Annotated in this window: 54 protein-coding genes (1 of these 54 only partly in view); 35 read left to right on the forward strand and 19 right to left on the reverse strand. The window is 63.4% G+C overall.

The features are described from left to right. The first annotated feature begins 114 nt into the window (after positions 1-114). The 3 genes from LZ496_RS06725 to LZ496_RS06735 are packed head-to-tail and all read left to right on the forward strand — an operon-like array spanning position 115 to position 3,229. Complete coding sequence (locus LZ496_RS06725; protein ID WP_249903882.1) at positions 115-1,257, forward strand: acyl-CoA dehydrogenase family protein; 1,143 nt, start codon at positions 115-117, stop codon at positions 1,255-1,257. Continuing rightward, entirely contained in the window at positions 1,254-1,646 is a 393-nt protein-coding gene (locus tag LZ496_RS06730; protein WP_249903883.1) for a RidA family protein, read from the forward strand. Before LZ496_RS06725 ends, LZ496_RS06730 begins: the two co-directional genes overlap by 4 nt. Continuing rightward, a complete protein-coding gene (locus LZ496_RS06735; protein ID WP_249903884.1) occupies positions 1,643-3,229 on the forward strand; it encodes an AMP-binding protein in 1,587 nt (528 codons plus the stop codon). The genes LZ496_RS06730 and LZ496_RS06735 overlap by 4 nt, the downstream gene beginning before the upstream one ends. A gap of 74 nt (positions 3,230-3,303) precedes the next feature. Here LZ496_RS06735 and LZ496_RS06740 read toward each other — a convergent pair whose 3' ends face one another. From LZ496_RS06740 to LZ496_RS06780, 9 genes are all read right to left on the reverse strand, one after another. Continuing rightward, a complete protein-coding gene (locus tag LZ496_RS06740) occupies positions 3,304-5,301 on the reverse strand; it encodes an ATP-binding protein (protein ID WP_249903885.1) in 1,998 nt (665 codons plus the stop codon). Between the two features lie 115 nt (positions 5,302-5,416). Further along, complete coding sequence (gene scpA, locus LZ496_RS06745) at positions 5,417-7,552, reverse strand: methylmalonyl-CoA mutase (protein ID WP_249903886.1); 2,136 nt, start codon at positions 7,550-7,552, stop codon at positions 5,417-5,419. Between the two features lie 54 nt (positions 7,553-7,606). After that, positions 7,607-8,068: an OsmC family protein gene (locus tag LZ496_RS06750; RefSeq protein ID WP_249903887.1), complete on the reverse strand. Its 462-nt coding sequence runs from the start codon at positions 8,066-8,068 to the stop codon at positions 7,607-7,609. A gap of 10 nt (positions 8,069-8,078) precedes the next feature. Further along, positions 8,079-8,840 carry an alpha/beta hydrolase gene (locus LZ496_RS06755; protein ID WP_249903888.1) on the reverse strand — a complete coding sequence of 254 codons (762 nt, stop codon included), beginning with the start codon at positions 8,838-8,840 and terminating at the stop codon, positions 8,079-8,081. Between the two features lie 2 nt (positions 8,841-8,842). After that, complete coding sequence (mce, locus tag LZ496_RS06760) at positions 8,843-9,262, reverse strand: methylmalonyl-CoA epimerase (RefSeq protein ID WP_249903889.1); 420 nt, start codon at positions 9,260-9,262, stop codon at positions 8,843-8,845. Positions 9,263-9,400: 138 nt separating this feature from the next. Then, positions 9,401-10,936, reverse strand: coding sequence for an acyl-CoA carboxylase subunit beta (locus LZ496_RS06765; protein ID WP_249903890.1), 1,536 nt, complete (start codon positions 10,934-10,936; stop codon positions 9,401-9,403). A gap of 166 nt (positions 10,937-11,102) precedes the next feature. Next, complete coding sequence (locus tag LZ496_RS06770; RefSeq protein WP_249903891.1) at positions 11,103-12,152, reverse strand: PrsW family glutamic-type intramembrane protease; 1,050 nt, start codon at positions 12,150-12,152, stop codon at positions 11,103-11,105. A gap of 10 nt (positions 12,153-12,162) precedes the next feature. Then, positions 12,163-15,288, reverse strand: coding sequence for a hypothetical protein (locus LZ496_RS06775; protein ID WP_249903892.1), 3,126 nt, complete (start codon positions 15,286-15,288; stop codon positions 12,163-12,165). A gap of 34 nt (positions 15,289-15,322) precedes the next feature. Continuing rightward, positions 15,323-16,906 carry a hypothetical protein gene (locus tag LZ496_RS06780; protein ID WP_249903893.1) on the reverse strand — a complete coding sequence of 528 codons (1,584 nt, stop codon included), beginning with the start codon at positions 16,904-16,906 and terminating at the stop codon, positions 15,323-15,325. A 245-nt stretch (positions 16,907-17,151) separates the two neighbouring features. On the opposite strand from LZ496_RS06780, the gene LZ496_RS06785 reads away from it, so the two are divergent. Next, entirely contained in the window at positions 17,152-17,922 is a 771-nt protein-coding gene (locus LZ496_RS06785) for a histidine phosphatase family protein (protein WP_249903894.1), read from the forward strand. After that, positions 17,919-18,806, forward strand: coding sequence for an NAD(P)H-hydrate dehydratase (locus LZ496_RS06790; protein WP_249903895.1), 888 nt, complete (start codon positions 17,919-17,921; stop codon positions 18,804-18,806). The genes LZ496_RS06785 and LZ496_RS06790 overlap by 4 nt, the downstream gene beginning before the upstream one ends. Here LZ496_RS06790 and pyk read toward each other — a convergent pair. Further along, complete coding sequence (pyk, locus tag LZ496_RS06795; RefSeq protein WP_249903896.1) at positions 18,788-20,242, reverse strand: pyruvate kinase; 1,455 nt, start codon at positions 20,240-20,242, stop codon at positions 18,788-18,790. The genes LZ496_RS06790 and pyk overlap by 19 nt on opposite strands. 139 nt (positions 20,243-20,381) lie before the next feature. On the opposite strand from pyk, the gene LZ496_RS06800 reads away from it, so the two are divergent. The 4 genes from LZ496_RS06800 to ruvC all read left to right on the forward strand — a co-directional run bounded on the left by LZ496_RS06800 (position 20,382) and on the right by ruvC (position 22,346). Further along, complete coding sequence (locus LZ496_RS06800; RefSeq protein WP_249903897.1) at positions 20,382-20,624, forward strand: DUF2312 domain-containing protein; 243 nt, start codon at positions 20,382-20,384, stop codon at positions 20,622-20,624. A gap of 31 nt (positions 20,625-20,655) precedes the next feature. Further along, positions 20,656-21,399: a YebC/PmpR family DNA-binding transcriptional regulator gene (locus LZ496_RS06805; RefSeq protein ID WP_249903898.1), complete on the forward strand. Its 744-nt coding sequence runs from the start codon at positions 20,656-20,658 to the stop codon at positions 21,397-21,399. A gap of 81 nt (positions 21,400-21,480) precedes the next feature. After that, positions 21,481-21,834, forward strand: coding sequence for an endonuclease domain-containing protein (locus LZ496_RS06810; RefSeq protein ID WP_249903899.1), 354 nt, complete (start codon positions 21,481-21,483; stop codon positions 21,832-21,834). Further along, on the forward strand, positions 21,831-22,346 hold the full coding sequence (gene ruvC, locus LZ496_RS06815) for a crossover junction endodeoxyribonuclease RuvC (RefSeq protein ID WP_249903900.1): 516 nt from the start codon (positions 21,831-21,833) through the stop codon (positions 22,344-22,346). Before LZ496_RS06810 ends, ruvC begins: the two co-directional genes overlap by 4 nt. Positions 22,347-22,348: 2 nt before the next feature. Here the strand turns inward: ruvC and LZ496_RS06820 are convergent, their stop codons facing one another. Next, positions 22,349-23,830, reverse strand: a complete 1,482-nt coding sequence (locus tag LZ496_RS06820; protein WP_249903901.1) for a glycosyltransferase family protein — start codon at positions 23,828-23,830, stop codon at positions 22,349-22,351. A gap of 81 nt (positions 23,831-23,911) precedes the next feature. Between LZ496_RS06820 and ruvA the strand changes: the two genes are divergently transcribed. Further along, entirely contained in the window at positions 23,912-24,508 is a 597-nt protein-coding gene (ruvA, locus tag LZ496_RS06825) for a Holliday junction branch migration protein RuvA (RefSeq protein ID WP_249903902.1), read from the forward strand. A gap of 95 nt (positions 24,509-24,603) precedes the next feature. Here ruvA and LZ496_RS06830 read toward each other — a convergent pair whose 3' ends face one another. After that, a complete protein-coding gene (locus tag LZ496_RS06830) occupies positions 24,604-25,725 on the reverse strand; it encodes a dipeptidase (protein ID WP_249903903.1) in 1,122 nt (373 codons plus the stop codon). A gap of 214 nt (positions 25,726-25,939) precedes the next feature. Between LZ496_RS06830 and ruvB the strand changes: the two genes are divergently transcribed. From ruvB to pal, 8 genes are read left to right on the forward strand one after another with little or no spacing between them, the layout of a single operon-like run. Next, positions 25,940-26,980, forward strand: a complete 1,041-nt coding sequence (gene ruvB, locus LZ496_RS06835) for a Holliday junction branch migration DNA helicase RuvB (protein ID WP_249903904.1) — start codon at positions 25,940-25,942, stop codon at positions 26,978-26,980. After that, positions 26,980-28,125: a DUF3089 domain-containing protein gene (locus LZ496_RS06840; RefSeq protein ID WP_249903905.1), complete on the forward strand. Its 1,146-nt coding sequence runs from the start codon at positions 26,980-26,982 to the stop codon at positions 28,123-28,125. Before ruvB ends, LZ496_RS06840 begins: the two co-directional genes overlap by 1 nt. 60 nt (positions 28,126-28,185) lie before the next feature. Then, complete coding sequence (locus LZ496_RS06845; protein ID WP_249903906.1) at positions 28,186-28,638, forward strand: YbgC/FadM family acyl-CoA thioesterase; 453 nt, start codon at positions 28,186-28,188, stop codon at positions 28,636-28,638. After that, positions 28,638-29,339, forward strand: coding sequence for a protein TolQ (tolQ, locus tag LZ496_RS06850; RefSeq protein ID WP_249903907.1), 702 nt, complete (start codon positions 28,638-28,640; stop codon positions 29,337-29,339). The genes LZ496_RS06845 and tolQ overlap by 1 nt, the downstream gene beginning before the upstream one ends. Beyond that, positions 29,339-29,779 (forward strand): protein TolR, encoded by a 441-nt coding sequence (gene tolR, locus LZ496_RS06855; RefSeq protein ID WP_249903908.1) that lies wholly within the window; start codon positions 29,339-29,341, stop codon positions 29,777-29,779. The genes tolQ and tolR overlap by 1 nt, the downstream gene beginning before the upstream one ends. Further along, positions 29,776-30,582 carry a cell envelope biogenesis protein TolA gene (locus LZ496_RS06860; protein ID WP_249904958.1) on the forward strand — a complete coding sequence of 269 codons (807 nt, stop codon included), beginning with the start codon at positions 29,776-29,778 and terminating at the stop codon, positions 30,580-30,582. The genes tolR and LZ496_RS06860 overlap by 4 nt, the downstream gene beginning before the upstream one ends. A gap of 47 nt (positions 30,583-30,629) precedes the next feature. Continuing rightward, positions 30,630-31,901 carry a Tol-Pal system beta propeller repeat protein TolB gene (tolB, locus tag LZ496_RS06865; RefSeq protein ID WP_283938009.1) on the forward strand — a complete coding sequence of 424 codons (1,272 nt, stop codon included), beginning with the start codon at positions 30,630-30,632 and terminating at the stop codon, positions 31,899-31,901. Between the two features lie 29 nt (positions 31,902-31,930). Beyond that, on the forward strand, positions 31,931-32,449 hold the full coding sequence (gene pal / locus LZ496_RS06870) for a peptidoglycan-associated lipoprotein Pal (protein ID WP_249903909.1): 519 nt from the start codon (positions 31,931-31,933) through the stop codon (positions 32,447-32,449). Positions 32,450-32,496: 47 nt separating this feature from the next. Here pal and LZ496_RS06875 read toward each other — a convergent pair whose 3' ends face one another. Both LZ496_RS06875 and panC read right to left on the reverse strand, forming a co-directional pair. Beyond that, positions 32,497-32,799, reverse strand: a complete 303-nt coding sequence (locus LZ496_RS06875; RefSeq protein WP_249903910.1) for an SEL1-like repeat protein — start codon at positions 32,797-32,799, stop codon at positions 32,497-32,499. Positions 32,800-32,877: 78 nt separating this feature from the next. After that, the gene (gene panC, locus LZ496_RS06880; RefSeq protein ID WP_249903911.1) at positions 32,878-33,735 is read right to left on the reverse strand and encodes a pantoate--beta-alanine ligase; all 858 of its coding nucleotides are present in this window, start codon (positions 33,733-33,735) and stop codon (positions 32,878-32,880) included. A gap of 84 nt (positions 33,736-33,819) precedes the next feature. Between panC and LZ496_RS06885 the strand changes: the two genes are divergently transcribed. The 4 genes from LZ496_RS06885 (at position 33,820) to LZ496_RS06900 (ending at position 37,578) form a co-directional block, all read left to right on the forward strand. After that, positions 33,820-34,623: a division plane positioning ATPase MipZ gene (locus LZ496_RS06885; protein ID WP_249903912.1), complete on the forward strand. Its 804-nt coding sequence runs from the start codon at positions 33,820-33,822 to the stop codon at positions 34,621-34,623. Between the two features lie 24 nt (positions 34,624-34,647). Then, positions 34,648-36,027 carry a phosphoglucomutase/phosphomannomutase PgmG gene (gene pgmG / locus LZ496_RS06890; protein ID WP_249903913.1) on the forward strand — a complete coding sequence of 460 codons (1,380 nt, stop codon included), beginning with the start codon at positions 34,648-34,650 and terminating at the stop codon, positions 36,025-36,027. Positions 36,028-36,116: 89 nt separating this feature from the next. Beyond that, positions 36,117-36,587, forward strand: coding sequence for a GNAT family N-acetyltransferase (locus tag LZ496_RS06895; RefSeq protein ID WP_283937978.1), 471 nt, complete (start codon positions 36,117-36,119; stop codon positions 36,585-36,587). A gap of 40 nt (positions 36,588-36,627) precedes the next feature. After that, positions 36,628-37,578 carry a GAF domain-containing protein gene (locus LZ496_RS06900; RefSeq protein ID WP_249903915.1) on the forward strand — a complete coding sequence of 317 codons (951 nt, stop codon included), beginning with the start codon at positions 36,628-36,630 and terminating at the stop codon, positions 37,576-37,578. On the opposite strand, the gene LZ496_RS06905 is transcribed toward LZ496_RS06900, so the two are convergent. Next, positions 37,575-38,573, reverse strand: coding sequence for a ligase-associated DNA damage response exonuclease (locus LZ496_RS06905; protein ID WP_249903916.1), 999 nt, complete (start codon positions 38,571-38,573; stop codon positions 37,575-37,577). The two genes, LZ496_RS06900 and LZ496_RS06905, sit on opposite strands and share 4 nt — an antisense overlap. Before the next feature lie 59 nt (positions 38,574-38,632). Between LZ496_RS06905 and LZ496_RS06910 the strand changes: the two genes are divergently transcribed. Genes LZ496_RS06910 through LZ496_RS06920 form a run of 3 tightly spaced genes read left to right on the forward strand, consistent with a single transcriptional unit; the run spans position 38,633 to position 41,547 of the window. Further along, positions 38,633-38,821: a hypothetical protein gene (locus LZ496_RS06910; protein WP_249903917.1), complete on the forward strand. Its 189-nt coding sequence runs from the start codon at positions 38,633-38,635 to the stop codon at positions 38,819-38,821. After that, positions 38,818-41,235: a ligase-associated DNA damage response DEXH box helicase gene (locus LZ496_RS06915; RefSeq protein WP_249904911.1), complete on the forward strand. Its 2,418-nt coding sequence runs from the start codon at positions 38,818-38,820 to the stop codon at positions 41,233-41,235. Before LZ496_RS06910 ends, LZ496_RS06915 begins: the two co-directional genes overlap by 4 nt. Before the next feature lie 39 nt (positions 41,236-41,274). Then, on the forward strand, positions 41,275-41,547 hold the full coding sequence (locus LZ496_RS06920) for a hypothetical protein (RefSeq protein ID WP_249903918.1): 273 nt from the start codon (positions 41,275-41,277) through the stop codon (positions 41,545-41,547). A 5-nt stretch (positions 41,548-41,552) separates the two neighbouring features. Here the strand turns inward: LZ496_RS06920 and LZ496_RS06925 are convergent, their stop codons facing one another. Beyond that, complete coding sequence (locus LZ496_RS06925; protein WP_249903919.1) at positions 41,553-43,070, reverse strand: M20/M25/M40 family metallo-hydrolase; 1,518 nt, start codon at positions 43,068-43,070, stop codon at positions 41,553-41,555. A 74-nt stretch (positions 43,071-43,144) separates the two neighbouring features. On the opposite strand from LZ496_RS06925, the gene LZ496_RS06930 reads away from it, so the two are divergent. After that, complete coding sequence (locus LZ496_RS06930; RefSeq protein ID WP_249903920.1) at positions 43,145-43,600, forward strand: hypothetical protein; 456 nt, start codon at positions 43,145-43,147, stop codon at positions 43,598-43,600. Between the two features lie 29 nt (positions 43,601-43,629). Beyond that, positions 43,630-44,292, forward strand: coding sequence for a ligase-associated DNA damage response endonuclease PdeM (pdeM, locus tag LZ496_RS06935; protein WP_249903921.1), 663 nt, complete (start codon positions 43,630-43,632; stop codon positions 44,290-44,292). Here pdeM and pabB read toward each other — a convergent pair. Then, positions 44,289-46,034: an aminodeoxychorismate synthase component I gene (gene pabB / locus LZ496_RS06940; RefSeq protein WP_249903922.1), complete on the reverse strand. Its 1,746-nt coding sequence runs from the start codon at positions 46,032-46,034 to the stop codon at positions 44,289-44,291. The two genes, pdeM and pabB, sit on opposite strands and share 4 nt — an antisense overlap. Positions 46,035-46,106: 72 nt before the next feature. On the opposite strand from pabB, the gene LZ496_RS06945 reads away from it, so the two are divergent. The 7 genes from LZ496_RS06945 to LZ496_RS06975 all read left to right on the forward strand — a co-directional run bounded on the left by LZ496_RS06945 (position 46,107) and on the right by LZ496_RS06975 (position 51,217). Further along, complete coding sequence (locus tag LZ496_RS06945; RefSeq protein WP_249903923.1) at positions 46,107-47,360, forward strand: dipeptidase; 1,254 nt, start codon at positions 46,107-46,109, stop codon at positions 47,358-47,360. A gap of 10 nt (positions 47,361-47,370) precedes the next feature. Beyond that, a complete protein-coding gene (locus LZ496_RS06950; RefSeq protein WP_249903924.1) occupies positions 47,371-48,033 on the forward strand; it encodes an MBL fold metallo-hydrolase in 663 nt (220 codons plus the stop codon). A 152-nt stretch (positions 48,034-48,185) separates the two neighbouring features. After that, a complete protein-coding gene (gene rpmF / locus LZ496_RS06955) occupies positions 48,186-48,365 on the forward strand; it encodes a 50S ribosomal protein L32 (RefSeq protein ID WP_249903925.1) in 180 nt (59 codons plus the stop codon). A 31-nt stretch (positions 48,366-48,396) separates the two neighbouring features. After that, a complete protein-coding gene (gene plsX, locus LZ496_RS06960; RefSeq protein ID WP_249903926.1) occupies positions 48,397-49,446 on the forward strand; it encodes a phosphate acyltransferase PlsX in 1,050 nt (349 codons plus the stop codon). After that, on the forward strand, positions 49,443-50,402 hold the full coding sequence (locus tag LZ496_RS06965) for a beta-ketoacyl-ACP synthase III (protein WP_249903927.1): 960 nt from the start codon (positions 49,443-49,445) through the stop codon (positions 50,400-50,402). Before plsX ends, LZ496_RS06965 begins: the two co-directional genes overlap by 4 nt. A gap of 106 nt (positions 50,403-50,508) precedes the next feature. After that, positions 50,509-50,835: an integration host factor subunit alpha gene (locus LZ496_RS06970; RefSeq protein WP_249903928.1), complete on the forward strand. Its 327-nt coding sequence runs from the start codon at positions 50,509-50,511 to the stop codon at positions 50,833-50,835. A gap of 7 nt (positions 50,836-50,842) precedes the next feature. Further along, on the forward strand, positions 50,843-51,217 hold the full coding sequence (locus LZ496_RS06975; protein WP_249903929.1) for a MerR family transcriptional regulator: 375 nt from the start codon (positions 50,843-50,845) through the stop codon (positions 51,215-51,217). Here LZ496_RS06975 and LZ496_RS06980 read toward each other — a convergent pair. After that, the gene (locus LZ496_RS06980; RefSeq protein WP_249903930.1) at positions 51,214-51,684 is read right to left on the reverse strand and encodes a SixA phosphatase family protein; all 471 of its coding nucleotides are present in this window, start codon (positions 51,682-51,684) and stop codon (positions 51,214-51,216) included. The two genes, LZ496_RS06975 and LZ496_RS06980, sit on opposite strands and share 4 nt — an antisense overlap. Further along, positions 51,681-54,389, reverse strand: a complete 2,709-nt coding sequence (locus LZ496_RS06985; RefSeq protein WP_249903931.1) for an ATP-dependent DNA helicase — start codon at positions 54,387-54,389, stop codon at positions 51,681-51,683. The genes LZ496_RS06980 and LZ496_RS06985 overlap by 4 nt, the downstream gene beginning before the upstream one ends. Before the next feature lie 42 nt (positions 54,390-54,431). Here LZ496_RS06985 and LZ496_RS06990 point away from each other — a divergent pair, with 42 nt between their 5' ends. Next, positions 54,432-55,911: the 5' portion of a lysine--tRNA ligase gene (locus LZ496_RS06990; protein WP_249903932.1), read on the forward strand. Its footprint extends 107 nt past the window's final position; only the first 1,480 of its 1,587 coding nucleotides appear in the window; the start codon lies at positions 54,432-54,434; its stop codon lies beyond the right edge, outside the window.

Below are 55,911 nucleotides of genomic sequence, written 5' to 3' on the forward strand. Positions count from 1 at the left end.
GGGGGGGGGGGGGGGGGGGGGCCCCCCGCCCCGAGGCAGCTCGATGCTGCCCAAGGGCTTGCCTAAAGCTGCCGTGGGGCCCCCCCCTGCCCCTCCCTGCCAGGGAGGGGAGAGATGACTGATTGGCTAGACTGGCCGTTCTTCGAGCCGCGCCATCGCGAGTTGCAGGCGCACCTAGCCAAATGGTGTTCCGCCAACCTTGGCGATGACCATCACGATGATGTCGACAACGCTTGCCGGACCTTGGTTGCTCAACTTGGACAAGCGGGCTTCCTGGGGCTGTGCGTGGCCGAAGGCGACACGGCCCCCGACGTCCGCAGCCTGGCCATTGCGCGATCGACCTTGGCGCGGGCCAGCGGCCTCGCCGACTTCGCCTTTGCCATGCAAGGGCTGGGGTCGGGCGCGATCAGCCTGTTCGGAAGCGCCGAGCAGAAAGCGGAATGGCTGCCAAAGGTTTCATCCGGCCGAGCGGTCGCGGCCTATGCACTGACGGAGCCTGAAACCGGCAGCGACGCCGCCAACATCGCGATGCGCGCTGAGCGGGACGGCGATGGCTGGGTCCTGACGGGTGAGAAGAGCTACATCAGCAACGGTACCATCGCCGACGTACTGACGGTGTTCGCGCGGACCGGGTCGACTGAAGATGGCGCTCGCGGAATCTCCGCCTTCATCGTCCGGGGCGATGACCCCGGCCTGTCGGTCGCCGAGCGGATCGAAGTCATCGCACCCCACCCGCTTGCCCGATTGAAGTTCGACCGCGTCCGCGCCGATCCGCTTGGATCCGAGGGCGATGGCTTCCGGATCGCAATGCAGACGCTCAACCTGTTTCGCGTAACCGTTGGCGCGGCGGCGCTTGGGTTCGCCCGCCGGGCGCTCGACGAGGCGCTTGATTTCGCGACCTCGCGCAGACTCGGCAGCGGCGTTCTCGCGGACAACCCGATGACCTGGGACAGGCTCGCCGGAATGAAGATGGCGGTCGACACGTCCGAGCTGCTCATCGCCCGCGCGGCGTGGCAGCAGGATATGGGAGAGGCCGACAACCGCCGGGCGGCGGCCATGGCCAAGCTTCATGCCACCGACGAGGCACAGAAAGTCATCGACGCGGCCGTGCAGATGCATGGCGGGCTTGGCGTGACCAAGGGCGCCAAGGTCGAGGAACTCTATCGTGAAATCCGCGCTCTGCGCATCTATGAAGGCGCAAGCGAGGTACAGCGGATGATCATCGCCCGCGACCTGTTGAAGGAGCATCGCTCATGAGGTCCTTGCTGCCGCCCGGCTGGCCGCGTCCCAAGGGCTATTCCAACGGAATCAGCGCAACCGGCCGAATGATCTTCACTGCCGGCGTCGTCGGCTGGGACGAGCGCGAATTCTTCCCGTCGCATCGCCTCGACAGCCAGTTCGCGCAGGCGCTGCGGAACATCCTTGCAATCCTGAAAGAGGATGGGGCCGGCCCGGAACATATCGTCAGGCTCACCATCTACGTCACCGACATCCAGGAATATCTGAGCCTTCGCGACGAGCTGGGCCCGATCTGGAAATCGATCATGGGGGCCAACTACCCGGCAATGGCGCTGGTCGAAGTGAAACGGCTCGTCGAACATGCGGCCAAGATCGAGATTGAAGCAACGGCGGTGGTTGCCGAATGAGCTACGACTCGTTCGTCCGCGATCGGTTGCCGCCGGCTGATGAGCTTCCCGAGTTCCGCTTCGACCTGCCTGCCCTGAACTATCCCGAACATCTGAACGGCGCTGCCGAGCTTTTGAAGCGCGGAAAGCCCGGCGACCTCGCGGTCGTCAACGCGCATGGCCGCTGGACCTATGCCGAGCTCGACCTCTTCTCCGGCCGCATTGCTAGGCTGCTGGTCGAAGAGAAGGGCCTGGTGCCCGGCAACCGCGTCCTCCTGCGAGGACCCAATGGCTACACGTTATTCGCCGCCTGGCTCGGCGTGCTGAAGGCCGGCGGGGTTGTCGTGACCACCATGCCGCTATTGCGTCCCGGCGAAATCGCGACCGTGATCGACACAGCAGAGATCACCCACGCCCTGGTCGACAGCCGCTTCATCGGCGACTTCCGCGCAGCGATGAGCCAGACGCGGCACATCAAGCATCTCGTCAAATATGACGGCGACTATGGCAAGGGCGAGCTGGAGACGCGTTGCGCCACGCTGTCGCCGCTCCCACCTGTCGACACCCGCCGCGACGATCCGGCGATGATCGCCTTCACCAGCGGCACCACCGGCGTCCCCAAGGGCTGCATCCAGTTCCACCGCGACATTTTGGCGCCGTGCGACAGCTTCGCCCGGACGCATTTCCGGATGGAGCCGGGCGATGTCGTCCTGACCAGCGCCCCCATCGCCTTCACCTTCGGGCTTGGCGCGACGGTGATGTTTCCGCTCTATTTCGGCGCGGCAGCTGCAACGATCGAGCAGCCGTCCCCGCCGGCCATGCTGGAAGTGATCGCCGCCCACGGCGTCACCCACCTCGCCACCGCACCCACCGCCTACAAGGCGATGTTGTCGCAGCCGACGCTCGCCGACGCACTCAAGAGCCTCAAATGCTGCCTGTCCGCCGGCGAGCATTTGCCCAGCGCGATCTGGGCCGCATGGAAGGCGCATACCGGGATCGCCATCGTCGACGGCATCGGCGCGACCGAGATGATGCATATCTTCATTTCCGAAAGCGGCGATGCGATCCGCCCAGGATCAACCGGCCGTGCAGTGCCGGGCTATCAGGCCACCGTACTGGACGCCGAGGGCAATCCACTGGACGAGGGTGAAGGGCGGCTGGCCGTGAAGGGTCCAACCGGCTGCCGCTACCTCGATGATCCGCGTCAGCGTAATTATGTCGAGGGCGGCTGGAACCTGACCGGCGACACCTATCGCAAGGATCGCGACGGTTACTTCTGGTATGTGGCGCGCAGCGACGACATGATCGTCAGCTCAGGCTACAACATCGGCGCGCCTGAAGTAGAGAATGCACTTCTGGGCCACCCGGCCGTGGCGGAGTGCGCGGTGATCGGCGTGCCCTGTCCGGAACGCGGCCAGAAGGTGAAAGCATTCGTTGTCCCGGCCGCTTCCGCGACGCCAAATGATGCTTTGATTTCAGAACTCAAAGATTTTGTAAAAGCAACAATTGCGCCATACAAATATCCCCGCGAAATCGAGTTCGTCGAGGCATTGCCGAAGACGGCGACAGGCAAATTGCGGCGGGTGGAGCTGAGGAATCAGTAGTATCACGCGAAGGCGCGAAGTGCGCGAAGCTCAAAAATCCCTTCGCGTCCTTCGCGTCTTCGCGTGCAAAATTCCTACTCAAACTCGACGATGATCTGATCGACCGCCAGGCTGTCACCGGCCTTGGCCTGGGTCGCCTTGACCGTGGCCGACTTCTCGGCGCGTAGGATGTTTTCCATCTTCATCGCCTCGACCACTGCGACCGGCTGGCCGGCCTCGACCTTATCGCCTGCCTTGACCTCCAGCCGCGTCAGCAGCCCCGGCATCGGCGCCAGCAGGAACCGCGACATGTCGGGCGGCACCTTCTCGATCATGTGCTTCGCCAACTCCGCGATGTGCCGCGGAACGACCACCACCTTGTGGGCCGCGCCACGCGTCGTCAGCGTCCACCCGCGGCCGCTCTTCGCCACCTGCACGATGCGGTGGCGCCCATCCATGTCCGCGACGAGTAGCTTGTCACCGGGCGACCAGTCGCCAACCACGTCGATCGCCTCGCCGCCATCGACGATGGCGAGGTTGCCGCCATCATAGGGAGCAATGGCGACCGTGAAGTCACGCTTGCCGATGCGCACGACCTGTACGGCCTCGGGGAAAACCGGGTCGCCGAGTTGCCCGTCGATGAGCGCAGCGCGCGTCTCGACCGTCAGCTCAACGATCGCCGCCAGCGCGGCGAGATCCGTCATCAACTGCTCGTCGGCAGGCGCACCGGTGAAGCCTTCCGGATATTCCTCGGCGATGAAGCCGGTCGTCAACTCGCCCGACCTGAACCGCTGGTGCTGCAGCAGCGCCGAGAGGAAATCGATATTGTCCGAAATGCCGCTGAGCTGGAACGCATCCAGCGCCTGCACCGCCTCGTCCCGGGTTGGGGCCCAGCTGATCAGCTTGGCAATCATCGGGTCGTAGAACATGCTGATCTCGCCGCCCTCCGCGACACCGTCATCGACGCGGATCACGCTGTCGCCGTCGCGGTGCTCGGCCGGCGGCCGGTAAGTGGTCAGCCTTCCGGTCGACGGCAGGAAACCGCGATAGGGATCCTCGGCGTAGACGCGGGCCTCGATCGACCAGCCGTTCAGCTTCACCTCGTCCTGGGTGAAGGCGAGCTTTTCGCCGGCGGCGACGCGGATCATCTGTTCGACCAGGTCGAGGCCGGTCACTTCCTCGGTGACCGGATGCTCGACCTGCAGCCTTGTGTTCATTTCAAGGAAGTAGAAGCTCTCGCCGGTCTTGTCGGCGCCGGAGACGATCAGTTCGACCGTTCCGGCCGAATGATATCCGACCGCGCGGGCCAGCGCGACGCACTGCTCGCCCATGGCCTTGCGCATCTCGGGCGACACGAAGGGCGACGGCGCCTCCTCGATCACCTTCTGGTGGCGGCGCTGGATCGAGCACTCTCGCTCGTTCAGGTAGAGGATGTTGCCGTGCTTGTCGCCGAGCACCTGGATCTCGATGTGGCGCGGATCCTCGATGAATTTCTCGATGAAGACGCGATCATCGCCGAAGCTGTTGAGGCCCTCGCGCTTGGTCGCCTCGAAGCCTTCGCGGACGTCCTTTTCATTGTAAGCGAGGCGCATGCCCTTGCCGCCGCCGCCGGCCGAGGCCTTCATCATCACCGGGAAGCCGATGTCATGCGCGATCTTCACCGCCTCGTCGGTGTCGGCGATCTCGCCGAGGTAGCCGGGCACGACATTGACCCCGGCTGCCTTCGCCAGCTTCTTGGATTCGATCTTGTCGCCCATCGCGGCGATGGCATTGGGCGGCGGTCCGATAAAGGCGATGCCGGCCTTCTCCAGCGCTTCGGCAAAGCTGGTGCGTTCCGACAGGAAGCCATAGCCCGGGTGGACCGCTTCGGCGCCCGTCGCCTTGCAGGCGTCGATGATCAATTCGGCCTTGAGGTAGCTTTCCGCCGCCGGCGCTGGCCCGAGGCGAACGCTTTCATCGGCGAGACGCACATGCGGCGCGCGTGCGTCGGCGTCCGAATAGACGGCAACAGTCTTGATCCCCATCCGCCTGGCGGTGCGAATGACGCGGCAGGCGATTTCCCCGCGATTGGCGATCAGGATTTTCTTGAACACTAGCGAGCCCCTAACCCGTCACCCTGAACTTGATTCAGAGTCCATTCCTTCGTTCGCTCCGCCCTTCCCGAAAATGGATGCTGAAACAAGTTCAGCATGACGAATTGCGGCAAATTCACTCCGCCGCCTCATCGACCGGCGGCTTGTTGTGGCCGAGAAGCCGAAGCACTTCGTCCGCCGCGTCGGCGAGATTGGTGCCAGGTCCGAAGATCGCCTGCACACCCGCCTCGCGGAGCATCGCATAATCCTGCGGCGGGATAACGCCGCCAGCGACCACCTTGATGTCCGGCCGGCCGGCCTCCTTCAGCGCCGCGATGAGTTCGGGGATCAGCGTCTTGTGGCCTGCCGCGAGCGACGATGCGCCCACGACGTCGACATCATGCTCCACCGCCAGTTCCGCACTCTCGCGCGGGGTCTGGAACAGCGGCCCTGCGATTACCTCGAAGCCCAAATCGCCGAACGCCGAGCTGACCAGGTTGGCGCCGCGGTCATGTCCATCCTGGCCCATCTTGGCGACGAGGATGCGGGGCTTGCGGCCCATGCGCTCCGCCACCGATGACGTGCCCGCGACGGCTTCCTTCCAGCGCGCGTCATTGCGGCGTCCGTAGATGCCGCGAACCGGTTCCGGGTTGGTGTGATAACGGCCGAACGCACGCTCGAGCGCATCCGAAATCTCGCCCAGCGAGCAGCGCGCCCTCGCGCATTCGACCGACAGCGCCAGCAGGTTGCCACCGTCGCGAGCGCCCGTTTCCAGCAGGTCCAGTGCGGCGCGTGCCTTCGCCTCGTCGCGGGTGCTGCGCATTTTCTCCAGACGTGCAATCTGGCCGGCGCGAACCTTGGCATTATCGACTTCCAGGATGTCGAGATGCGGTTCATTTTCCAGCCGGTAGCGGTTGACGCCGACAATCACCGTTTCGCCCGTATCGACCTTGGCCGCGCGCTCGGCGGCGGCTTCCTCGATCCGCATCTTGGGCAGGCCTTCGGCGACCGCCTTGGTCATGCCGCCGTGGCTCTCGACTTCCTCGATCAGCGCCCAGGCGCGCTCTTCCAGCTCGCGGGTCAGCGCCTCGACATACCAGCTGCCGCCGAGCGGATCGGCGACGGCGGTGACGCCACTCTCTTCGGCCAGGATCAGCTGGGTATTGCGCGCGATGCGGGCTGAGAAATCGGTCGGCAGCGCGATCGCCTCGTCGAAGCTGTTGGTATGCAGCGACTGGGTCCCGCCCAGTACCGCGGCAAGCGCCTCGATCGTGGTGCGGATGACATTGTTGTACGGGTCCTGCTCGGTCAGCGACACGCCGCTGGTCTGGCAGTGGGTCCTGAGCAGCTTCGACTTCTCGGTCTTGGCGCCGAGGTCGGTCATGATCCGCGCCCACAGGGTCCGCGCCGCGCGTAGCTTCGCGACCTCCATGAACAGGTTCATGCCGATGCCGAAGAAGAATGAGAGGCGCGGCGCGAAATCGTCCACGTCCAGCCCGTCCGCGATCGCAACGCGGACATATTCCATGCCGTCGGCAAGCGTGTAGGCCAGTTCCTGCACCGCCGTCGCTCCGGCCTCATGCATGTGATAGCCGCTGATTGAGATGCTGTTGAACTTGGGCATCTCTTCTGACGTGTAGGCGATGATGTCAGAGACGATCCGCATCGATGGTTCGGGCGGATAGATGTAGGTGTTGCGAACCGCGAACTCTTTCAGAATGTCGTTCTGGATCGTTCCGGAAAGCTTCTCGCGAGGAACGCCCTGTTCTTCGCCGGCGACGATGTAGAAGGCCATGACCGGCAGCACCGCGCCATTCATCGTCATGCTGACCGACATTTCGTCCAAGGGAATGCCGTCGAACAGCAGCTTCATATCCTCGACGCTGTCGATCGCGACACCCGCCTTGCCGACATCCCCGGCGACACGCGGATGGTCGCTGTCGTATCCGCGGTGGGTGGCGAGATCGAAGGCGACCGAGAGCCCCTTCTGGCCCGCCTTCAGATTGCGGCGATAGAAGGCGTTGGATTCCTCGGCAGTCGAAAAACCAGCGTACTGGCGAATGGTCCAGGGACGCCCCGCATACATGGTCGCATAGGGGCCGCGCGTATAGGGAGGCAGACCCGGCAAGCCACTGTCGATCCCGGCCGCGTCTTCGGGGCCGTAGACATTCTTCAGGCGGATATGCTCGGGCGTCTCACGCGACAGGTCTTTCCCACGCGATTCCTTGTCGGCCAGCGCCTTCCAGTCGTTAATTGTCGGTTTCTCAGTCATTGTGGACGCCCCTAGCGCCAGCCGAAGCAAAGCTCCAGCATCCGTTCGAGGTTGTTACCTCGACTCCACCACCACTTCGCTGGTGATCGAATTGGCGATGAAACAGGCCTCGTGCGACTTGTGGTGGAGCTCGTCGATGATCGCCTGCTCGGGCTCCTCGCTGGCAAACACGATCCGCGGGCGAAGCGCGACGCGGGTAATGCGGGTCTTGCCGTCACTGCCCTTGTGCATTTCGCCCTCAGCTTCGTCCTCATAACCCGTCACGACCAGCCCGGACCGCCGCGCGAAATCCAGGAAGAAGAGCATGTGGCAGCTCGCGACGCTGGCCACGAACGCCTCTTCCGGATCGACGGCATCGGGATTGGCCCAGGGCATCGGGACAATGTGCGGTGAGGCCGAAGCCGATACGTTGGTCAGGCCATCGAAGTTCCAGCTATGCGCCCGGCTATACTGCCCCTTGGCAAAATCCTCGCCGGGCGAGGCGAACCAGCGAATGGTGGCGAAGTGGCTGGACATGATGCCTCCTTTAGCTCGTGCCGCGGCTCCGGCCCAGAACGAAGTCGACGCCCTCTGACAAGAGCGTCTTGTCTACCCGATGCCCGCCTTCGAATTGGCGGAAGCTGATGTCGAAGCCAGCCTTCTTCAGCGAAGCGACGGTATCGTCGCGCGTGCGCTCGAACGACAGGATCTGGTCGGCTGGCGAATGGGCGATGAACAGCCGTTGCTTGGGATCGATCGCGGCGGGTTCCAGGTGGAATCCGGGAGCGAAGGCGACGACCCCGCGGACGATCGCCGGGTTGGCAAGGCCAAGGCTCAGCGCATAGCTCGCGCCATCGGAGAAGCCGGCGAAAACCACCGCGCGGTGATCTGCATCGGGCGCTCGAAGCGCGATCGAAAGCGCCTGCTCAACGCGCCCGGCATCCGCACCGAAAAGGTCATCGCGCATGGCCCGTCCGTTCCTGGATGCCGCGCTGACCAGGCCAATCGTATCCCAGGTCGCGCCGGTCGATTGGACCGACAGCAACAGGCAATCGCATCGATCCGCCTCAGCCTTGGCTCCGTCGAGGAAATTGCGCGCCGACATTCCCGCGCCATGGAACAGGACGATCAGTGGGCGTGGCGAAGTGGAAGCGGCTGCGGGCCGGTAGAAGAATGCGTTGGCACCAAGCTTCTGAACGCCGGCAGTAGTGGCCGGCGCGGCCACATCGCTAGCCAGCGTCATTACGGGGGAACGGGCAGCGGCGGGTGGGCAGCACAGCAGCAACGCACTGACCGCGACCCGCCACATGGCTAATGCGCCTGCTTCGGCGATTCCATGATCTCCGTCAGCACCCCGCCCATATCCTTGGGGTGGAGGAAGAAGATCGGCGTCCCATGCGCCCCGATCCGCGTCGGCCCGAGGATGCGCACGCCCTTGCCGTCGTAAAAGGAGCGCGCCGCTTCGATATCCGGCACCTCGAAACAGAGGTGATGCTGCCCGCCTTCAGGACTGCGTTCGAGAAACTTCAGGATCGGCGAGTCCGCACCCAACGGCTCGATCAGCTCGATCTGTGAATTGGGCGTGTCGACGAAGCAGACGCGGACGCCCTGCGCCGGCAGGTCAAACGGCTCGCGAACCACTTCCGCGCCCATCCGCTCGCGGTACATGGCGACCGATTTCTCGATCGACGGGGTTGCCACGCCTACGTGGTTGAGCCTGCCCAATTTCATAAATCTCTCCGTCACCCTGAACTTGTTTCAGGGTCCATCTCGCCGCCCGTACCGCCCTACGAAAAAAATGGATGCTGAAACAAGTTCAGCATGACGGCATTCGGGGCAATACCGGACGGTGAACTCGGCACGACGAACTTAAAGCGGAATATTGTCGTGCTTCTTCCACGGGTTTTCCAACTGCTTGTCGCGCAGCTTCCTTAATCCCAGCGCAATTCGACGACGCGTCGAATGCGGCATGATCACCTCGTCGATGAAGCCCTTCGACGCCGCTACGAACGGGTTGGCGAAGCGCTCCTCATATTCGCGGGTGCGTTCCGCGATCTTGTCGGGATCGCCGATGTCCTTGCGGAAGATGATCTCGACCGCACCCTTGGCGCCCATCACCGCGATCTCGGCGGTCGGCCAGGCATAGTTCAAGTCGCCGCGAAGGTGCTTCGACGCCATGACGTCGTAGGCCCCGCCATAGGCTTTGCGGGTGATGACCGTGATCTTCGGTACGGTTGCTTCTGCATAGGCGAACAAGAGCTTGGCGCCATGCTTGATGATGCCGTGATGCTCCTGCCCCACGCCCGGAAGGAAGCCCGGCACGTCGACCAGGGTCAGGATCGGGATGTCGAACGCGTCGCAGAAGCGGACGAAGCGCCCAGCCTTCTTCGAAGCATTGATGTCGAGGCAGCCGGCCAGCACCATCGGCTGGTTGGCGACGACGCCGACGGTTTTCCCTTCGATCCGGCAGAAGCCGATGATGATGTTTCCGGCATGCCCGGGCTGAAGTTCGAAGAAATCGCCTTCGTCGGCGACCTTCCGGATCAGCTCGTGCATGTCATAGGGCTGGTTGGCCGACGGCGGGATCAAAGTGTCGAGGCTGTCCTCGATCCGGTCCCACGGATCGGCGCAGGGCCGCTCGGGAATGTCATGCCGATTGGATAGCGGCAGATAGTCGAAGAACTCCCGGGTCGCGATCAGCGCGTCGATGTCATTTTCGAACGCGACATCGGCGACGCCGGATTTGGTGGTGTGGGTGATCGCGCCGCCCAGTTCTTCCTGCGTCACGACCTCGTTGGTGACGGTTTTCACCACGTCCGGCCCGGTGACGAACATGTAAGAGCTGTCCTTCACCATGAAGATGAAGTCGGTCATCGCGGGCGAATAGACTGCACCGCCGGCGCAAGGGCCCATGATCAGGCTGATCTGCGGTACCACGCCGGAGGCCAGCACGTTCCGCTGGAATACCTCGGCATAGCCGCCGAGCGACGCAACACCTTCCTGGATGCGCGCGCCGCCGCTGTCGTTGAGGCCGATCACCGGAGCGCCGACCTTCATCGCTGCGTCCATGATCTTGCATATCTTCTGGGCGTGCCGTTCCGACAGCGAGCCGCCGAACACGGTGAAATCCTGCGCGAAGACATAGACGAGCCGGCCGTTGATCGTGCCCGACCCGGTGACGACGCCGTCGCCCGGGATCTTCTGCGTCTCCATGCCGAAGTCGACGCAATTATGCTCGACGTACATGTCGACTTCTTCGAAACTGTCAGGATCGAGCAGCACGGTCAGCCGCTCGCGCGCGGTCAGCCGTCCCTTGGCATGCTGCGCCTCGATGCGCTTTTCGCCGCCGCCCAGACGCGCCTGCGCGCGCTTGGCTTCCAGCTGCTCGATGGTGGTGGTCGTCAATTTGCTCTCCCGTTCGGAAGGCCGCTGCCACGATTGAGGCACCGAGCGCAAGTGAGCGATTGCGGAGCGATCGGGAGCTAGCGCGTAGAGATGCCGAAATCCGGACGGCCTGCCGCACAGCGGACAGGACCGACGTCACGAATTTACTTCGTGACGTCCTGCACCGCTACTCGGATTCCAGCAACTCCTTGAGCTCGCTCAGCTCCCATTCGTCATTGCGGCTAAATGGGAGAATCCGGCGCAATGCGGCAAAGCCGGTGCGACCGATTTCCTGCTGCAGTGCCTCCAACCGCGCGAAGCCCGTCCGGAGTCGCTCCGATTCACCTTCCTCAAGCTTGCGGTCGCGGTCGAGCAGCTCCTCTTCGGCGGTCAGGACCAGCTCGGTTTTCAGCATGCAATATTCGCGGATGCGCTCGGACTCGGCCTTGGTCGCCCGGCCCGCGAGCGCGGCGATCCGCTGCCCGCTGGCATCGGCGGGAAAGCCGCCCTTGCGCCATTCTTCCAGCCAAAGGCGATGGCCTTCACTCTCCTCGACGAGCCATAGTTGCGCCTCCGTCTCGCCGAAGCGGAGGAGGCCGATGATCGCGATCGGTGCCAGGACCAAGGTCGCCAGCATTACCAGGCCGGGCCGATCCGGGAACTGGTTGAAGATGATGTGGATGAACCCCGCCGCGAGATAGCCGGGCACGAACCAGAGCAGGTTGAAGGCCAGACCGGTCCCCTGTTCCCGCAACCTGCGCTCGCCGAGCTCATGAGCAACCGCGGCGAGGATTGCCGTCGTGGTGCCATGCATGACCGCGGTGCCCAGCCCACGAACTACCCACACCGGCATCGTCAGGTCTGGATAGCGCATCAGGTAAAAGCCGTTCTCTACAACGGAGAATCCGGCGCCGATCGCAAAACCGAAGATAATCGCATCGATCTTGTAGCCGATCCGGTTGGCGGCGATCAGGATCATCAGCGGGATGGCCTTCAACGCCTCCTCGATCCACGGGGCGACCATGCGGCTGTAGAAGCTGTAGCCCATCGGCAGCGTGTCGAGCATCTGGCCGCTGATCGGCCAGGCGACCAGCGCCATGAAGCCGCCCATGATCAGCGGTCCGACCAGCTCGCGCGGCGCCATCAGCTTGAAGACGTCGAGCCAGGCGAACAGCACGACCATCACCAGCACCGGAACCAGCGCGACCGACCAGTTGAGGACTTCGATCAGGTTCATCTGAGACCCCTCACAGGATCTTCAGCGATGCCATAAATTCGGTTCGCCCGTCGATATCCTTGTCGCCGAACCCCTGTGCGATGCCCAGCGAGAGAACCATTGGAAGCCGCATCACGACGGTGAACCCAAGGTCCACCTGCGCACCCAAGGTGAACAGCCGATATTTGGTGTCCTCAGGCGAATCCAGCAGCATGGCGCCGCCGAACAGGGCCGGCCGCGCATAGCTCAGGAAGAAGGCAGCCGTTCCGACCTCTTCGAACCGCACCGGCGGCAGGTTCACCTCACCGGTCACCTTGCCGAACTTTCGCGCGGCGATCTGGTCGATTTCGAAGCCCGGAAATGCCTCGAGCTCGCGGTACCGTTTCTCCGGCCGGTTATCGACATAGTTGTTGCGGAAGCTGCCGAAGTAGAGCGCGCCGAGCGGGCTGTCGCTGTCGCCGCCGACGATGCCGGCCTGCGCATAGCCCCAGACGGAGCTATTGGGCCACGGCAGCGGCACGCCATAATCGATGCCGCCCCATAGCCTCGGAAATTCCTTCCCCTCGGCATGGTCGATGCCGGTGACCGCGCGCCAGGCGATCCCCTTTTCATGGTCGACCCCGCCGAGCGCACTGGTCGAATTGGTATATTTGATGCCCAGTTCGCCGGAATAAATGTCCTTGGGGCTGGGTACGTTCTGGGCCGACGGCAGCTGCTCCAGCCCGAAATAGCCGGCGACGCTGCCGAAGATGTCGAGCTGCCGCGGCGGATCGTAGATCTTGGTCTTGTTGTAGCCAATGATGATCGCATCGCCCTTGCGGCTCCGCAGCACCGGACCCGCCAGATCATAAATGTCGGCGTCGTTGTGCCAGTAGCGGAGGTTCCAGTTCAGCGTCTTATATTCGATGTCCGCGTGCAGCCCCTCGCCGTCGCCGAAGTCGCCCCATGGCGAGACGCTGAACGCCGCGCTCAGCTGATGGAACTGCATCGGATCTTCGAAGTGGAAGAAATAGCCGGCGGTTAGCTTCTGCTTGTAACCCTCGATGATCGGATAGGCGGCGGCCAGCTTCATCCGGTCGGTGGCGTGATACATGCCGCGCGCCTTGACCAGCGGGTCGAGATCGACCTTCGCAGGAGACCCCACGCCCCATTCCTTCAGCTCCGGATGGGTCTTGATCACCTTGGTGCCGAGGAACTCGATCGTTCCGAGGTCATCCCGCTTTTCCGCGCGGATCAGCGAGGGGTTCAATCCTTCGCCAGTATATTCATAGACCAATAGCTGACCGTCAGGCCGCAACATCGGCCGGAAGAAACCGGTCGAGGCGTTGGACAGCACGTCATATTTCTGGGTGTCGAGATCGAACCGGAAGATGTTCGACACACCGGTGTAGTAGCTGGTGCCGTACATCGACTTGCCGTCAGGCGCGAAGGTGAAACCCTCCGGCGTCGAAGAGGCGAGGTCGAGCCGCGCCACCTCGTTGGGCGTGCCCGATGCCTCGAAATCCTCGGTCTTCCAGACCCGCACGGATTGGGTGCCGTTGATCTCGCCATAGCTTGCGGAGATCAGCGACCCGTCCGGCGAGATATCGAGGTCGAACGGCGTGATCCCATAGTCGAAGGTGTGGACCTGGTTGAAACCGGCATAGGGCGCCGGAATGCGGACCAGGGTCGCATAGCCGTTCTGGTGCCTTATGCCCCAGATCGACTTGTCCCTGGGATTGAGGACCAGGTCGCCGATGCGCGCGTCGCGCAGCAGCATGCGTTTCTTGCCGGTGTCGACATCGACTTCCATGACATCCCGGAACGCCCGGTTGTCGTCGGTATAATAGGCCTTGCGGCTGTCCGGATCGAAGGCGACGCTCGTCACGAAATAGAGCATCATGCCTTTCAAATCGGACAGACGCCGAAGCTTGCCGGTCGCGAGGTCCATCGTCCCGATGAAACCGATTTGCCCGGGGAAGCGGAATGCAGCGACCAGGCTGTTGGTACGCTCGTCGACATAGCCCCGCGACATGGAGCCGAGGCCCTTGGGGCTGAGATGCTGCACGTCGGTCAACGGATAGGCGGATAGCTTGGCGAGATTCTCCTGCTGGAACACCCGCTCGAACGCGTGCCACTCGCTCCACACCGCATCGAGCGATTTGCCGAAGGTGCGCTTGAACTGGGAGGCGTAGAAGGCCGCGCTGTCGTCGTCGCGGCGCAGCCACTGCATCACCTTTTCGGGTCCGTAGGTCAGCGCAAGGTATGAGAAGAAGCGGGTGCCGTAGAGATAATCGTTGGCGCCGATCTGGAAATCGACCGCGATGCCTTCGCTCTCCAGCCCGAGCGGCGAATAGAGCTTGTCGTTGTCGCGGACCTTGGCCCGGAACACCATCTCGTCATAGCCGCCCTGCGCACGGCCTAGCCCACCGGCCATCCATGTTTCGAAGAAGACGGCCGACCCTTCGGCGTACCAGCGCGGGATATTGTTTCGGGGCGTCGTCAGATAATTGTAAAGGATCGATTCCGGATGCTCCTGGATGGGCATCGGCTTGCCGGCCAGCCATTTGCGCCAGAAGGCGTCGCGCTTGTTCCACGCATCGAGCGTCGCGACGTGCGCAAGCTCATGGTTGATCAGCGTGTAGAAGCGCTCGCCCGGCGTGAAGGTCTCCATCCGTTGCGACACCGGCGCGACGTCGAGCAGCACGCCATTGTTGGGCGACGCCCGAGCGCCGGCGTTACCGAAATCGCCGAAATCCTTGAGCAGGACCGTGGTGCGGTCCCAGGGCTCCCAGTGGAAGCGATCCTTGTGCCACTCGATCGCATTCTCGAACGCCCTTGCGACATAGGGCGTGAGATAAGTCTGGATCGGGTCGAAATAGAGCAGGAGCTGGTTGTCGGTTTCGATCGTCGACAAGGGAATGCCGCCGGCATTGGGCGGCGAATGCTTGAGCTCGCCAGTCTCGGGCTCTTCCGTCGGCGGCGAAACGGGTGGGCCCACCGGCTCCGTTTCCGGAGCCGGCGCGACTGGCCCATCCTGAATTACCGTCGTGTCGGGAGGTGGGGGCAAAGGTTCCTGCTGAACCTGAGCCATTGCCCCGCTCGCGACGCTGCCAAGGCAGATCGCAGTCAACTGCCTTGCCCAGCGCCGCTTGCGGCGCGCCTTTGCCCCGATCATCACCCCCCTTTCGGGCCGCTAGGGCCCGGCACCCCTATTGGTTCGATAGGCTTGCTGCGAACCTGGCGTCCCCCATCGCTGCCGCAAACGACGGATTGGCGGCCAGTGCATGGAAGGCGCTCATGCTCTTCAGTGCGTTGAACGCGTTGGCATTGGCGGACAGTGCCTGAAGCGCCTGCGCATTGTTGGCGATCGCCGCCCAAGCTGCCGGTTGCGCCGACATCGCCGCAACGGCCGCCGGATTGGCCGACATCGCCTGCATCGCGCGGGCGTTGAACTGGCCCCTGGCCGACAGGCTTGCCGCAGCCGACGCAGCATTGAACGCCTGGGCCGCGTTGACCGCCGAGGCCAACGCATTGGCATTCGCCGACATCGCCTTCCACGCCGCCGCATTGGCCGACATGGCATTCAATGCATTGACGTTTGCCGCAGCGTTGAAGGCCTTGGCATTGGCCGCGAGCGCGCTGAACGCATCGGCGTTCTTGGCAATCGCGCTGAATGCGCTTGCGTCACGCGACAGCGCCGACATCGCGCTGGCATCACGCGACAATGCCTCGAACGCGCTGGCGTCGCGGGACATCGCAGCCATGGCCGACGGATTGCGCGCGGCCGCCGAGAACGCACTCGGGTTCTTGGCGAAACCGGCGAAGGCCGCCGGGTTGCGCGCAATCGCCGCGAAGGCCTGCGGATGCCGTCCCAAAGCCGCAAAGGCGCTCGGATTAGACGAGATCGCCTCCAGCACTTTCGGCTGCAGGGACATCGCATTGAATGCGCTGGCATGCTGCGACATTGCCGCCGCAACCTGCCCATTCATGGCATTGGCCTGTCCAAGGTTTGCCGAAAAGGCGCTGGCGGCCTTTGCCGACAGCGACAATGCGTCCGCATTCTTGGCCAGGCCGCTGAACGCGTCGGCGTTCTTGGCGATCGCATCGAATGCACTGGCTTCGCGGGTGATTGCCGACATGGCGCTGGCATCACGCGACAACGCCTCGAATGCGCTGGCGTCGCGAGACATCGCAGCCATGGCCGACGGATTGCGTGCCGCAGCCGAGAACGCACTCGGGTTCTTGGCGAAACCGGCGAAGGCCGCCGGATTACGCGCAATCGCCGCGAACGCCTGCGGATGCCGTCCGAACGCCGCGAAGGCGGCCGGATTATTGGACATCGCCGCAAAGGCCTGGGCCTGGCCGGCGTTGGCGCTAGCCGCCGCCGCCGAAACCGCCTGCGCCGCATTCACGGTTGCCATGAAGGCTGCAGGATCCTTGGCCAGACCGGTAAAGGCATTCGGATTGGCCGCAATCGCCGACATCGCCTGCGGATTTGCGGCAAGCGCCGCAAAGCCCGGGTGGCTGGCCAAGGTCCGGAAATTCGGATTCTTGGTCATCACCTCGAACGCATCCGTCTGCATCAGCTTCGGAATGGACGTATCCCCGAGTGTTACGTCACCCTCGCCGACTTGAGACGATACGTAGCGGTCTGCCGGGGCGATTGTGCCCTCGGTCGGACCCAGCGGCGGATAGATCCGGCCGAGCCCATACGCTGCTACTGCGACGGCGATAATCGCCGCGCCGGTTGCCATATATTTTCGATTGGATTGGTTTGATTCGATCGTAGTCACGTCGCACCCCCTCGCGGTGAAACCAACTGCTTGACCCCCTCTGCTACGCGATGGGCCAATCGGCGAAGATTTACTTTTCCTTTACCAAAGTCAATGAACCTTTGGCTAAGTTATTGATAAAGGCTAACTATATATTCGCAGCAGAGATTCTGGGCCATTAAACGCCCGGATCCGGGCCCCGAATCGGCTGAAAACTGAACCATCCTGCCCCTTCGCGCTTTCATCCGCGGGTTAAGGAGAAAAGGATGCGGCACGGACGAACTTGGCCGGAACGGCTGTGGCTGGTTCGGCATGGGCAGAGCCAAGGCAATGTCGCCCGGGATGCAGCCAATGAAGCGGGCCATAGCGTCATTGAACTCGACATCCGAGATGTCGACGTACCCTTGAGCGATCTTGGTCATCAGCAGGCGGAGGCGGCCGGCCGCTGGTTTGCAGCCCTGCCCGAAGACGAGCGGCCCGAAATATTGCTCTCCTCTCCATATATCCGGGCGCGCCAGACCGCGGAGGCAATCTGCAATGCAGGCGGGCTGGCCGGTGGTGCAAAACCGACCATCATCGACGAACGGCTTCGCGAGCGCGAGTTCGGCATTTTCGACGGGCTTACGACCCGGGGGATCCGGGAGCAGTTCCCGACCGAAGCGGCCCATCGCACCAAGATGGGCAAATTCTATCATCGTCCGCCGGGCGGCGAGAGCTGGGCCGACGTCATCCTTCGCCTTCGGTCGGTGATGAACACCATCAACCTTCATTATGCCGACCATCGCGTGCTGGTGGTCTGCCACCAGGTCGTCGTGCTGTGCATGCGCTACATATTGGACGAGCTCAGCGAAGGTCAGATTCTGGCGATCGACAAGCAGGCAGAGATCCTCAATTGCGGCATCTGCGCCTATGATTTCTCGTTCGACGAAAACGGCCTCTGCTCGCCTAAGCTCGACTTGTGGAATGTCGGCGCCCCCATGGAAGCCGAAGGTACGCCGCAAACCGCCGAACCCGACGCTATGGCCGGGTCGCGATGAGCCATTGTACGCCGCTCGACCTCGACGAACTTCGGCGTCACCCCCTGCCACCGGTCGAAGAGGAGGATAAGAATAGCCGAGGCAAGCTGTTGGTGATTGCCGGAACGCGGGAGATTGCGGGGGCAGCCAGCATCTGCGCCAATTCCGCGTTGCGGGCAGGCACCGGCAAGATCACCATTGCGACCGTTGGCAGCGTTGCGCCGCTGCTGGCCGTCGGCGTTCCCGAGAGCCGCGTCGTTTCGGTTTCGGAGAACCGGGACGGCGGGTTCGCCCATTCGGCGGTTCCTACCTTGGCGGAGATGGCCAAGGAATATGATGCAGTGGTTGCCGGCCCAGGGATGAGCCCGACCAATGTCGCTACCAGCCTTGCCGCCGCACTATGCGCTACCGGCCGTCCGCTGGCCCTGGACGCGGCATTGCTCCACGGGCTGGCCCCGGCCGCCGATCATGCCCGCGCCGCTCGCATACCCCCCATTCTTCTGCCCCACAGCGGCGAGATGGCCTCATTGATCGACTGCAGTGTTGAGGAGGTCGAGGCCGAACCTTTGCGTTGCGGCCAGGAAGCGGCCCGGCGCTATGAAGCACTCGTCCTTGTGAAGGGACCGGAAAGCCATGTCGTCACGCCGGCCGGAGACTCCTGGAAATACCCCGGCGGTGGGCCCGGACTCGGCGTTTCCGGGTCTGGCGATACACTCGCGGGAATCCTCGGAGGCCTGCTGGCGCGCGGAGCAGCACCACTCGAAGCGCTGCTGTGGTCCGTCTGGCTGCACGGCGAGGCGGGAGCGTCGCTGGCGAAGAAGATCGGCCCGATAGGTTTCTTCGCCCGCGAAATCTCGGGCGAGGTGCCCGCATTGCTTGCCCGGACTCAACCCTCGGCGGAATAGGTCTCCAGCTCGTCTCCGACGATCTTCACAACGTGGATGACATTGGTCGACCCCGATGTCTTGAACGGAACGCCCGCCATGATCAGTACGCTATCGCCTGCATTCGCCAGATGATGGCGCAGGACCATCCGCTTCGCCTTGCCGACCATCTCCTCGAAATTATTCACGTCGCGGGTGTGAACTGCGTGCACGCCCCACTGCAGGCCCAGCCGGCGGGCGACCTTCATGCTTGCCGTCATCGCCAAGGTCGGGACCTGCGCGCGTTCGCGGGCAATCCGGCGCGCGGTCGATCCCGAAGCGGTGTAACAGGCCATTGCCCTGGCATCGATAATCTTGACGATCTGCGCGGCGCTTTCCGACAGCGCGTCGGCGGTAGTCGCTTCGGCCGGCGTTTCCGTGAAATGGATGCGCGCCGAATAGACCGGATCGGCTTCGACGCTTCGGCCGATCTTGTCCATCATTGCCACGGCCTCGACTGGAAAGGCCCCCGCGGCGCTTTCCGCCGACAGCATAACCGCATCCGCGCCTTCATAGATGGCATTGGCGACGTCGCTGACCTCGGCCCGCGTCGGCGTCGGCGACACGATCATCGATTCCAGCATCTGCGTCGCGACCACCACCGGCTTTCCGGCCTGTCGCGCGGCGGCGACGATCTTGTTCTGGAGCGGAGGCACTCCCTCTGGCGGAAGCTCAACGCCAAGGTCGCCGCGCGCGACCATCACCGCGTCGGCCAGCTCCAATATCTCGCCCAGCCGGTCGATCGCCTGGGGCTTCTCGATCTTGGCCAGGAGCGCCGCGGAATCCCCGACCAGCTCGCGCGCCTCGGCAACGTCTTCCGGTCGCTGGACGAACGACAGGGCGATGAAGTCGGCGCCCTGCTCGAGGGCGAACTTCAGATCCTCCCGATCCTTCTTGGTCAGTGCCGGGATCGGCACCAGCACGTCAGGGACGTTGACGCCCTTGTTGTTGCTGACTTTCCCGCCGACCTCGACCACCGCGGCGATCTGGTCCTTTTCGACGCCAACGACCCTCAGGCGCACCTTGCCATCGTCGATCAGGAGGCGCGTGTCCTTCTTGACCGCCTCGAACAGCTCGGGGTGGGGCAGTTCGACCCGCGTCGCGTCGCCCAAATCCTTCTTCCGGTCGAGTATGAACATATGGCCGTTGACGAGTTCGGCCGACCCATTCTTGAATTTGCCGACCCGAAGCTTTGGGCCCTGCAGGTCGAACAGGATGGTCGTCGGCCGATGCTTGGCCTTTTCGAGCGATCGGATCGCATCGACCAGCTTCGCCTTCTCGGCCTGGCTGCCGTGGCTCATGTTGATACGGAAGGCGTCGGCCCCTGCCTCCATCAGTGCTCGGATCATTTCGGGGCTTGATGAGGCGGGACCCAGCGTGGCCAGAATCTTTACCTTGCGCTCACGCGGTCTCAGCATCGTCCACCTGTCTCCTATTCGCCCCACATCGCCATAGCGGTTCGAACGCTACGTTCAACCGGCTTGAGGCGCGCCGAGCCTTTGCCTAGGGAACCGCACGGATTTGACGATTTCATGAGATTCGAAAGGGCGAGTTCAAATGAGTGAAGGCAATGTCGCAGCCGATCAGCTGCGGCTTTTCATCGAGCGTATCGAGCGGCTTGAGGAAGAGAAGAAGGGCATCGCCGACGACGTCAAGGACGTCTATGCGGAGGCCAAGGCCAACGGCTATGACACCAAGACGATGCGCAAGATCGTCGGTTTGCGCCGAATGGAAAAGCACGCCCGCGACGAAGCCGACGCGCTGCTGGAGACCTATCGCAACGCGCTCGGTCTGCACTAAAGGGCGTTAAACGGGATCATTCGGGGTTCAAATGGCAGGCCATTCAAAATTCAAGAACATCATGCACCGCAAGGGCGCGCAGGATAAGAAGCGCTCTGCGATGTTTTCGAAGCTCAGCCGCGAAATCACCGTCGCGGCGAAGATGGGCCTGCCCGACCCCGACATGAACCCGCGCCTGCGCGCGGCGGTCCTCGCCGCCAAGGCCCAGTCGATGCCCAAGGACAATATCCAGCGGTCGATCGACAAGGCCGTCAAGGGCGAAGGCGATAATTATGAGGAGATCCGCTACGAAGGCTTCGGACCCGGCGGCGTCTCCATCATCGTCGAAGCCCTGAGCGACAATCGCAACCGCACCGCGACCAATGTCCGCACCATCTTCTCGAAGAATGGCGGCAACCTTGGCGCGTCAGGATCGGTAAGCCACGGTTTCGACCGGATGGGCCTGATTGAATATGGCGCGGCCGCCGGTGACGGCGACAAGGTGCTTGAAGCGGCGATCGACGCAGGTGCCGACGACGTCCAGAGCGACGAGGAAGGCCATGAGATCTGGACCTCGATCGATGCGCTTCATGAGGTAGCCAAGGCGCTCGAGGGTTCGCTCGGCGAAGCCGAAGCGGTGAAGCTCGGCTGGAAGCCGCAGAACGAAACCACGGTCACCGGCGGCGACGCGGAAAAGCTGATGAAGCTGATCGACCAGCTGGAGGACGACGACGACGTCCAGACTGTCTGGGGCAATTACGACGTTCCCGACGAGGAACTGGAGAAGCTGGCTTGATTCCCCTCCCCTTGAGGGGAGGGGCAGGGGTGGGGAACTACGCTGGGACAACAGGCCTACTTGCTTGAACGGGCGAAGCGCTTGCGTAACGGCACCACGCCGTTCGAAGCAAAGTTATGGCGTCACCTAAGCCGATCGCAACTGGGGGGTTTCAAGTTCCGCAGACAGCATGTCATTGGGAATTGCATTGCCGACTTTTTTTGCCCTGCGAAGGGCTTGATCGTCGAAGTCGATGGAGACACGCACAGTGTCGGCAAGGACCTGGCTCGGGATGAAATGCATGCCTACCAAGGCTTTGCGACATTAAGGTTTTCAAACGCCGAAGTTGGGAAAAATATTGAGGGCGTCTTGGCCTCCATCCTCGACCAGCTCATGGCACTTCCCGACCGTTGGCCCCACCCCAACCCCTCCCCCGAGGGGGAGGGGAAGAAGTGATCATTCTCGGTCTGGACCCCGGCCTCGGCACGACCGGCTGGGGCGTCATTTCCGCCGAAGGCAATCGCCTGAGCCATATCGCGAACGGCCAGCTCAAGACCGATGCCAGCGAGGAGCTACCGAAGCGCCTCGCCCACCTCGCAACCATGATTGAAGCGGTAATCGCGGACCATGCGCCGCGATCGGCGGCGGTCGAAGAGATATTCCTCAACAAGAACCCGCAATCGACCCTGAAGCTCAGCCAAGCCCGCGGCGTCGCGCTGATGATCGCCGCCCGCGCCGGACTCGACGTCGGCGAATATGCGGCCCGGCTGGTCAAGAAAGCGGTGGTCGGAACCGGAAGCGCTGAGAAGGCTCAGGTCCATGCGATGGTGCAGCGATTGCTGCCTGGCGCAAAGATCGCCGGCCCGGACTCCGCCGACGCTCTGGCAGTCGCGATCACTCATGCGCATCATCTAGCCAGTGCGCGAAGAGCTCCCGGCGGTCCGACACCCGGCAGCGAGCCGCATTGAGCCTAAAGGTGATTACGGGCGATTACCGTTTGCAGTAGCTCGGATTCAGCCCCGTCAGGCTCGCACCCGCCATCGCGGCGATAGACACAGATCCGCTCGTTGCCGTCATTTTCGCACCGGACGGGGCGATAGCCGGTTGGCATGTTTCGGCGGGAATCTTCAAATGCGACGATAACATTGTAAGCTGGCGCATTGGCCGCCAGCACCTTGAAACTGTCTGCCGAACCCCGCCGCCACGGAAAATAAAGGGGGACGTCCCGCTTCAAATAGGCATAGGCAGCGCTCCAATAGTCAAAATCGTGGATCGCGACGCCGCAAAGACCGCGCACTCGCCCGGCATCCGCGACCGCCGCCGTACGGGCGCCGAAGCGGTTCCAGTTGGGCCAAATGCGGTCATAAGTTGACAGCGCGGCGGACAAGACCGCCCAACCGGCAACGAGCATCAGCATTGCTGCACGCCGCTGTTTTTGCCCAGCGTCCCATCGCCGCAGCGCGTCGGTCATCACGTCGACGGAAGCCAAGGCAGACAATAGCAATAGCGTCTGCGTCGTTAGCCAGACGAAGCGATATTCCTTGTGACCAATGGCCATGTGAATAAGGAAGTTAGCGATCGCCGCCCAAAAAAGGCCGGGAAAGCGGCGCGCCACCAATACGGGCAACGCAAGCAGCAAAGGTGCGGCCGGGCCCCAGCGCAAAAACAGCATCTGGAAATATGCGAGCGGGCCCGAAACGCCGAAGCGGTTGGCACCTCCCTTGATTACATTCTCTTGAAAATTGACCAGGATCCAGCCGAACGGGGCCTGGCCCATGCCCACGTCGACCAAGGCGGAGATTGCCATTACGACCAGTCCGCCGGCGATCAGCGGTACCCAGTCACGCCAACGCTTGCCAAGCGTGATCGCAGCGAAAAGGCCCAGTACCGGAGCGTAATGAAAGCGAAGCAGGCCGGCCAAGGCCAACAAGGCGCCACCGATAAACAGGGTGCGGCGCGAGACCCCGGGTTTGATAAGCGCCACAGCAGGAAGGAAGAGGGCAACCGCCATGACTTCCATCAGGATATGGCCGGAGAAATATATGTTTTCGAACCAGATGGCCATCACGGCAGCCGCGACCAACCCATGGAGACGCGAAATTCGGGATCCGATCGCAAAGGCCGCGAAGATGGGCGCCAATGCAATGATCGCAACAAAGCCCCTGGCTAGAGCCACTGAAAGCAGGCTTTGGGGGGCGATCGCATCGCCCAGCCGCATCGGCAAGCTCAACAATAGTGGCGGCAACCAGCTGCGCATCCCCAGGCGATATTCCCAGGGAACGACACCATTGCCCGTGATTAGGCGATGTGCCTGCTCCAGATATTGGTAGACCTCGTCAGGGTGATGAACGGCAAAGGGCCGGAACGTCCAAACTCGCAAGGCAACCGCCAATGCGAATAGACCCCAGAACCAGATTCGCGCCTGACGCGCCGAAATGTCTTGATCCCCCATCGCACCGTTCATGGCCGGGCAGGTGAAACACGGCAAGCCAGTCCCTTGCACAGATAATGATTTGGCCTAGACCCTGTGACAATGATCGCACGCCTTGTCGGGAAACTTGCCGAAACCACCGCCGACAGCGCGATCCTCGACGTTAATGGCGTCGGCTATCTGGTGCAGGCCAGCGCCCGCACACTGGACGCCCTTGGCCCGGTCGGAGGCGACGTCACCATCCTGACCGAACTCCAGGTGCGCGAAGACGGCTGGACCCTGTTCGGCTTTGGATCGACGGGCGAGCGCGAAGCCTTTCGCCAACTGACCAGCGTGCAAGGGGTCGGAGGCCGCGTCGCCCTGGCGATCCTTTCCGTCCTCGATCCCGGCGAACTGGCGGCAGCTGTCAGCAGCGGCGACAAGGCCATGGTCGCGCGCGCCAACGGCGTCGGGCCGAAGCTTGCCCAGCGCATCGTCAACGAGCTAGCAGGAAAGCTCGGTTCGCCGGCGCTTGCTGGAACGATCGGCGCCTCGGCCCCGCGCGGCGGAGCGGCCGCCGACGCCCTCTCCGCCCTCGCCAACCTCGGCTTCAAGCCGGCAGAAGCAAGCGCCGCGGTCGCGGCCGCCAACGAAGAGCTAGGCGCGGACGCGACCCTCGATGCGCTGGTTCGACTGGCCCTCAAGAAGGCGGCTCGCTGAGGAAACATTGGGTTAGCCCGTCATTGCGAGCGCAGCGAAGCAATCCAGCCTAGATTGCCGCGTCGCTACGCTCCTCGCAATGACGCCAACGGCTACTACCCGCCCCACGCCTCCTTGTAGACGCGCAGGAAATTGCCGCCCATCAGCTTCTCCAGCCGCGACTGGCTCCAGCCGCGCTTCTCGAGGTCGCGGACGAAGCGGCGATAGCGGTCGACGCTGTTATAGTCCTCAATCAGCGGATAGACGCCGACGGCCTCGCCCGGCGCGGCGATCCCGGCCTTGATCCGCTGCTCCTGCCATTCCTTCATCTTGCGCTTGGTTTCTTCGTCCAAGGTTGTCGGAAGGACGCCATTGTCGGTGCCGATGCCGATATGATCTTCGCCCGCGACATTCGCGATATGATCGACATGACGCAGCAAATCCTCGCCCTTGGGATGGCTGTCGAGCGTCAAAAAGGGCATGAAATAGACGCCGACCACGCCGCCCTTGTCGGCCACCGCCTTGATCGTCTCGTCGGCCGTATTTCGCGGATGCTCGGTCAATGCGCGCGACCCGGTATGGCTGATCACCATCGGTCGCTTACCGAAGGCCGCCGCCTCGGCCATCGTCTTCGCGCCGCCATGGCTTAGGTCCAGCAACAGCTTCTCAGCCTCGATCCGCTCGATCGTGGCGCGGCCCAGCTTCGAAAGTCCGGCATTGGCCGGCTCCAGCGCGCCGTCGCCCGCCAGGTTGCGGTTGTTGTAGGTCAGCTGGACGGTCATCACGCCGTCCTTCTTCATCTGCGCCAGCCGGTCGAGTTCCGGCCCGACCATGGCCGTGTCCTGAGTGCCCAGAAGCACCGCGAATTTCTTCTCGCGCTTGGCTTTCAAGATGTCGGCGGCGGTTCGTACCAGGACCAGCCGGTCCGGGTTGGCGTTGAGGATGTTCTGCTTGAGCGCGACATCCTTCTGATAGTCGCCCCAACTGTCCGCCAAATTGCCGACCGGCATGACGGTATCGCGGAGCAAGGTGACGCCCGTTTCCACCATCTCCGACCAGGCGCGATCGCCGAGCCGCAGCTGATCCTCCGGCGAATAGGGATCGCCAACGCCGCCCAGCGCGTCGATCACGATCGCCTGGTCGTACCAACCGGCCTTTGCCTTGGCCTTGGCCAACCCGGGCGCGCTGGCCAGCAGTGCCGCGCTTCCCGCCATCATCGTCCGCCGATCGATTTCCATGTTCCCGCCTCCCTTTGTGAGGGGAGGCTAGCAAAAGACGGCGCGAAATCCACTGTCCTACCGCCGAACAAATGTGCAACATGGGCGCCATGACCGGCGGGGACAGTCAATCATATTCATGCGCGCGGCGCGGCGCTGCCCGATTGGCCATAACGTCACTAACGTCGCACAAAATGGCGCCTCACCTTGAGACTTTTGAGACTTTAGTGAAGTTATGAGCGCCACAGACCCCGCCCGCATCACCACTCCTGAACGGACGTCCGAGGACGCGGACGCTGCGCTTCGGCCGAAAAGCCTCGACGAGTTCGTCGGCCAGCAGGCGGCCCGCGAGAACCTCCGCATCTTCGTCAATGCCGCCCGGTCGCGCGGCGAAGCGCTGGACCATGTGCTGTTCTTCGGTCCTCCGGGCCTCGGCAAAACCACATTGGCCGGGATCCTCGCACGTGAAATGGGTGTCGGCTTCCGCGCCACGTCCGGACCGGTGATCGCCAAGTCCGGCGATCTCGCCGCCCTCCTCACGAACCTCGAAGACGGCGACGTCCTGTTCATCGACGAGATCCACCGGCTCAATCCGGCCGTCGAGGAAGTGCTCTACCCGGCGATGGAGGACCGCGCCCTCGACCTGATGATCGGTGAAGGCCCGTCGGCCCGCTCGGTGCGGATCGACCTTCCGCGCTTCACCCTGATCGGCGCGACCACCCGGCAGGGCCTGCTCACGACCCCGCTCCGCGACCGCTTCGGAATTCCGGTCCGGCTCAACTTCTACACGGTCGAGGAACTGGAAAAGGTCGTCAGCCGCGGCGCTCGCCTGCTCGGCGCGCCGACCACCAGCGAAGGCGAGCATGAGATTGCCCGCCGTAGCCGGGGCACGCCGCGCATCGCCGGCCGGCTGCTTCGCCGGGTCCGCGATTTCGCCCATGCGGCGGGCGACGATGCGATCGACGCCGGTGTCGCTGACCGGGCGCTGACGCGGCTGGAGATCGACAGGCTCGGGCTCGACGCCATGGACCGGCGCTACCTGACGATGATTGCCGACCTATACGGCGGCGGCCCGGTCGGGATCGAAACGCTCGCGGCGGGCCTCAGCGAACCTCGCGACACGCTGGAAGATGTGGTCGAACCCTATCTCATTCAGCTTGGCCTCATCGCCCGGACGGCAAGAGGACGGTGTCTCAACGGCCGCGGGTGGCAGCATCTTGGCCTCACCCCGCCGGCGGGCAGCCAGTCCGGCCTGTTCGATCCGGAGAGCAAATAATGTCGTTGTTGGTTGCTGCGTCCCTCTTCGCCGCCCAGGCCACGGCCGGCGTTGCCGGTCCCGATTATGCCAAGCCGGCCAGCTGGCTCTGTCTTCCCGGCCGGTCCGATATTTGCACCACCCCGCTCGGAACGACCGCACTCAACCCCAATGGCTATGGCTCGACCGGGCAGTCGGTCGTGTCGAAGGATGCCAGCGTCGACTGCTTCGTGGTCTATCCGACCGTCAGCCGCGACGCTGGCATGAACAGCGACCTGACGCCCGGCGACGGCGAAGAGAAGGCCGCGATCAAAAGCCAGTTCGCCCGCTTTTCCGGCTCCTGCCGCATGTTCGCACCCGTGTATCGGCAAATGACCCTGGGGGCGGTGGCAGCCGCCGCCGCGGGCGCGGACGTCACCAAGCCGGCAATCCTCGCCTATTCGGACGTCCGCTCGGCCTGGAAGGAATATCTGGCCAAGCATAACAAGGGCCGGCCCTATGTCCTCCTCGGCCACAGCCAGGGCGCGCTGATGCTTCAGCAGCTGATCGCCAACGAGATCGAGGGCAAGCCGGAAGCGGCCCGGATGAAGCTGGCGATCATCCCCGGTTTCAACCTGCTGGTACCGCAGGGCAAGCTGGTCGGCGGAACGCTCAAGCAAACCCCGGTCTGCTCGAAAGCTGGACAGACCGGCTGTGTCATGACCTGGGTCAGCTTCCGTGAGAAGAATGTCCCGCCTGCTGGCGCCATCTTCGGCGTTGCCGACAAGCCGGGGATGACGGTTGCCTGCACCAACCCGGCGCGGCCGGGTGCGAGCGGTTGGGTAGAGCTAGACAGTTACTGGAATGCCCGCTCGACCTTGCCGGTCCCTGGCGGTCCCATCAGCTGGTCGACCGAAGGTGCCCCGCCCACTCCGTTCCTTCGCACCGAGGGGTTGGTTTCGGCCCAGTGCGTCAGCAACGGGCCGCGCGGCTATCTTTCGATCCGCACCAACGCCGACCCCAACGACAAGCGCACCGACCGCGTCGGCGGCGAGGTCGGGGTAATGGGCATGTTCATCCCCGGCTGGGGAATGCATCTCGCCGACATGAATGCGCCGATGGGCGACCTGATTCGGCAGGTTTCCGCGTTAAATGGGCCGAAATCCGCCAGCGGCCAGCCGCGCTGACGCCACTTTCTGACCATCAAGACTTGCCCCGCGAGTCAGGGGTTGGTTAATGCGAAGGCGATGCAATCATCACCCTATGACCAACCCTACCGCGGCGGTTTCGTCGGCAAGCAGCATCGGTTCGCGCTGACGGTCTTCTTCGAGGACACCGACACGGCGGGGATCGTCTATTATGCCAATTATTTGAAGTTCATGGAGCGGGCACGCTCCGACATGCTGCGTGCCGCCGGTATCGATCAAAGGGCTGCCAAGGAGGATGGAACCGGCGTCTATGCGGTTGCCGAAGTCGGCATCAAATATGTCCGGCCGGCCAAGCTTGGCGACGATTTGCTGGTTCTAAGTACCGTGCAGCTAGTTCGGGCTGCCAGCGTTGTCATTCATCAGCGAGTCATGCGGGGGTCCGAACTATTGGCCGATGCCCGCGTCACCGCAGCCTTCCTCGATCACCGCGACCGGCCGAAGCGCCAGCCGCGCGAATGGGTCGAGAAATTCAATGCGATTAGCGAGGATTAATGCCTGAACTGACTGCTACCGCCGATCTCATGTCGCCGCTCAACCTGTTCCTGCAGGCTGACGTGGTGGTGAAAGCCGTGATGCTCGGCCTGCTCCTGGCCAGCGTCTGGACATGGGCGATCATCTTCACCCACTCGATCCGCCTCCGGCAGATCAATCGCGGCACCGACAAGTTCGAGAGCGATTTCTGGGCGACCAACGATATCGACGCCTTCTACAGCCACCGCGGCACGGACCGGCTACCGATCGCGGCCGTCATGTCCGCGGCGCTCGACGAGTGGCGCCGTTCTACAAAGACCAAGCAGGTCGACCGAGCGGGAACCCGCGAACGTCTCGCCAGCCGGATGAACGCTGCAGTCGCGACCGAGCTCGATCGCTTGAGCGACCGCCTCAACATCCTCGCCACGGTCGGTTCGGTGGCGCCCTTTGTCGGCCTGTTCGGCACCGTCTGGGGCATCATGCGCAGCTTCACCGCAATCGCCGGCGCCAACAATACCTCGCTCGCGGTCGTCGCCCCCGGCATCGCCGAAGCGCTGTTCGCAACCGCCATCGGCCTGTTCGCGGCCATTCCCGCCGTCATCGCCTACAACCGGCTGACGCACGGGCTCGACCGGCTGGAAGCCAAGCTCAGCCGCTTCGCCGACCGCTTCCACGCGACCCTCAGCCGCGAGCTGGAGGTTGAGGTGGCGACGGGTCACTGATGGCGGCGAACCTCCCCTCCTCCTCCCGCCACGGCCGCCGCCGCGCGCCGATGGCGGAGATCAACGTAACGCCGCTGGTCGACGTCATGCTGGTGCTGCTGATCATCTTCATGGTCACCGCGCCGCTACTCGTTGCCGGCGTTCCGATCGACCTGCCGGAAAGCCGGGCAGGAGCGCTGGACCAGCAGGCCGAGCCGGTCCAGGTCGCGATCGACCGCGACGGCACGATCACCATCGATGATGCGCCGGTAGCCGAGGCGGCGCTTCCCGGTAAACTCGCCGAAATCGCCGCTCAGCCTCAGCCCGAAGAGGGCCGCCGCATTTACCTCCGCGCCGACCGCACGCTCGACTATGGCCGCGTCATGCGGGTGATGGGCGAGCTCAATCGCGCCGGCCTCAATCGCGTCGCCCTCGTCTCCGTGGGACCCGAAGACCAATGAGGATGGACCGCGCCGAGAAGGTCGGGACGGGAGCAGCCCTGCTGTTCCACGTCGCGCTGATCGGTGCGATGTCGATGAGCCTGGCGCATATAAACTCGACCCCCGAACCGCCGGCAATGGAGGTCGAACTCGTCGAGGAGGTCGGCCTCACCGCCGCCGCCCCGCAGCAGGTCGTCGTCCCGCCACCACCGAGCCAGGCGCCCGAGATGGGCGAGGCCGAGCCGGTCGAAGCAGTGGCGCCGCCTCCCCCAACGCCACGACCGACACCCGCACCGGTAGTGAAGCCGGTTCCGCCGAGGGCCGCGCCGCCAAAGCCATCACCTGTGGTGAAGCCCGCGCCGCCGAGGACCGCACCTCCCAAGCCCACGCCCCGCGTCTCACGGATCGGCGATGATTTCCTGAAAGGGATTTCCGACGACAAGCTCGCCCCGCGTGCTGGCCCCGCGCCCAAGCCCGCCGCCGCGACCGTCAGCGCCTCGGCGATGGCCGGAATCGTCCAGGCGATCCGCCGCCAGGTCCAGCCCTGCGCCGACCGGCAGGTGAATCCGGGCGAAGGTGCAAGCCGGATCAAGGTGCGGATGCGCCTGCAACTCACCCGAAGCGGCCGCCTCCGCGCTCCGCCGCAGGTTATCGGCACTTCCGGGGTCGATGACGAAAACGCTCGCTATGAGGAGCGGGTCAAGGATCTCGCCGTCGCCACGTTCGTCGGTTGCGCACCGCTCGTCGGATTGCCCCCCGAGCTCTACGAGACCGAGAGTGGTCGGGGCTGGTCCGATTTCATCATGAACTACAATTTGCCGTGAGGAGTCTTCCGTTGAAGCCGATCATCGCCGCCCTTCTTGCCCTGCCGATGGCGAGTGCCGCCGTGGCCCAGGACTCCGGACCGCTCGAAGTCGACGTCGTCGGCGGCATCCAGGCGCCGATGGCCATCGCCGTCCCGGCAATGCCGAGCGCCAATGGCGATGCCGCGATGGGCAGGCAGATTGCTGAGATCATCTCGTCCGACCTGCGCACGACCGGCCTGTTCACGCCGCTCGGGCCGGGCGGAATTGCCGGCTACAGCTATGCCGAAGCGTCCAACCCGGTTTACGCCACCTGGCGAAGCGCCGGCGCCGCAGCGCTGGTCGCCGGCTATGTGGAAGGAGCCGGAACGGGCCGTTTGACGCTCGCATGCTACCTGTACGACGTCACAGCGGGTCGGGAGCTTGTGCGCCAGGGTTTTGCGGTCAATGCCAACAATTGGCGCAGCGCCGCACACAAATGCGCCGACCTCGTCTATTCGCGTCTGTCGGGCGAACAGCCCTTCCTCGATACCAAGGTTGTTTATGTCTCCGAGACGGGGCCGAAAAACGCCCGCGTAAAGCGCATCGCGATCATGGATTCCGACGGCTCCAACCATCGCTACCTGACCGAAGGCAAGGCGACCGTGCTGACCCCGCGGTTCAGCCCGCGCGGCGACAAGCTTGTCTACATGAGCTACCAGGGCCGGCGTCCGCGCGTCTATGTGATGGACGTCGCGACCGGCACGGAACGGCTGCTGGTTCCGGGCACCGCCTTCACCTTCGCACCGCGCTTCTCGCCGGACGGCAGCCAGATCGTCTTTTCGATGGCCGCTGGCGGCAACACCGACATTTATGTCGTTGGCGCCAACGGCGGTACACCGCGCCGGCTGACGGCGACGCCGGGCGCGGACACGTCGCCAAGCTTTTCGCCGGACGGCAACCGCATCGTGTTCGAAAGCGACCGGTCGGGCAGCCAGCAGCTCTACGTCATGAACTATGACGGATCGAACCAGCGCCGGATCAGCTTCGGCGGCGGCAACTATGCCTCGCCGGCCTGGAGCCCGCGCGGCGACCTGATCGCCTTCACGCGAATCGGTGGCGGCGCCTTCCGAATCGGCGTGATGAGCCCGAGTGGCGGCGGGGAGCGTACGCTGACCAATGCCTGGCAGGACGAGGGTCCCAGCTGGGCGCCCAATGGCCAGTTCGTCATGTTCCATCGCACCACGCAGGGATCGGGCAACGCCGCCCTCTATGCGGTCAACATCAATGGCGGCCAGCCAAGGCGCATGCCGACTCCGGTCGGCGGATCGGACCCCAGCTGGTCGCCCCTCAACAATTAAAACGAACAGGGAATTTCAAGGAGTAAGGAATGAACAAGTCTGTCCTCATCGGCATGACCGCCCTGGCGCTGGCGCTCGGCGCATGCGGCAAGAAGACGCCTCCCGCGGACATTCCGCCGGCAGTCGACCAGTCGGCCAACCCGCCGGGCACCGCGACCGACGACAGCGTCGACCTGATCGAACTTCCGGCGATGCAGGCCGACCTCATCGCCAAGGCGGGTTCGGACACGGTCTATTTCAGCACGGACGAATCCTCGCTCGACAACCAAGCCCAGGCCACACTGGCGGCACAGGCGCGTTGGATGCTCGCAAATCCGTCTGTTCGTGGATCGATCGAAGGCCATGCCGACGAACGCGGCACGCGTGAGTATAATCTTGCACTGGGCGAGCGGCGGGCCAATGCCGCCAAGCAATTCCTGATTGCCAATGGCGTTCCCGAAGGCCGGCTGACGACGATCAGCTGGGGCAAGGAACGCCCGGTTGCCGTTGGCTCCAACGAGGAAGCCTGGGCCCAGAACCGCCGCGCCGTGACGGTGGTCGTTAAATAAGCACCAAGTCTAGGATCCGGCGCGCACCTTGCGTGCCGGGTCTCAGATTACGCGGCGTAGCGATGGTGGCCGGTATGACCCAGCCATGCACGAGCCTGGCGCTGCGCTTCGGCGATTTCGCGCGCGGTCATCTCGATCGAGATTTCCGCCCGGCATGCCTGGCTGCGAGTGTCGCCCGACAGGGCAGCGAGGTTGAACCATTTGTGAGCTTCGATGAGGTCAACGGCAATTCCGCCGCGGCCCGTCGAATAGCTGACACCAAGTTCATACAGCGCTTCGACGCTACCTGCCTCGGCATCCGCCATCCGGCTGCGGAGGAAGAAGTCGGCACTCTTCTGACTGATCGCCATAACGAAAATCCCCTGTTCCTTCGATCGAGCTGAAATTCGCGCTCGAAGGGCAAAGAAATGGTTAACGGCGTGGAGACCTTAATTTTCTGCTGTGGCCGAAATGACACGAATATTATCGATGAGGCGGGTCGCTCCCATGAAAGCGGCCGCGATCAGGCGCATCTCACCGGCTGGTGAATCCAGCGGTTCAAGGGTCGCCGCATCGACCAGCGCGAAATAATCGATCCGGCCAAATCCGGCTTCGGTCAGATTCCGTTTGGCATCATCCAGCGCCGCCTCGACAGGCTCACCGCCGAGAATCGCTTCCCTCGCATGTTCCAGGGATTGCGGCAGCGCCAGAGCGCGCGACCGTTCGTCGGGCGTGAGATATGCGTTGCGTGATGAAAGGGCCAAGCCGTCAGCGTCGCGGACGGTCGCAACGCCGCGCACATTGATGCCGAGCCCGAGGTCCGCTTCCATTCGCCGGATCACTGCCAGCTGCTGAAAATCCTTTTCGCCGAAGAAGGCGAGGTCGGGCCTGACGGCAGTGAACAGCTTGGCGACGACGGTCGCAACTCCCGCGAAATGGCCGGGCCGGGCGGCGCCATCCCACCGCTCGCTAACCCCGGAAACGCTGACGGTTGTCGCGAATCCGGGCGGATAGAGCTGATCGGCGGTCGGCAGCCAAAGCAGGTCGCAGCCACGACCCTGCAGCAACTCGGCATCTTCTGCTTCCTGGCGGGGGTAGCGATCGAGATCCTCGGTCGGCCCGAACTGCAGTGGATTGACGAAGATTGACGCCACCACCCAGTCGGCCTCCGCCTTGGCCGCGTCGATTAGTGCCAGATGGCCGGCATGAAGGGCGCCCATGGTCGGAACCAGCGCAATCCTTTGGCCAGCCCCCCGCCAGGGAACCAGGGCTGCGGGCAAATCGCTTAACCTTCTAATGATTTGCATGCGATTCCGGCCTTCGGTATCTCTGGGTACGGGGCCGCGACATAAAGGCGCGGTTGTGGGAAATCACAAGGGGAATAGCAGGCCATGGGCCAGCCGCATTTCATCGTATTCGCCAATGAAAAGGGCGGCACTGGTAAGTCGACGACCGCGGTCCACACCGCAATCGCTCTAGCAGCCGGCGGCCGGAAAGTCGGCGCTCTCGACCTGGACCACCGGCAGCGGACGATGACCCGCTACCTTGAAAACCGCGACGCTACGATGCGCCGGTTGGACAAGGAATTGCCCCAGGTCACCTATGAGGTGCTGGAGGATCAGAGCGAAGCCGGCCTCGACGCGGCGATTGCACGGCTTTCGACCGATGCCGAGGTAATCGTTGTCGATACACCCGGCCGCGACGATCCGGTCGCTCGCGCAGCGATCCTCAGGGCCGATACGCTGGTCACGCCGATGAACGACAGCTTCGTCGACCTTGACCTGATCGGTCAGGTCCACCCGGAAAACTTCAAGGTCACCAAGCCCAGCTTCTATGCCGAACTAATCTGGAACAGCCGAACGCAGCGCGCCAAGGTCACAGGCAAGAGCGTCGACTGGGTCGTGCTCCGCAATCGCCTACAGCATATCCAGTCGCATAACCTTCAGAGGGTAGGCGCGGCGCTGGACGAGCTCGCCCGCCGCGTCGGCTATCGGGTCATTCCGGGCCTCGGCGAGCGCGTTATCTACCGCGAACTCTTCCCCAAGGGCCTTACGCTGCTCGACCTTTCGGACCTGGGCGACGTCGGGCTTGGACACATTGCGGCCCGCCAGGAGTTGCGCGAAATGATCGCGGGCCTTGCCGTCCCCGGGCAAGACGATATGGGCGAAGCGCCCAGGGCGGCTGCCGCGGGCTGATTCAACCCGCCAACAGGAATTTCAATGTCGCACCAGTTCAACCGCACCATCTTGCGCGAATATGATGTTCGCGGGATCGTCGGATCCACGCTCTATCCCGAAGACGCCTATGCCCTTGGCCGCAGCTACGCGGCACTTGCGGTGTCCGAGGGTGCGAAGCGCGTTGCGGTTGGGCGGGACGGCCGAACCCATTCGCCGGACCTCGAGGCGGCGCTGGTCCGCGGGCTTGCCGAGGGCGGTCTTGATGTCGTCCGCACCGGCATGGGCTCGTCGCCGATGCTTTATTTCGCGGTTGCGACGCTGGACGTGCAGGGCGGCGTCCAGGTCACCGGCAGCCACAATCCGGCCGACTACAACGGCTTCAAGATGCTTTTGAACGGCCGTTCGGTATTCGGGGCGGAGATCCAGGAATTGGGCCGCCGCGCCGCCGAGGGCGACTGGAGCGAAGGTGAGGGCGGTGTCGAGGAAGCCGACGTCACCGACGCTTATGTCGACGCACTGGTGAAGGGCTTCGACGGAAAGGCCTACCGCATCGGTTGGGATGCCGGGAACGGCGCAGCTGGTCCGATCGTCGAGCGGCTGATCAAGCGGCTCCCCGGCGAGCATCACACCTTGTACACCGATGTCGACGGCAATTTCCCCAATCATCATCCTGACCCAACGGTCGAAGCGAACCTCGTCGACCTCAAGAAGCTGGTTGCCGACAAGGGGCTCGATTTCGGCTTCGCCTTCGACGGCGACGCTGACCGCATCGGCGCTGTCGATGCCAAGGGACGGGTGATCTGGGGCGACCAGCTTTTGATCATCCTTGCTGCTCCCGTGCTCGAAGAACTTCCAGGCGCCACGATCATTGCCGACGTGAAGGCCAGCCAGACCCTGTTCGAGCGAATTGCCGAAATGGGCGGCTCGCCGCTGATGTGGAAAACCGGTCACAGCCTCATCAAGTCGAAGATGAAGGAAACGCACGCCCCGCTCGCCGGTGAAATGAGCGGGCACATCTTCTTCAAGCATGAATGGTACGGGTTCGACGACGCGCTCTATGCGGCTGTCCGGACGATCCGCGCTGTCTCCGCCAGCGGCAAGTCGCTGACCGACCTCCGGAGTGAGATGCCGGTTTCGGTGGCGACACCCGAGCTTCGTTTCCAGGTCGACGAAAGCCGCAAGTTCGCCGTGATCGGCGAGGTCGCCGAGCGCCTTGCCGCCGAGGGTGCTGAGGTCAATGCGACCGACGGCGTCCGCGTCAACACGCCGGACGGCTGGTGGCTGCTGCGCGCATCGAACACCCAGGATGTGCTGGTGGCTCGCGCCGAAGCCAAGGACCAGGCTGGTCTCGATCGGCTGATGCAGACGGTCAACAAGCAGCTTGAGAAAAGCGGCATAGCGGCAGTCGAGGCCGCTCATTAGGGTCCGCCAATAGGCGGTGGGAGATTGGGCAGGCCGGGACGGATATGGACGCGCAGCGCGTAACAGAATTGCGCACCGACCGGCTTCGAATGCGACGGGTGCGATCCGCTGACATCGACGCAATTCATGCCATCATGAGCGATGCGGAGACGATGCGGTTCTGGTCATCGCCGCCGCATTCGACCCTGGCCGAAACGGAAAAATGGCTCGCCTCGATGATCGAGGCCGACCGGGCCGGCGAAAGCGACGAATTCATCCTCGAGCATCAGGGGCGAGTGATCGGAAAGCTCGGCGCGTGGAGGCATCCGGAGATCGGCTTTTTCCTGGACCGCGACTATTGGGGGCGAGGCTTGGCGAGCGAAGCCCTGCTGCAATTCATCAACTACGCGCGGGATCTGGGCCTCAATTGCTTGACCGCCGATGTCGACCCAAGAAACACGGCCTGCCTGCACCTGCTCGCCAAATGCGGTTTCCACGAGACCGGACGGCAGAGCGCCACTTATGTCGTCGACGGCCAAGCCTGTGACAGCGTCTACCTGAAGGTCGATCTCTACCCGTAGGCCGCGTGACGGCGGATTATCGTTGTTGTATGTGCGTAACATGCAGATCCAGATGGCTATGGACGGTCACGAGCGAGAAAGGCTCCAGCGCCTGTTCGCTCAGGCGCCCGGCTGCCTGGCAATCCTCGAGGGCAGCGGTCACCGCATAACGGTCGCTAACAAGGCGTTCGAGGACCTCGTCAATAGAAGCGATCTCGTCGGCAAGGGCCTGGCCGAAGCAGTACCGGAATTGGCCGAGCAGGGCTTCGTGGGATTGCTGGACGAAGCCAAGCGCTCGGGCAATCCTTACATCGGGCGCGGAATGCCGATCCGAATGAACCTTCCTGGCGGCTGGTGCGAAGAGATTTTCGTCGACCTCATCGTCCAGCCGTTGAGCGATGCGGGTAGCGGAACTCCCGGCGTTCTCTTGCAAGGCCATAACGTCTCAGAGGATAAGAAGAGCGAAGAGCTTCGTTCCGCGCATAACAGAGTCCTCGAGCTGGCGATCGGCGATAGCCCTCTCGAGCAGACGTTGGGCGAGCTCATCAAAATTATCGAGGCCACGTCCCGGACCGAAGTATTGGGATCCATCCTGTTGCTCGATCTCGATGGAAAGCATCTTCGGCACGGCGCGGCACCAAGCTTGCCGAGCGAATATATGAAGGCGATCGACGGCGCCGAAATCGGGCCTTGTGCCGGATCGTGCGGCACCGCCGCCTACCGCGGCACGCCGGTCTTCGTTTCGGACATCGCGACCGACCGGTTATGGGAAGAATATAAGGTGGTCGCACTGCCCCATGGGCTTCGCGCTTGCTGGTCGATCCCAATTCTTACCCGTGGCCGAAGAGTGCTCGGTACGTTTGCGATGTACCACCGCGAACCGCGCGAACCGACGGTACGCGACCTCGCCCTGGTCGACCTTATTACCCAAACCGCTGCCTTGGTAATCGACCGCGAGCGCGCGCACTCCGCGCTTCGAGAAATCGCGGAAATGGCTGAAGACGAGGATTAGTCGTCCTCATCCTCATATCCGATTAGGTTGAGCTCCCGCGCCTTGATCTGGTGAAGCTGGCACCAATGCATCAGCGCATCCTCGCGCCCATGGGTGATCCACACTTCCCTGGGCGCCACTTCGCGGATCGTCTGCGTGAGCTCGTCCCAGTCGGCATGATCGGAGATGATCAGCGGCAGCTCGACATTTCGCTGCCGTGCCCGCTGGCGGATCCGCATCCACCCCGACGCCATGGCGGTGATGGGATCCGGAAGACGACGCGACCAGCGATCGTTGAGCGCGCCGGGAGGGCAAATGACGATCTTGTCGGCAAGTTCCGCCTTGGCCGCCCCGGTCGCCGGCCTCAACTCACCTAATGGCACACCCAGCTCCTCATAGAGCCGGCATAAGCGTTCAAGCGCCCCGTGGATGTAGATCGGCTCATCATAGCCCCGCCCGCGCAGTTCCATGATGACCCGCTGCGCCTTTCCCAGCGCATAGGCGCCGACAAGAATGCAGCGTCCCGGCTCGGCCCGAAGCCGATGCAGCAGGCGATCGACCTCGCTGCCCGTTTCGGGATGGCGAAATACCGGCAGTCCGAACGTGGCTTCGGTGATGAAGATGTCGCACGGCGTCACGACGAATGGGGCGCAGGTGGGATCGGGTCTGCGCTTATAGTCTCCCGAAATCACGACTCGTTCGCCCGCATGCTCCAGTACGATTTGCGCCGATCCGAGCACATGACCGGCGGGCACGAAGCTGACATCGACGCTTCCGAGCCGGACGGATTCGCCATAGCCGACGGCGAGCCCGTTCTGGTCGCCATAGCGGACGCCCATGATTGCCAGCGTTTCCGGCGTTGCCCAAACCTGGCCGTGTCCGCCGCGCGCATGATCCCCATGGCCATGCGTGACCAACGCCTTCGCCTTCGGCTGCGACGGATCGATCCAGGCGTCGGCCGGCTTTACGTAGATGCCTTCAGGAAAAGGCTCGATCCAGGAACCCAGACGGGGCATTGCGGCATTATACCGTCAGCGTGGCGGATGAGTTCCGCTTGGTGCATGGAGTGTATGTCATGGATACTGGCGGACTGAACCTGTTCACGATGGAAGTCATTGGCGTCGTCATCCTGGGCGTGGTCCTGATCTGGGCAGTTCTGCGTACGCGGAGCAAGGGCAGGTCGACCAGTAATCCCAGGACCGAACAGGCGACCCGCGACCTTTACGAGGCCGAGGACAAGGCGGCCAAGCGTCAAGAGCCCTGAGCCCAGCGCTTCCGCCACCTCTCGAACAATGGTTTGCCGCAAGGGGGTGGCAGCCTCGCCGGCATCAGTTGGAGATGTTGGCGGCCGCACGTGACGGCGCGAATACGTTGCTTGTTGCAGCAACCGGCGCCGGAAAGACGCTGGCGGGTTTCCTTCCTACCCTGGCCGACCTGATCGAAGCACCGGCGGACGGCCTGCATACCCTTTACGTATCGCCGTTGAAGGCCCTGGCGGTCGATGTTCAGCGCAACTTGTTGACCCCGGTCGCGGAAATGGACCTCGATATCCGCGTCGAAACCCGAACCGGCGACACGCCTTCCGACCGGAAAGCGCGCCAACGCGTACGTCCGCCGCAAATTCTGCTGACCACGCCGGAATCCCTGAGCCTGCTTCTGAGCTATCCGGACAGCAGGCTGATGTTCGAGAATCTCCAGTCCGTCATCGTCGACGAGATACATGCCTTCGCCCGGGACAAGCGAGGCGATCTGCTGTCGCTTGCACTGTCGAGGCTGCAAGCGCTCGCTCCCCAGCTTCGTCGGATAGGTCTCAGCGCAACGGTGGCCGAGCCCGACGCCTATCGTTCCTGGCTCGCGCCGGATGCCGATCTGGACGCGGTGCGGCTGGTGAAGGGGGACCCGGGCGCGGATCCCGACCTTTCGATCCTCATTCCCGAAAACCGCATCCCCTGGTCGGGTCACTCTGGCTATCATGCGGTGCGCGACGTGATGCAGCTGATCGAGAAGCATCGCACGACGCTGATTTTCTGCAACACGCGGGGCCTCGCCGAGCTGACGTTCCAGAAGCTGTGGGCCGTCAACGACCAGTCGCTACCGATCGGGATCCATCACGGCAGCCTCGCCGTCGAGGCGCGGCGGCGGATCGAGGCGGCCATGGCCGACGGCAAGATTCGCGCGCTGGTCGCGACCGCGAGCCTCGACCTTGGCATCGATTGGGGCGACATCGACCTGGTCATTCAGATGGGCGCCCCCAAGGGCAGCTCTCGCCTGCTCCAGCGGATCGGGCGCGCCAATCACCGGCTGGACGAGCCGTCGAAGGGAATGATCGTTCCCGGGAACCGGTTCGAATATCTCGAAGCCCGGGCCGCGCTTGACGCCATCGACGATGGCGAGCTGGACCCCGAGACGTTCCGCCCGGGGACGTTGGATGTCCTTGCCCAACATGTCCTCGCGGTCGCCTGCGCCGGACCGTTCGACGAAGCCGAACTACTAAACGAAATTCGTTCGGCTGCTCCCTATGCCGGGCTCAAGGACGAGACTTTCCGCGAGATCCTCGGCTTCGTTTCGACCGGCGGCTATGCATTGAAGGCCTATGACCGGTTCAGGCGTATCGTCGAGGAGCCATCCGCCTCAGGCCACTGGCGTCTTTCGAAACCGACGATCGCCCAGCAGCACCGGATGAATGCGGGGGTGATTGTCGAGCAACCGCTGCTCGACGTCCGATTCAAGGGCGGGCGGCGCCTTGGAACCGTCGAGGAAGGCTTTGCCTCAACGCTTTCTCCCGGCGACCATTTCTTCTTCGCCGGCCTCAGCCTGGAGGTCGAGCGCATCAAGGACACCGACATAATCGTCCATGCGTCAAAGAAGTCGGCGCGCATCGTCACCTACGGCGGACAGCGAATGTCGATGTCGACGCACCTCGCCAACCGCGTAAGGAACATGCTCGCTGATCGGAACGACTGGCATCGCTTTCCCGACGATGTGAGCGAATGGCTGGAGGTCCAGTCCGAACGCTCGCTGCTCCCGGAACCGCACCAGCTGCTGGTCGAGACCTTCCCGCACGAAGGCCGCCACTATATGGTTGCCTACAGCTTCGAGGGCTGGAATGCGCACCAGTCGCTGGGGATGCTGATCGCCAAGCGCATGGAGAAAGCTGGGCTGAAGCCGCTGGGCTTCGTCGCCAACGATTATGGCCTGGCTTGCTATGGCCTGGAGCCTGTCACGGACCCGCAATCCTTATTCTCGGCCGACATATTGGAACGCGAGTTCGTGGAGTGGGTCGAGCGTTCCTATTTGCTGAAGAATGCATTTCGCGAAGTCGCGGTGATCGGCGGGCTGGTCGAGCGGCAGCATCCCGGCAAGCGCAAGACCGGGCGGCAGGTCAGCTTTTCAACCGACCTCATCTATGACGTGCTTCGCAAATATGAGCCGGACCATCTGCTGCTACGGGCCGCCTGGGACGATGCGCGGACCCGGATGACCGAGCTTGGCAGGCTGGTTCGGCTGGTCGATCGGGCGGCGGCGACGATGGTGCATGTCGAGGTCGACCGGATCACGCCCATGGCGGTGCCGCTCATGGTTATCGTCGGCCGGGAGGCGGCGCCGGAAGGCAGCGCCGATGAAGCGTTGCTGGTAGAGGCCGAAGCGCTTGCCGAAGAGGCGATGCGGCTGGAGTAACCGATATCGCGGGCCGCCCGAGCCGGCTAAACTACGGACATGCGCGTACTGATTCTGCCTGTTCTTCCGCTTCTATTGTCTGGCTGTGTCGTTGGGGCTGTTGCCGACGCCGCGGTTGATGTCGTCACACTGCCGGTCAAAGTCGTCTCGACCGGGGTCGATGCGGTGACGACCAGCCAATCCGAAGCTGATGAAAAGCGCGGCCGGGAGATCCGCAAGGCCGAGGAAAAAGCCGGGAAAGAGGCTCGCGCCCGGGAGAAGCGCTGCCGCGAAGGCAAGCCTCTCCCGAACGACGATTGCTCGGCGCTTTAGCCGACCTAGTTCTTCTTCTTGGCGGTTCGCGCGACTTCATAGAGGAAGTCGGCGTACAGAACGGCCTGCCCGTCGAAGCCGACCACCTTGGGATTGGTGCTTTCGATGAGCAGCCATTCGTCCGGCGCATGGGCGCCGCCACCGCGACCGGCGCCGAACTGACCGGCCGGAAGATGCAAAGGCGGGCCGGTGAACACGACGCCCGGCCAGCTACCGGCAGATCGTGCCGACAGGGTGGCCGGAATTTTCGCGTCCGCAAGCGTCGCCTGCTCCGCCTTGATCAGCGGGCTGTTTTCGTCGGTCTGGTTGGGGCCGTAACCGCCGCTGACATTGACCTCGATGTCGCCGAAGCCGCGCTTGGCGAGATGGGCCTTCAGCTTAGAGATGACTTCGTCCTTGGTCATGTCGGGCACCAGCCGAAGGTCGATCTTGGCCTCCGCACGGCCGGGAAGGACCGTCTTGCCGCCAGGTCCCATATAGCCGCTGACCAGTCCCTGGATGTTGATGGTCGGCTGCTCGGCAAGCCGGTAGGACGCAGTCAGATAATCCTCGTCCTTGTACCAATGCTTGATGCCCAGCGTCTTCATATCGTCCGCTTCATTGCCTGCGGCCACGTCGGCGGCGATCAATTCCTTCTGCCGTGCGGTCAGCGGCTTCACATTGTCGTACCAGCCGTCGATGGCTGGCGTTTGACCATCCTCGGAAACGAGAGTGTTGAGCGCCTTGATGAGGTGCCAAACCGGGCTGTCGACATTCGCCTTGAGGCTGGAGTGAACGTCCTTGGTGGGGCCACGGCCCCATTTCTCGCCGCTGGAGATGAGCTGCAGCTCGACTGCGCCCTTGGCACCCAGAAGTAGCGTAACCTGTCCGTCGACGGACTGGCTTGCCGACGGGATGATGATGCCGACCGCTTTCTCCAGGGCCGCCTTCACCTCCGGCTGGGTGACTACTTGCGAGAAGTTGGGCGAAGCGATTTCCTCTTCGCCTTCCGCGACGAACACCAGGTTGACCGGAAGCTTGACGCCCGACGTCTTGAAGGCGCGCAGCGCCGTCAGGAAGGCGGTTTCCGGACCCTTCTGGTTGACCGCGCCGCGGCCGACGAGCGCCTTGCCCTCTCCGGGCCTGTCGACGATCTTCCCCTCAAGCGGCGGCGACGACCATTCGGCCGGGTCATAATGCTTCACGTCGTACATGAAGTAGATCGCCAGCGTGTCCTTGGCGCCCGCATCGAGCGTCGCGAAAACGCCCGGGACCCCGGCGGTGTCGATGATCTTCGCTTGCTGGAAGCCCGCATCGAGCACCAGCTGCTTCATATATTCGGCGCCTTCGCGGTGATTGATGTTCATGTTGGCGATGGTCGGCAGCGCGATCCATTTGCGAAGACGATCGATCGACGCGTCATGGTCCGCCTTGATCGCAGCGACCACCTTTTCCCGGCCAGGATCGCCCGGCTTGGCGAACGCCGCCGACGAGCCCACCGCGATCAATGTGGTCGCAGCCAAAAACGCTGAACGCAATTTCATGATTCCTCCCCTTCAGGTCCCAATTCGGCAATGAGACTGGAACGTCGGGACGCGTTCGTCCAGAGTAAGTATCGATGCGCTACTTTCTCGACACGGAATATAACGGATTTAACGGGCAGCTATTGAGCCTGGCGCTTGTTCCCGAGGACGGCAGCGAAGAGTTCTACGTCACGCTGGAGTTCGACGAGCCCTACGATCCGTGGGTCGAGCGACATGTCGTCCCCTTCCTCGACATGGTGCCGGAGGGCCTCCGTGGCCCGCGCCTGTCCCGGCTGGCAGCGGCCGAGGCGCTGGCATCCTGGCTCGCCCATGATGAAGCGCCTGACATAGTTGCCGATTGGCCCGAAGATTTGGCGCAACTGTCCATGTTGCTGGTAACCGGCCCGGGAATGATGCTGACCGTTCCGCCATTGAGCCTCCACTTCGTTCCGCTTCACGGCTTCTCGACGGCAGCCAACAGCACGGTCCCGCACAATGCGCTTCACGATGCGCGGGCGCTTCGCGATCACATCATGAACCATTTGGAATAGCGGCAGAATTCGCGCTACAGGCGGAATCGATGGTTCCCCTTTCGTTCGCTCATCATGATTTTCAGGCAAGCCCGGCTGGAGCCGTCTATTGGCCTTCCGAACGGGCGATGCTCGTTGCCGATCTGCACCTTGAAAAGGCCAGCTGGTTCGCGCGTCTGGGCCAGATGCTTCCGCCCTATGATTCCCTGGCGACGCTCCAGGCGCTCGCGGAGGAAATTGAGCGAACCAAGGCCGAGCATCTCTATTGCCTGGGCGACAGCTTCCACGACCGGTTCGGTTGCGAGCGGCTTCCCGGCGATGCCCGGAGCCTGTTGCTGCGCCTGACGTCGCAGATCGACTGGGTCTGGATCGTCGGCAATCACGACCCTGGATTTGCCGATCAATGCGGTGGCCGGATCGAGGAGGAATGCGAGGTCGGCGGCATCGTCCTGCGCCACGAGGCCGTGGTCGGGGAGGCCCGGCCGGAGATTTCGGGCCATTTCCATCCCAAGATGAGGCTCAACCTCAAGGGACGAAATGTTTCACGACGCTGCTTCGTCGCCAGCGCGACCAAGTTGATCCTGCCAGCCTATGGTGCACTGACCGGAGGGCTCGACGCCGGTCATCCCGAGATTGTTCGAAAGGTCGGCTCGACGGCTTCGGCACTGGTTCCGGTTTCCGACCGGATGCTGCGCTTCCCGATCGCCGCCTAGGCGATGCGCGCCGGGATCAGGCCCCGGATGACGTTGCCGATATAAAAGCCTTCATCGAGATCGGCGGGTGTGAGCTCGGCTTCCTGTGCCTTGCCTTCCTCGATCAGCTTGGCCCTAAGGATGCCCGGCATGAGGCCGCGCGACAGCGGCGGGGTGAGGAGTTTGCCGTCCCGCTCAACGAAAATGCTGGTCCGGCTGCCTTCGGTAAGCTGACCGTCGGGATCGACGAAGATGGTCTCGTAGGCATCCTCGCTCTCCCTCGCGAGGTCGAGGAAACGGCGGTCGGTCGTCTTGTAACGAAGCCGGAAATCACTGGGATCGACCGGAAGCGGTCGCACCGCCACCCGGACCGGAAGGTCGGCCGGATCGTCATAGGGCTTTGCCTGGATGGCCATCGCCCCGCTGCGCGAGAGAAGCAGGCGGACCATTGCCCGCTGCTTGCGGCCGAAAGTTGCGGCCTGCAGTTCATTGCGGGCGGCATGGCGGTCGAAACGGAAATCCAGGTCCGCCGAGGAATTTCGCATTCGATCCAGATGCCGGTCGAGATCGACGATGCCTTCTGACGGGTCAAACCGCATCGTTTCAATCAGGTCGAAGTCCTGGCTTTCGCGACGCACGAAATCCCCTTTCAGCAAACACTCGGCCCATTCATTGCTTGGCTCGCTGTCCACGACAAGCCCAGATCCGAGGCCGAGGCGGGCCTTCGCCGACGGCCGGTGCCATTGCAAGGTTCGGATCAGCACATTGAACGCCGCATCCCCCGCCTCCCCGTTCCGATGAGGTTCGATCCAACCCATCGAGCCGGTATAGGCGCCCCGAGGTTCGAGTTCGAGCTGCCGGAGGGCCACAATCGCCGCGATCTTTGGCGCGCCGGTTACGGAGCCGCAGGGGAAGATGGTGCGGAGAATGTCTATCGCATCGCATTCGGACCGAATCGTCGCGGTGATCCGGCTGACCATCTGATGGACGGTCGGATAGGTCTCCACGGCGAACAGGTCTGGCACTTCCACGCTTCCCGGGATCGAGATGCGAGCCAGGTCATTGCGCATCAGGTCGACGATCATGAGATTCTCGGCGCGTTGCTTCTCGTCGGAGGCAAGCTCGGCTGCTTCGGCCCGGTCGGCGACGTCGACGCTTCGCCGGGGCGCGGTTCCCTTCATGGGCCTTGCCTCGACGACGCCTCGGCCAAGCGTGAAAAATTGTTCGGGCGACAAGGAGATGACAGCCCTGTCGTCATGCAGGACGACCCCGCCCCAGCCTGCTTGCGATGATCGGCGCAGCCGCGAGTAGATCGCGATTGGATCTCCGGCGACCGCCACATCGCAGCCGAATGTCAGATTCGCCTGGTAAAAATCCCCGGCAAGTAGATGGTCGTGAACCGCCGACACGGCCGCTTCGTACTGAGCCCGCGAAATGCGCGGCGACGGGAGCCCGACGAATGCGCTGTCCGGTGAAGGGAGGAGCGCCGAAATGACCGGCGTTTCGAATCCATCAAACAGTCCAAAGCAAAGTAACGGCCCGCCGGGCTTTCGGAAGCTGGGCACCAGCTTCGGGTCCAGGGCGTGACCGGCTTCATAGGCGAGATAACCGGCCGCATGCTTGCCGGCTTGCAGCCCCGACCGGATCCGATCGAGCGCGGGGACAACTTCATCCAGTTCGTTCGCGACGATGACCTTGGAAGGCTGCCGGTATAGCCGCGGCGCCGCTCCCCCTTCCCGCGCATCGTCGAACAGGATCCACATGATGCGCCATTGCCCCCGATGGCACTGCTCCGTAAACCCTCGCGCAAATCATAACTGGGAGGGGTCCTGCCAATGCGTTCGTTCGTTTTGCTTGCTGCGATGCTTGTTTCCACATCCGCGCTTGCTCAACAGCCTATCGATGCCAAGGTTCAGGCCCGCATCGACCGTATCTTGAAGAAGACGCCGCTCATCGATGGCCACAACGACATTGCCGAGCAGCTGCAGGAAAGCCACGGCTTCCGTATCGACAATCTTGCCAGCGGAACCGACAAATGGCCGGACAATCCGCTGATGACCGATATGGCCCGGCTACACGCCGGCCGCGTCGGCGGGCAGTTCTGGTCGGTCTATATTGACGGCAATCATACTGGTGATGAGGCAATCCGCCGGACGATCGACCAGATCGACATCGTCGACAGAATGATCGCCGCCTACCCCAATGATCTTGAGCGGGCGTTGACAGCCGACGACGTCGTCCGGATCCACAAGAGCGGCAAAGTCGCATCGATGATCGGCATCGAGGGTGGCCGGCAGATCGGCGGCGATCTCGCGGCGCTCCGCCAATTCTATCGGCTAGGCGCGCGCTACATGACGCTGACCCACAACCAGACCACCGAATGGGCGGACAGCGCCACCGACGAACCGAAGTATGACGGCCTTTCCCCCTTCGGCCTCAAGGTTGTCGCTGAAATGAACCGGCTGGGGATGCTGATTGACCTGAGCCATGTATCCGCGGCGACGATGCGCGACGCGATCGAGGCTACCCGGGCGCCCGTAATTTTCTCGCACAGCGGAGCAGGCGGGTTGAACGCTCATCCGCGCAACGTGCCCGACGAGGTACTGCGGCTTTTGCCCGCGAATGGGGGCGTCGTAATGGTCAACTTCGTGCCGCCCTTCCTGTCGAAGGAAGTTTGGGAATGGGGCGCGGCGCAGTCCGCCGAGGAAGCGCGGCTCAAGGCCATGCATCGCGAAAGCAAGGCCGCTGTGGCCGCGGGCAAGAAGGCTTGGGAGGCGGCCCACCCGCGTCCCGAAACCGGCGTGACCGACGTCGCCGACCATATCGAACATGTCGTCAAGTTCGCGGGCTACGACAATGTCGGCCTCGGCGGCGATTTCGATGGAATTCCCTTCACGCCAACCGGCCTGACGGGCGTCGAGACATATCCGCTGATTTTCGCGGAGCTGATCAAGCGCGGCTGGAGCGACGAGAATCTTGCCAAGCTTGCGGGGGGTAATGTGCTGCGTGCGCTGCGTCGGGCCGAGACGGTTTCGGCATCGATGAAAAACGTGCCGGCCGCGCTCGACAAACTTCCGGGCCAACCCTAGGCGAATTTTCATGTCGAATCCGCCGCTTAAAGCCGCGATCATCCCGGTCACGCCGCTGCAGCAGAACTGCACGCTGCTGTGGTGCACGGAAACGATGAAGGGCGCCTTCGTCGATCCTGGCGGAGACCTGGATCGGCTGAAGGCGGCGGCCGCACAGGCCGGCGTAACGATCGAAAAGATTTTGCTGACGCACGGTCACATCGACCATTGCGGGCAGGCGGGCATCCTCGCCGAAGAACTGGGCGTGCCGATCGAAGGCCCGCATGAAGAAGATTTGTTTTGGATCGCGCGGCTGCAGGAAGATGGGCAGCGGTATGGGATCAACGGCAAGCCGTTTGAATCGGATCGCTACCTTGTCGACGGCGATACGGTGACAGTCGGCAAGTTGACCTTCGACGTGCGTCATTGCCCTGGCCACACCCCCGGCCACGTCGTTTTTCACCACCCCGAATCGAAGCTGGCGATCGTCGGCGACGTGCTGTTCCAAGGCTCGATCGGACGAACCGATTTCCCGCGCGGCAATCACCAGAATCTGCTGGATTCCATCACCCAGCGGCTATGGCCGATGGGAGACGACACGCATTTCGTGCCCGGCCATGGACCCATGTCCACCTTTGGCCACGAACGGGCGACCAACCCCTTTGTCGCGGATCGTGTCCTGGCCCGGGCGTGAATCGCTTGCGCGGCCCAGAGATTCCGCTATAGGGCGCCTTCGTTCGCGACGATCCGGCCGCCGCCGCGGGGGTCCTTTCACGAGGACCCACGACGAGCTGGGCGCAGGAGAGTCGCCTATTTTTTTGAACCGAAGATTGAGGAAGAGCCGAGATGGCCGTCCCTAAGAGAAAAACGTCGCCCTCGAAGCGCAACATGCGCCGCAGCCATCACGCGCTGAGCCCGGCTGCTTTCCAGGAATGCCCGAACTGCGGCGAACTGAAGCTTCCGCACAATTTGTGCTCGGCCTGCGGCCACTATAACGGCCGCGAGATCGTTTCGACCGAGGCCTGAGCGGCATTAGCGGCACGAGGGCACAACACGCATGGACGTGAGCCCGCGCATCGCAATTGACGCCATGGGTGGAGACATCGGCCCGGCGGTGATGATCGCCGGTATGGCCCGTGCGCGCCGCAAGGACCGGGCCCTCAGGTTCGATGTCTTTGGCAACGAAAAGCTTATCAAGCCGGAGCTGGATAAGCACCGGCCGCTGATGGAAGCGGTCACCCTCCACCATACCACCGATTCGATCGAAGCATCGGAAAAGCCTAGTCAGGCCATCCGCAGAGCCAAAACCACCTCGATGGGAATGGCGATCAATGCGGTGAAGGAAGGCACTGCCAACGCCGCGCTTTCGGGCGGCAATACCGGCGCACTGATGGCGATGGCCAAGCTGGCGCTTCGCACCATGCCCGGGATCGATCGGCCCGCTTTGGCGGCATTACTCCCGACCCTCGGCACTACCGACTGCGTCATGCTGGATCTTGGCGCCAATACGGAATGCGATGCCCAGAACCTGGTTCAGTTCGCTGTGATGGGAGCGGCCTATTCGCGCACGGTGCTTGGCATTTCCAAGCCGAGGGTAAAGCTGCTCAATATCGGTACCGAGGAACTCAAGGGCACTGGCGAGCTCAAGGAAGCAGCCGCTCTCCTGCGTGAGGCAACCTATCTTCCCTTCAAGTTCGATGGCTTCACCGAAGGCGACAAGCTGTCGCGCGGCGACGTCGACGTGGTGGTAACCGACGGATTCTCCGGCAATATCGCACTCAAGACGGCGGAAGGAACGGCGCGGTTCGTGACCGACCTGTTGCGCCGGGCGTTCACGTCATCCTTGAGATCGAAGGCGGGATTCGCCCTTTCCAAGCCGGCGCTGAACCTGCTCAAGGTCCACCTCGACCCAAATAATCACAATGGCGCGGTCTTCCTCGGTCTCAACGGGCTGGTGGTGAAGAGCCATGGCGGTGCCAATTACAAGGGCGTTGCCAACGCCATTGCCGTTGCTGCATCGATGGTCCGCAACGATATCACACGGAAGATCGGCGACGATCTCGACAACTTCCGCGCCCATGCATTTTCTGGAGAAGCAGCCGAATGACCCTTCGTTCCGTCGTTAAGGGTACCGGTTCCGCGCTTCCTTCCAGGCGTGTCGACAATGCCGAACTGGCAGAGATGGTGGAAACGTCAGACGAATGGATCGTCGAACGCACGGGTATTCGCAGCCGCCACATTGCGGCGGACGGCGAGACCACCGCCACGCTGGCGGTGGAGGCCTGCCGCAAAGCGCTCGAATCGGCCGGGCTGCAGCCCGACGACATTGGCCTCATCGTGCTGGCCACCGCTACGCCGGATCAGACCTTCCCGTCTTCGGCGACCAAGGTTCAGGCGCTGCTCGGGATTCGAGATTGCATTGCCTTTGACGTCCACGCCGTCTGCACCGGCTTTCTTTATGCGTTGAGCATCGCCGACGCGATGCTGCGCGGTGGAAATGCCAAGCGCGCGCTGGTCATCGGTTCCGAGACCTTCAGCCGCATTCTGGACTGGGAAGACCGGACCACCTGCGTCTTGTTCGGGGACGGTGCGGGTGCGGTGGTCCTCGAAGCGGAGGAAGGCGAGCGCGGTATCCTGTCGACTAAGCTCCACGCCGATGGGCGGCATAACGGGTTGCTGTTCGTCGACGGGGGTCCGTCGACCACAGGAACGGTAGGCAAGCTGCGAATGAAGGGCCGCGAAGTCTTCCGTCACGCGGTCGTGAACCTTGCCGACGTGCTGTCCGAAGTATTGTCGGAAGTCGGCCTTACTTCCTCCGACATTGATTGGGTCGTGCCCCATCAGGCCAATGCCCGGATCCTCGATGCGACAGCCAAAAAGCTTGGCCTGCCGCCCGAGAAGGTGATCGTCACAGTCGACCGCCATGCCAATACATCAGCGGCATCCGTGCCCCTGGCGCTTGATGTCGCGGTGCGCGACGGGCGCGTCAAACCGGGCGACCTCCTTGTCCTCGAAGCGATGGGCGGCGGATTTACTTGGGGCGCGGCCGCTCTCCGATATTGAAACCCAAGGAAAAACCGGCAATGTCGAATTGCCGACGGCGGAACTTTGCAGTAGCGTTACGGCAAGGTCAGCGAGAGCAACGTTTTAGGGGGCGGAGATTCTTAACATGGCTGATGCGGGTATTGCCCGTTCGACGGACGGATTGCACTTGGGCACGCTTACGCGTGCCGACCTGTCCGATATCGTTCACAACCGGCTGGGCGTGTCGCGCGCTGAAAGCGCGAGCATCGTCGAGCGCGTATTGCACCACATGTGCCACGCGCTGAGCGACGGCCAGAATGTGAAGGTTTCCGGCTTCGGAACCTTCATACTGCGCGACAAGGGTGAGCGGGTCGGCCGCAACCCGAAGACCGGCATCGAAGTGCCGATCGCTCCTCGCCGGGTCATGACGTTCCGCGCAAGCCAGATCATGCGCGACCGGATCGCCAAGTAAGGCGGCTGTGGCGACCGGCGAAAAATCTCCGGACGCCTTCCGAACGATCGGCGAGCTTTCCGCCGAGCTTGGCGTGGCGCAGCATATATTGCGCTATTGGGAGACGAAGTTCCCTCAATTGAAACCGCTTCAACGGGCCGGGAACCGACGCTACTATCGGCCGGACGACGTCGCGCTAGCCCGGCGCATTCACCGCCTTCTCAGCGAAGAAGGCTATACGGTGAAGGGCGTTCAGAAGCTGCTCAGGTCAAAGGGCGGCGTTGACGCGGAACCAGCCCAACCGCCGGCCTTTAAAATGCCGAGCATTCCAGGGGACGCGCTCCTTGATCTCGACCGGCTACGGTCGGTTCGCGATCAACTGGCCACCGCGCTCCGCGACTAGCGCAATTCCTTTGGCTTGATGAAACGGACCAGGCGCCCGGTTGCCTCCGTTACGTCCGCCCAACGGTCCACCGGAATTCCTATCTCGATCAGCGAGCCCGTCGGCATTTCGACGTCTTGGCCGGTGAGGCGGCTGGCCAGCCGCTCGAAACCGGGATTATGGCCAACCATTGCAAGCCGCCCGACTTCTTCGGGCGCGCTTTGCACGAGGGCCAGCAGTTCGCTCGTCGCGGCGTCGTAGATCCGCTCGTCGAATCGAACGTCGAGACCTGCCAGTTCGGCAGTCTCCGCTGCCCTTGCCGCAGGGCTGGAAATGACCAGATCATATTCCAGGTCGAGCGCTCGCATCTCCTCGCCGATGCGCTTCGCGTCCTGCTGGCCACGCTCGATCAATCGCCGGTCGAAATCGCGTCCCGTATCGGAATCCCGCTCGGTCTTGGCATGGCGAAACAGTGTCAGGCTCTTCATCGTTCGCTCTCCGCCATGATGGGTTGAGAAGCGCCTTCTGCGGCAAAAAGTTTCGCCCTGACGCGCTCCAGTGCAACATCGAAGGTAACCCGTGAGACGGGGACTTCCGGTGGAAAGGCCGTCAGCAGGCGCGAGGGAAGTGCGCTCGACAGGATGACGAATAGCCCGCGGTCCCCCTGTCGGCGGATCAGCCGCCCGAAGGCCTGGGCCAACCGCGCTCGAACCACGCGGTCATCGTAGGCGCTACCGCCGCCGGCGAGCCTGCGCGCGGCATGAAGCACGGTTGGCCTTGGCCAGGGAACCCGTTCCATCACCACTAGGCGCAAGGAATCTCCAGGGACGTCAACGCCGTCGCGCAAGGCATCGGTCCCAAGCAATGACGCGTGCGGGTCGTCACGGAAGATATCGACCAGCGTACCGGTGTCGATCGGATCGACATGCTGGGCCAGCAGCGGCAGCCCTGCCCGGGCGAGCCGGTCGGCAATGCGCGCGTGGACCGCCCGCAACCGCTGGATAGCCGTAAACAGCCCGAGCGTGCCGCCTTCCGCCACCTCGATCAGCCGGGCGTAGGCGCCGGCCAGCGCGGAAATATCGTTCCTGCCGATATCCGTGACGATCAACACTTCGGCCTGCCGGCCATAGTCGAAAGGGCTTTCCGCTTCGAAATGGCCGGCCGGACCAGGCAGGTGGAGCGCACCCGTGCGCGCTTCCGCGCTCGGCCAGCCCTCGGGGCCGCGGAGCGTTGCTGATGTAACGAGAACGCCATGGGCCTGTTCAAGCACTGCCCGTGCGAGCGGACGGGTCGGGTCCAGCCAGTGCCGATGCAGGCCGACATCATATTCGCGGCCCTCGACGCGGTCGATCGCCAGCCAGTCGACGAAGTCGGGATCTCCAGCGCCGCCGATCCTACCCAGCAAGGCAATCCAGCTGGCCAGTGTCTCGCGCCGCCAGGCGAGCCCGCTGATCGCTCCTTCAACACGGGCGCGGGCCTGCGAATCCAGCCAGTCCGGTGCATCTTCGAGCAGCGCTTCCAACCGCCGATTCAGCGCCGCAAGGGGCTTGGCCAGCGATTCCAGTGCTTCCATCGCGGCGGAGGCAGCCGACACGAGATTGCCGTCAGGCTCAGCCAATTCGGTTTCAAGACCGTAGCCCGCTTCCTGCGCCTTGGCCCTGGCGTAGACGGTACCGCGAACTTCATGCAGCAGCGCTTCCACCGGGCCGAATGGGCCGCCCTCCGCCAACCGTGCAAGCCAGCCTTCGCTTGGCATCGTCCGCGCTGCCTCGACGGCAGCATCAAGCGCCTGCGCTCCCTGCTCGTCATAGCTTGCGACGTCGAGCAGGCGTGCCGAGAGGCCTCGCCTCCGCCCGCGCGATTTGCCCTCCGGCCCCACGATCCAGCGCCGCAACTCGATGGCCTCGCGGCCGGTCAGGGCTGACGAAAAAGTCGAATCCGCGGCATCGAACAGGTGATGGCCTTCATCGAAGATGATCCGGCTCGGTGCATCGGGCCGCCCACGCGCTGCATTCACCATCACCAGCGCATGGTTGGCGATCACCAGGTCCGCCTCTCGCCCCGCCCGCTCGGCACGCTCGATGAAGCATTTCCGATAGTGCGGGCAGCCTGCATAAACGCATTCGCCGCGCTGATCCGTCAGCGCCGTGGCCCCGGCGCGCCGGAACAGGCTGGGAAGCCAACCGGGCAAGTCACCGCCGACCATGTCACCGTCCTTGGTGTAGGCTGCCCAGCGCCCGACCAGCTGTGCCAGCACGGCGGCTCTGCCGGAAAATGCGCCCTGCATCGCGTCCTCGAGGTTGAGGAGGCAGAGATAATTCTCCCGACCCTTGCGGATCACGATCCGGCGCTTGCGTTCATCCGCATCGGGAAACAGGCGCACGCCTTCTGCATCGAGCTGCCGCTGCAACGCTTTGGTGAAAGTGGAAACCCAGACGGTTCCGCCGGCCCGGTCCGCCCAGAGGGAGGCCGGCGCGAGGTAGGCGAGCGTCTTGCCGATACCGGTCCCTGCCTCGGCGAGCAGCATGTTGGGATCGCCTGCGGCCCGGCGCGGGGCGAAGATGGCGGTGGCCTCTGCCGCCATCGCCCGCTGTCCTTCGCGCGACTCAGCCTGGGAGCCCGTCAGCTCGGCAAGCTTTTGCCCGGCGTCCGCGGCAGGGATGGAAATCGTCTTGGGCTGCGGCCGCTCTGCCTGATCCTCCCATTGCGGCAGGCGCGAGAAGAGCATCCGTTCGGCCCGTTCCGGCTGGGCGATGCGCTGGCCAATGAACGGCGCCCAGCTCCAGCCGAGGCGCTGGAGCGTCGCATTGGCGGTCCATGCCCCTTCCCGTTCCGGCCAATCTGTATCGGCCAGTACGGCGAGCAAGGCTTCCGCGATTTCCACCAGCTTGGCGGCCGCCTCCGACTCGCCGGCCGGAGGCAGGATTCCGGTCGCTCGCGCCAGCCCCGCGACGGTCGGAACGGCGAAGCGTGCCGGGTGGACGAATGCGAATAGCTCCAACAAGTCGAGGCCGGACACATCGGCGTAGCCAAGGCGTTGACCGACCAGCGGTGCGTTCAGGATGATGTGCGGAGTATCAGCCAGGCGGGAGATCGCCTCGCCCCGCGACGCCTCGCGCACCTCGCCTACGGCGGCGATCCAGATACCGGCATGGGTTGCATGAAGGGCAGGAAGAGGCAAAGGAGCGCGCACAACGACTTATCCAATGACCATGCCGGAACGAAAGGGCAACAGTTGAGCGACGACGCGATCCGCCAGGCAGCCTTGACGAGCAAGGCATGGCCCTATGAGGAAGCGCGCAAGCTCTTGAAACGCTGGCCAGACGGAAAGCCTGGCGGCGAACCGATCCTGTTCGAAACCGGCTACGGCCCGTCAGGTTTGCCGCACATCGGCACGTTCAACGAGGTTCTGCGGACCACCATGGTGCGCCACGCCTATGAGGAACTGACCGGCGGTGCGCCGACGCGCCTGCTGGCGTTCAGCGACGACATGGACGGGCTTCGCAAGGTCCCGGACAATGTGCCGCAGCAGGAAATGCTGGCGAACTATCTCGGCATGCCGCTGACCAAGGTGCCCGACCCGTTCGGCGAGTATGAGAGCTTTGCGGGCCACAATAATGCGATGCTGCGGCGCTTCCTCGATCGCTTCGGCTTCGATTATGAGTTCGCCTCCTCCACCGAATATTACGCAGCGGGCCGGTTCGACGAGACGATCCGCCAGGTCCTGCGAAAGTGGGATGAGGTGATGGGCGTGATGCTCCCGACTCTGCGTGAGGAGCGCCGCCAGACCTATTCGCCCGTGCTCCCTGTATCGCCGATTACGGGCAAGGTGCTGCAAGTCCCGGTTCGCGTAGTCGATGCCGATGCCGGCACGATCGCTTTCACCGATGAGGACGGCACGAAGGTCGAGCAGTCTGCGCTTGGCGGCCAGTCCAAGCTTCAGTGGAAGGTCGATTGGGCACTCCGCTGGGTTGCACTTGGCGTCGACTATGAAATGGCCGGCAAGGACTTGATCGATTCCACGATCCAGTCGGGCAAGATCGCGCGTATCCTCGGCGGCCGTCCGCCGGAGGGCTTCAACTATGAGATGTTCCTCGACGAAAAGGGCGAGAAGATCTCCAAGTCGAAGGGCAATGGCCTCAGCCTCGAAGAATGGCTGACCTATGGTAGCGAGGAGAGCCTGTCCTTCTTCGCCTATCGCGAGCCCAAGAAGGCGAAGAGCCTCCACATCGCGGTCATCCCGCGGGCGGTCGACGAATATTACCAGTTTCGCGGCAATTATCCGGCGCAGCCGGTCGAGCAGAAGCTCGGCAACCCCGTGCACCACATCCATGGCGGGAAGGTTCCGACGGACACGCTGCCACTGACCTATGGCCTGTTGCTCAACCTGACGTCGCTGCCAGGTGTCGGCGACAAGGAAACGGCGTGGCGGTTCGTTCAGCGCTATGCGCCGGACACATCGCCCGAGACGCATCCGGAGCTCGACAAGCTCATCGGCCTCGCCGTCAATTATGCGCGCGATTTCGTGGCGCCAAGCCTCAATCGACGCAAACCGGAGGGGCATGAAGTTGACGCGCTTAAGGACCTCGATGCCGAGCTTGCGAAGCTGTCACCCGATACGCCGGGCGACGAGATCCAGAATGTCGTGTTCGAAGTCGGCAAGCGCCACCCGTTCGAGAGCCTTCGCCATTGGTTCCAGTCGCTCTACGAGACGC

It is taken from the genome of Sphingomonas caseinilytica, assembly GCF_023516455.1.
GTDB lineage: Bacteria > Pseudomonadota > Alphaproteobacteria > Sphingomonadales > Sphingomonadaceae > Sphingomicrobium > Sphingomicrobium caseinilyticum.

What these genes read in the sequence shown, in the direction of transcription:
- LZ496_RS06725 (WP_249903882.1), top strand. Translation starts at nt 115, where the DNA reads ATGACTGATTGGCTAGACTGGCCGTTCTTCGAGCCGCGCCATCGCGAG.
- LZ496_RS06730 (WP_249903883.1), top strand. Translation starts at nt 1,254, where the DNA reads ATGAGGTCCTTGCTGCCGCCCGGCTGGCCGCGTCCCAAGGGCTATTCC.
- LZ496_RS06735 (WP_249903884.1), top strand. Translation starts at nt 1,643, where the DNA reads ATGAGCTACGACTCGTTCGTCCGCGATCGGTTGCCGCCGGCTGATGAG.
- scpA (WP_249903886.1), bottom strand. Translation starts at nt 7,552, where the DNA reads ATGACTGAGAAACCGACAATTAACGACTGGAAGGCGCTGGCCGACAAG.
- LZ496_RS06750 (WP_249903887.1), bottom strand. Translation starts at nt 8,068, where the DNA reads ATGTCCAGCCACTTCGCCACCATTCGCTGGTTCGCCTCGCCCGGCGAG.
- LZ496_RS06755 (WP_249903888.1), bottom strand. Translation starts at nt 8,840, where the DNA reads ATGTGGCGGGTCGCGGTCAGTGCGTTGCTGCTGTGCTGCCCACCCGCC.
- mce (WP_249903889.1), bottom strand. Translation starts at nt 9,262, where the DNA reads ATGAAATTGGGCAGGCTCAACCACGTAGGCGTGGCAACCCCGTCGATC.
- LZ496_RS06770 (WP_249903891.1), bottom strand. Translation starts at nt 12,152, where the DNA reads ATGAACCTGATCGAAGTCCTCAACTGGTCGGTCGCGCTGGTTCCGGTG.
- LZ496_RS06775 (WP_249903892.1), bottom strand. Translation starts at nt 15,288, where the DNA reads ATGATCGGGGCAAAGGCGCGCCGCAAGCGGCGCTGGGCAAGGCAGTTG.
- LZ496_RS06785 (WP_249903894.1), top strand. Translation starts at nt 17,152, where the DNA reads ATGCGGCACGGACGAACTTGGCCGGAACGGCTGTGGCTGGTTCGGCAT.
- LZ496_RS06790 (WP_249903895.1), top strand. Translation starts at nt 17,919, where the DNA reads ATGAGCCATTGTACGCCGCTCGACCTCGACGAACTTCGGCGTCACCCC.
- pyk (WP_249903896.1), bottom strand. Translation starts at nt 20,242, where the DNA reads ATGCTGAGACCGCGTGAGCGCAAGGTAAAGATTCTGGCCACGCTGGGT.
- LZ496_RS06800 (WP_249903897.1), top strand. Translation starts at nt 20,382, where the DNA reads ATGAGTGAAGGCAATGTCGCAGCCGATCAGCTGCGGCTTTTCATCGAG.
- LZ496_RS06805 (WP_249903898.1), top strand. Translation starts at nt 20,656, where the DNA reads ATGGCAGGCCATTCAAAATTCAAGAACATCATGCACCGCAAGGGCGCG.
- LZ496_RS06820 (WP_249903901.1), bottom strand. Translation starts at nt 23,830, where the DNA reads ATGGGGGATCAAGACATTTCGGCGCGTCAGGCGCGAATCTGGTTCTGG.
- ruvA (WP_249903902.1), top strand. Translation starts at nt 23,912, where the DNA reads ATGATCGCACGCCTTGTCGGGAAACTTGCCGAAACCACCGCCGACAGC.
- LZ496_RS06830 (WP_249903903.1), bottom strand. Translation starts at nt 25,725, where the DNA reads ATGGAAATCGATCGGCGGACGATGATGGCGGGAAGCGCGGCACTGCTG.
- ruvB (WP_249903904.1), top strand. Translation starts at nt 25,940, where the DNA reads ATGAGCGCCACAGACCCCGCCCGCATCACCACTCCTGAACGGACGTCC.
- LZ496_RS06840 (WP_249903905.1), top strand. Translation starts at nt 26,980, where the DNA reads ATGTCGTTGTTGGTTGCTGCGTCCCTCTTCGCCGCCCAGGCCACGGCC.
- LZ496_RS06845 (WP_249903906.1), top strand. Translation starts at nt 28,186, where the DNA reads ATGCAATCATCACCCTATGACCAACCCTACCGCGGCGGTTTCGTCGGC.
- tolQ (WP_249903907.1), top strand. Translation starts at nt 28,638, where the DNA reads ATGCCTGAACTGACTGCTACCGCCGATCTCATGTCGCCGCTCAACCTG.
- tolR (WP_249903908.1), top strand. Translation starts at nt 29,339, where the DNA reads ATGGCGGCGAACCTCCCCTCCTCCTCCCGCCACGGCCGCCGCCGCGCG.
- LZ496_RS06860 (WP_249904958.1), top strand. Translation starts at nt 29,776, where the DNA reads ATGAGGATGGACCGCGCCGAGAAGGTCGGGACGGGAGCAGCCCTGCTG.
- tolB (WP_283938009.1), top strand. Translation starts at nt 30,630, where the DNA reads ATGGCGAGTGCCGCCGTGGCCCAGGACTCCGGACCGCTCGAAGTCGAC.
- pal (WP_249903909.1), top strand. Translation starts at nt 31,931, where the DNA reads ATGAACAAGTCTGTCCTCATCGGCATGACCGCCCTGGCGCTGGCGCTC.
- LZ496_RS06875 (WP_249903910.1), bottom strand. Translation starts at nt 32,799, where the DNA reads ATGGCGATCAGTCAGAAGAGTGCCGACTTCTTCCTCCGCAGCCGGATG.
- panC (WP_249903911.1), bottom strand. Translation starts at nt 33,735, where the DNA reads ATGCAAATCATTAGAAGGTTAAGCGATTTGCCCGCAGCCCTGGTTCCC.
- LZ496_RS06885 (WP_249903912.1), top strand. Translation starts at nt 33,820, where the DNA reads ATGGGCCAGCCGCATTTCATCGTATTCGCCAATGAAAAGGGCGGCACT.
- pgmG (WP_249903913.1), top strand. Translation starts at nt 34,648, where the DNA reads ATGTCGCACCAGTTCAACCGCACCATCTTGCGCGAATATGATGTTCGC.
- LZ496_RS06895 (WP_283937978.1), top strand. Translation starts at nt 36,117, where the DNA reads ATGCGACGGGTGCGATCCGCTGACATCGACGCAATTCATGCCATCATG.
- LZ496_RS06900 (WP_249903915.1), top strand. Translation starts at nt 36,628, where the DNA reads ATGCAGATCCAGATGGCTATGGACGGTCACGAGCGAGAAAGGCTCCAG.
- LZ496_RS06905 (WP_249903916.1), bottom strand. Translation starts at nt 38,573, where the DNA reads ATGCCCCGTCTGGGTTCCTGGATCGAGCCTTTTCCTGAAGGCATCTAC.
- LZ496_RS06910 (WP_249903917.1), top strand. Translation starts at nt 38,633, where the DNA reads ATGGATACTGGCGGACTGAACCTGTTCACGATGGAAGTCATTGGCGTC.
- LZ496_RS06920 (WP_249903918.1), top strand. Translation starts at nt 41,275, where the DNA reads ATGCGCGTACTGATTCTGCCTGTTCTTCCGCTTCTATTGTCTGGCTGT.
- LZ496_RS06925 (WP_249903919.1), bottom strand. Translation starts at nt 43,070, where the DNA reads ATGAAATTGCGTTCAGCGTTTTTGGCTGCGACCACATTGATCGCGGTG.
- LZ496_RS06930 (WP_249903920.1), top strand. Translation starts at nt 43,145, where the DNA reads ATGCGCTACTTTCTCGACACGGAATATAACGGATTTAACGGGCAGCTA.
- pdeM (WP_249903921.1), top strand. Translation starts at nt 43,630, where the DNA reads ATGGTTCCCCTTTCGTTCGCTCATCATGATTTTCAGGCAAGCCCGGCT.
- pabB (WP_249903922.1), bottom strand. Translation starts at nt 46,034, where the DNA reads ATGTGGATCCTGTTCGACGATGCGCGGGAAGGGGGAGCGGCGCCGCGG.
- LZ496_RS06945 (WP_249903923.1), top strand. Translation starts at nt 46,107, where the DNA reads ATGCGTTCGTTCGTTTTGCTTGCTGCGATGCTTGTTTCCACATCCGCG.
- LZ496_RS06950 (WP_249903924.1), top strand. Translation starts at nt 47,371, where the DNA reads ATGTCGAATCCGCCGCTTAAAGCCGCGATCATCCCGGTCACGCCGCTG.
- rpmF (WP_249903925.1), top strand. Translation starts at nt 48,186, where the DNA reads ATGGCCGTCCCTAAGAGAAAAACGTCGCCCTCGAAGCGCAACATGCGC.
- plsX (WP_249903926.1), top strand. Translation starts at nt 48,397, where the DNA reads ATGGACGTGAGCCCGCGCATCGCAATTGACGCCATGGGTGGAGACATC.
- LZ496_RS06965 (WP_249903927.1), top strand. Translation starts at nt 49,443, where the DNA reads ATGACCCTTCGTTCCGTCGTTAAGGGTACCGGTTCCGCGCTTCCTTCC.
- LZ496_RS06970 (WP_249903928.1), top strand. Translation starts at nt 50,509, where the DNA reads ATGGCTGATGCGGGTATTGCCCGTTCGACGGACGGATTGCACTTGGGC.
- LZ496_RS06980 (WP_249903930.1), bottom strand. Translation starts at nt 51,684, where the DNA reads ATGAAGAGCCTGACACTGTTTCGCCATGCCAAGACCGAGCGGGATTCC.